Source organism: Brevibacterium luteolum (assembly GCF_025147615.1).
In the GTDB taxonomy this organism is placed as follows: domain Bacteria; phylum Actinomycetota; class Actinomycetes; order Actinomycetales; family Brevibacteriaceae; genus Brevibacterium; species Brevibacterium luteolum.
Window position 1 is genome coordinate 1 of sequence record NZ_JALXPM010000017.1, and the last position, 52,427, is coordinate 52,427.

Annotated in this window: 42 protein-coding genes and 2 tRNA genes; 33 read left to right on the plus strand and 11 right to left on the minus strand. The window is 67.9% G+C overall.

Going from position 1 to position 52,427, the window contains the following annotated elements; translation table 11 throughout:
* Nucleotides 1-13 precede the first annotated feature (13 nt).
* The 3 genes from M3C25_RS05915 to M3C25_RS05925 form a co-directional block, all read right to left on the minus strand.
* On the minus strand, nucleotides 14-877 hold the full coding sequence (locus M3C25_RS05915) for a hypothetical protein (RefSeq protein WP_259855327.1): 864 nt from the start codon (nucleotides 875-877) through the stop codon (nucleotides 14-16).
* 227 nt (nucleotides 878-1,104) lie between these two features.
* The gene (locus M3C25_RS05920) at nucleotides 1,105-2,043 is read right to left on the minus strand and encodes a 3-methyladenine DNA glycosylase (protein WP_311200505.1); all 939 of its coding nucleotides are present in this window, start codon (nucleotides 2,041-2,043) and stop codon (nucleotides 1,105-1,107) included.
* Between the two features lie 185 nt (nucleotides 2,044-2,228).
* On the minus strand, nucleotides 2,229-2,822 hold the full coding sequence (locus tag M3C25_RS05925) for a TetR/AcrR family transcriptional regulator (protein ID WP_102161701.1): 594 nt from the start codon (nucleotides 2,820-2,822) through the stop codon (nucleotides 2,229-2,231).
* Nucleotides 2,823-3,232: 410 nt separating this feature from the next.
* On the opposite strand from M3C25_RS05925, the gene M3C25_RS05930 reads away from it, so the two are divergent.
* A complete protein-coding gene (locus M3C25_RS05930; protein WP_259855328.1) occupies nucleotides 3,233-4,408 on the plus strand; it encodes a hypothetical protein in 1,176 nt (391 codons plus the stop codon).
* A gap of 42 nt (nucleotides 4,409-4,450) precedes the next feature.
* Nucleotides 4,451-5,374, plus strand: coding sequence for a DUF1963 domain-containing protein (locus M3C25_RS05935; protein ID WP_259855329.1), 924 nt, complete (start codon nucleotides 4,451-4,453; stop codon nucleotides 5,372-5,374).
* A 138-nt stretch (nucleotides 5,375-5,512) separates the two neighbouring features.
* Here M3C25_RS05935 and hrpB read toward each other — a convergent pair whose 3' ends face one another.
* Nucleotides 5,513-8,095 (minus strand): ATP-dependent helicase HrpB, encoded by a 2,583-nt coding sequence (gene hrpB, locus M3C25_RS05940; protein WP_259855330.1) that lies wholly within the window; start codon nucleotides 8,093-8,095, stop codon nucleotides 5,513-5,515.
* A 222-nt stretch (nucleotides 8,096-8,317) separates the two neighbouring features.
* Between hrpB and M3C25_RS05945 the strand changes: the two genes are divergently transcribed.
* Genes M3C25_RS05945 through M3C25_RS05975 form a run of 7 tightly spaced genes read left to right on the plus strand, consistent with a single transcriptional unit; the run spans nucleotide 8,318 to nucleotide 17,293 of the window.
* Nucleotides 8,318-10,444: a hydantoinase/oxoprolinase family protein gene (locus M3C25_RS05945; protein ID WP_259797438.1), complete on the plus strand. Its 2,127-nt coding sequence runs from the start codon at nucleotides 8,318-8,320 to the stop codon at nucleotides 10,442-10,444.
* A 30-nt stretch (nucleotides 10,445-10,474) separates the two neighbouring features.
* The gene (locus M3C25_RS05950) at nucleotides 10,475-12,487 is read left to right on the plus strand and encodes a hydantoinase B/oxoprolinase family protein (protein ID WP_259855331.1); all 2,013 of its coding nucleotides are present in this window, start codon (nucleotides 10,475-10,477) and stop codon (nucleotides 12,485-12,487) included.
* Nucleotides 12,488-12,489: 2 nt separating this feature from the next.
* Entirely contained in the window at nucleotides 12,490-13,446 is a 957-nt protein-coding gene (locus tag M3C25_RS05955; protein ID WP_259855352.1) for a carbamate kinase, read from the plus strand.
* A 34-nt stretch (nucleotides 13,447-13,480) separates the two neighbouring features.
* Nucleotides 13,481-14,146, plus strand: a complete 666-nt coding sequence (locus M3C25_RS05960) for a nucleotidyltransferase family protein (protein ID WP_259855332.1) — start codon at nucleotides 13,481-13,483, stop codon at nucleotides 14,144-14,146.
* Nucleotides 14,143-15,054 (plus strand): AAA family ATPase, encoded by a 912-nt coding sequence (locus M3C25_RS05965; protein WP_259855333.1) that lies wholly within the window; start codon nucleotides 14,143-14,145, stop codon nucleotides 15,052-15,054. The genes M3C25_RS05960 and M3C25_RS05965 overlap by 4 nt, the downstream gene beginning before the upstream one ends.
* A complete protein-coding gene (locus M3C25_RS05970) occupies nucleotides 15,051-16,112 on the plus strand; it encodes a VWA domain-containing protein (RefSeq protein WP_259855334.1) in 1,062 nt (353 codons plus the stop codon). The genes M3C25_RS05965 and M3C25_RS05970 overlap by 4 nt, the downstream gene beginning before the upstream one ends.
* A gap of 5 nt (nucleotides 16,113-16,117) precedes the next feature.
* Nucleotides 16,118-17,293 carry an XdhC family protein gene (locus M3C25_RS05975; protein WP_259855335.1) on the plus strand — a complete coding sequence of 392 codons (1,176 nt, stop codon included), beginning with the start codon at nucleotides 16,118-16,120 and terminating at the stop codon, nucleotides 17,291-17,293.
* A gap of 64 nt (nucleotides 17,294-17,357) precedes the next feature.
* Here M3C25_RS05975 and M3C25_RS05980 read toward each other — a convergent pair whose 3' ends face one another.
* Complete coding sequence (locus M3C25_RS05980; protein ID WP_259855336.1) at nucleotides 17,358-20,390, minus strand: bifunctional FdrA/YlbE family protein; 3,033 nt, start codon at nucleotides 20,388-20,390, stop codon at nucleotides 17,358-17,360.
* Nucleotides 20,374-21,363, minus strand: a complete 990-nt coding sequence (locus M3C25_RS05985) for an oxamate carbamoyltransferase subunit AllH family protein (RefSeq protein ID WP_259855337.1) — start codon at nucleotides 21,361-21,363, stop codon at nucleotides 20,374-20,376. Before M3C25_RS05985 ends, M3C25_RS05980 begins: the two co-directional genes overlap by 17 nt.
* Before the next feature lie 36 nt (nucleotides 21,364-21,399).
* On the opposite strand from M3C25_RS05985, the gene M3C25_RS05990 reads away from it, so the two are divergent.
* From M3C25_RS05990 to M3C25_RS06035, 10 genes are all read left to right on the plus strand, one after another.
* Nucleotides 21,400-23,100: a PucR family transcriptional regulator gene (locus M3C25_RS05990; RefSeq protein ID WP_259855338.1), complete on the plus strand. Its 1,701-nt coding sequence runs from the start codon at nucleotides 21,400-21,402 to the stop codon at nucleotides 23,098-23,100.
* Between the two features lie 162 nt (nucleotides 23,101-23,262).
* Nucleotides 23,263-24,771 carry a uracil-xanthine permease family protein gene (locus tag M3C25_RS05995; protein ID WP_102161711.1) on the plus strand — a complete coding sequence of 503 codons (1,509 nt, stop codon included), beginning with the start codon at nucleotides 23,263-23,265 and terminating at the stop codon, nucleotides 24,769-24,771.
* A complete protein-coding gene (locus tag M3C25_RS06000; protein ID WP_259855339.1) occupies nucleotides 24,768-25,664 on the plus strand; it encodes an FAD binding domain-containing protein in 897 nt (298 codons plus the stop codon). Before M3C25_RS05995 ends, M3C25_RS06000 begins: the two co-directional genes overlap by 4 nt.
* A gap of 94 nt (nucleotides 25,665-25,758) precedes the next feature.
* On the plus strand, nucleotides 25,759-26,364 hold the full coding sequence (locus tag M3C25_RS06005) for a (2Fe-2S)-binding protein (RefSeq protein WP_259855340.1): 606 nt from the start codon (nucleotides 25,759-25,761) through the stop codon (nucleotides 26,362-26,364).
* On the plus strand, nucleotides 26,361-28,811 hold the full coding sequence (gene cutA, locus M3C25_RS06010; protein ID WP_259855341.1) for an aerobic carbon-monoxide dehydrogenase large subunit: 2,451 nt from the start codon (nucleotides 26,361-26,363) through the stop codon (nucleotides 28,809-28,811). The genes M3C25_RS06005 and cutA overlap by 4 nt, the downstream gene beginning before the upstream one ends.
* The gene (locus tag M3C25_RS06015; RefSeq protein WP_102161714.1) at nucleotides 28,808-29,512 is read left to right on the plus strand and encodes an SRPBCC family protein; all 705 of its coding nucleotides are present in this window, start codon (nucleotides 28,808-28,810) and stop codon (nucleotides 29,510-29,512) included. The genes cutA and M3C25_RS06015 overlap by 4 nt, the downstream gene beginning before the upstream one ends.
* A 140-nt stretch (nucleotides 29,513-29,652) precedes the next feature.
* Nucleotides 29,653-30,225 carry a hypothetical protein gene (locus tag M3C25_RS06020; protein ID WP_146004329.1) on the plus strand — a complete coding sequence of 191 codons (573 nt, stop codon included), beginning with the start codon at nucleotides 29,653-29,655 and terminating at the stop codon, nucleotides 30,223-30,225.
* Between the two features lie 288 nt (nucleotides 30,226-30,513).
* Entirely contained in the window at nucleotides 30,514-31,320 is an 807-nt protein-coding gene (locus tag M3C25_RS06025; RefSeq protein WP_102161715.1) for a fumarylacetoacetate hydrolase family protein, read from the plus strand.
* Between the two features lie 105 nt (nucleotides 31,321-31,425).
* Entirely contained in the window at nucleotides 31,426-32,916 is a 1,491-nt protein-coding gene (gene gltX, locus M3C25_RS06030) for a glutamate--tRNA ligase (RefSeq protein WP_259855342.1), read from the plus strand.
* A 1-nt stretch (nucleotide 32,917) separates the two neighbouring features.
* Entirely contained in the window at nucleotides 32,918-34,222 is a 1,305-nt protein-coding gene (locus tag M3C25_RS06035) for an alpha/beta fold hydrolase (RefSeq protein WP_259855343.1), read from the plus strand.
* Between the two features lie 68 nt (nucleotides 34,223-34,290).
* On the opposite strand, the gene M3C25_RS06040 is transcribed toward M3C25_RS06035, so the two are convergent.
* On the minus strand, nucleotides 34,291-35,025 hold the full coding sequence (locus tag M3C25_RS06040) for an SDR family NAD(P)-dependent oxidoreductase (RefSeq protein WP_259855344.1): 735 nt from the start codon (nucleotides 35,023-35,025) through the stop codon (nucleotides 34,291-34,293).
* Nucleotides 35,026-35,125: 100 nt separating this feature from the next.
* Here M3C25_RS06040 and M3C25_RS06045 point away from each other — a divergent pair.
* The 3 genes from M3C25_RS06045 to M3C25_RS06055 all read left to right on the plus strand — a co-directional run bounded on the left by M3C25_RS06045 (nucleotide 35,126) and on the right by M3C25_RS06055 (nucleotide 36,730).
* Nucleotides 35,126-35,197, plus strand: a tRNA-Gln gene (locus M3C25_RS06045).
* 1 nt (nucleotide 35,198) lies between these two features.
* Nucleotides 35,199-35,271 (plus strand) — tRNA-Glu (locus M3C25_RS06050).
* Between the two features lie 97 nt (nucleotides 35,272-35,368).
* Nucleotides 35,369-36,730 carry an MFS transporter gene (locus tag M3C25_RS06055; RefSeq protein ID WP_259855345.1) on the plus strand — a complete coding sequence of 454 codons (1,362 nt, stop codon included), beginning with the start codon at nucleotides 35,369-35,371 and terminating at the stop codon, nucleotides 36,728-36,730.
* On the opposite strand, the gene M3C25_RS06060 is transcribed toward M3C25_RS06055, so the two are convergent.
* Both M3C25_RS06060 and M3C25_RS06065 read right to left on the minus strand, forming a co-directional pair.
* Nucleotides 36,717-37,295, minus strand: coding sequence for a DUF4282 domain-containing protein (locus M3C25_RS06060; RefSeq protein WP_259855346.1), 579 nt, complete (start codon nucleotides 37,293-37,295; stop codon nucleotides 36,717-36,719). The two genes, M3C25_RS06055 and M3C25_RS06060, sit on opposite strands and share 14 nt — an antisense overlap.
* Before the next feature lie 404 nt (nucleotides 37,296-37,699).
* A complete protein-coding gene (locus M3C25_RS06065; RefSeq protein ID WP_102161721.1) occupies nucleotides 37,700-38,419 on the minus strand; it encodes an IclR family transcriptional regulator in 720 nt (239 codons plus the stop codon).
* Nucleotides 38,420-38,543: 124 nt separating this feature from the next.
* Here M3C25_RS06065 and leuC point away from each other — a divergent pair, with 124 nt between their 5' ends.
* From leuC to M3C25_RS06100, 7 genes are all read left to right on the plus strand, one after another.
* Nucleotides 38,544-39,974, plus strand: coding sequence for a 3-isopropylmalate dehydratase large subunit (gene leuC, locus M3C25_RS06070; RefSeq protein ID WP_259797511.1), 1,431 nt, complete (start codon nucleotides 38,544-38,546; stop codon nucleotides 39,972-39,974).
* A gap of 10 nt (nucleotides 39,975-39,984) precedes the next feature.
* Nucleotides 39,985-40,584, plus strand: a complete 600-nt coding sequence (gene leuD, locus M3C25_RS06075; RefSeq protein WP_259855347.1) for a 3-isopropylmalate dehydratase small subunit — start codon at nucleotides 39,985-39,987, stop codon at nucleotides 40,582-40,584.
* Nucleotides 40,585-40,762: 178 nt separating this feature from the next.
* Nucleotides 40,763-42,082 (plus strand): UDP-N-acetylglucosamine 1-carboxyvinyltransferase, encoded by a 1,320-nt coding sequence (gene murA, locus M3C25_RS06080; protein WP_259834664.1) that lies wholly within the window; start codon nucleotides 40,763-40,765, stop codon nucleotides 42,080-42,082.
* Nucleotides 42,079-42,930 carry a lysophospholipid acyltransferase family protein gene (locus M3C25_RS06085; protein WP_259855348.1) on the plus strand — a complete coding sequence of 284 codons (852 nt, stop codon included), beginning with the start codon at nucleotides 42,079-42,081 and terminating at the stop codon, nucleotides 42,928-42,930. The genes murA and M3C25_RS06085 overlap by 4 nt, the downstream gene beginning before the upstream one ends.
* Complete coding sequence (locus M3C25_RS06090; RefSeq protein ID WP_259855349.1) at nucleotides 42,927-43,967, plus strand: NAD(P)H-dependent glycerol-3-phosphate dehydrogenase; 1,041 nt, start codon at nucleotides 42,927-42,929, stop codon at nucleotides 43,965-43,967. Before M3C25_RS06085 ends, M3C25_RS06090 begins: the two co-directional genes overlap by 4 nt.
* 46 nt (nucleotides 43,968-44,013) lie before the next feature.
* Complete coding sequence (locus M3C25_RS06095; protein WP_259855350.1) at nucleotides 44,014-44,553, plus strand: YbhB/YbcL family Raf kinase inhibitor-like protein; 540 nt, start codon at nucleotides 44,014-44,016, stop codon at nucleotides 44,551-44,553.
* A 27-nt stretch (nucleotides 44,554-44,580) separates the two neighbouring features.
* Nucleotides 44,581-45,735: a D-alanine--D-alanine ligase family protein gene (locus tag M3C25_RS06100; RefSeq protein WP_259797527.1), complete on the plus strand. Its 1,155-nt coding sequence runs from the start codon at nucleotides 44,581-44,583 to the stop codon at nucleotides 45,733-45,735.
* A gap of 6 nt (nucleotides 45,736-45,741) precedes the next feature.
* Here M3C25_RS06100 and M3C25_RS06105 read toward each other — a convergent pair whose 3' ends face one another.
* Nucleotides 45,742-46,290: a DUF3515 domain-containing protein gene (locus M3C25_RS06105; protein WP_259797538.1), complete on the minus strand. Its 549-nt coding sequence runs from the start codon at nucleotides 46,288-46,290 to the stop codon at nucleotides 45,742-45,744.
* Nucleotides 46,291-46,336: 46 nt separating this feature from the next.
* Between M3C25_RS06105 and thiL the strand changes: the two genes are divergently transcribed.
* From thiL to rsmD, 4 genes are read left to right on the plus strand one after another with little or no spacing between them, the layout of a single operon-like run.
* Nucleotides 46,337-47,347 carry a thiamine-phosphate kinase gene (thiL, locus tag M3C25_RS06110; RefSeq protein ID WP_259797540.1) on the plus strand — a complete coding sequence of 337 codons (1,011 nt, stop codon included), beginning with the start codon at nucleotides 46,337-46,339 and terminating at the stop codon, nucleotides 47,345-47,347.
* 39 nt (nucleotides 47,348-47,386) lie between these two features.
* On the plus strand, nucleotides 47,387-49,078 hold the full coding sequence (locus tag M3C25_RS06115; protein WP_259797541.1) for a DAK2 domain-containing protein: 1,692 nt from the start codon (nucleotides 47,387-47,389) through the stop codon (nucleotides 49,076-49,078).
* A gap of 19 nt (nucleotides 49,079-49,097) precedes the next feature.
* Complete coding sequence (locus M3C25_RS06120) at nucleotides 49,098-51,284, plus strand: ATP-dependent DNA helicase RecG (RefSeq protein ID WP_259797543.1); 2,187 nt, start codon at nucleotides 49,098-49,100, stop codon at nucleotides 51,282-51,284.
* Between the two features lie 2 nt (nucleotides 51,285-51,286).
* On the plus strand, nucleotides 51,287-51,844 hold the full coding sequence (gene rsmD / locus M3C25_RS06125) for a 16S rRNA (guanine(966)-N(2))-methyltransferase RsmD (RefSeq protein ID WP_259797546.1): 558 nt from the start codon (nucleotides 51,287-51,289) through the stop codon (nucleotides 51,842-51,844).
* 66 nt (nucleotides 51,845-51,910) lie between these two features.
* Here the strand turns inward: rsmD and M3C25_RS06130 are convergent, their stop codons facing one another.
* Nucleotides 51,911-52,075: a hypothetical protein gene (locus M3C25_RS06130; protein WP_259797549.1), complete on the minus strand. Its 165-nt coding sequence runs from the start codon at nucleotides 52,073-52,075 to the stop codon at nucleotides 51,911-51,913.
* Between the last annotated feature and the right edge of the window lie 352 nt (nucleotides 52,076-52,427).

The window sequence follows — 52,427 nt, forward strand, 5'->3', positions numbered from 1 at the left end:
GGCCTGGTGCGCCTCAGTGACGCGGCGGGATCTCGTTGCCGTTCTCGTCGAAGCGCGGCTCCTGAACATCCCGGCCCTGCGGGTCGAGTCCCTGGCCGTGATCATGACCCTGCCCGCGCGGATCGAACTCCTGTCCCTGTGCGCGAGCGTCGTGCTCATGCGCACCCGGTGCGGCGTGACCATCGTGCTGACGGTGGCCATCACCGCCCAGCTCGTCACGTCCGATTCCGTCATGGCGGCGATCGTCATGGGCGAGTCCGTCATGGCGGCGATCGTCATGTCCAAGTCCGTCGTGGTGGCGGTCGTCGCGGCCGAGTCCGTCACGATCCCGGTCATCATGGCCGAGCCCGTCGTGGCGGTGGTCGTCGCGGCCAAGTCCGTCGTGGTGGCGGTCGTGGTCGCGGCCATCATGACCGTGGTCGTCACGTCGGGCAGCGCCAGTGGCACCGGCAGCACCAGCGCCCGCGGCACCAGCCGTCCCGGCGGCTGAGCGCTTTCCGGACTTCTCATCGAAATCGGGATCGAGCTCATTGGCCTTGGCCTCGCGGCGCTTGAGCTCCTCGCGCTCAGCGGCCAGCTGCTCCTCTTCGCGGTTGATGGTGCTTTCCTTGCGGTCGGCCTCCAGGCGGGCCTTCTCAGCTTCAAGTCGACGATTCTCAACATCGAGCTCACGCTGACGGACGTCGATGTCGTGCTGCTTGTTCTCCTCGCGGAGCTGCTCGGCCTCACGACGCTGCTGTTCGCGGCGACGCTCCTCCTCGATCCGCTTTTGTTCTTCCTTCTTCTTCGACGCCTTCATCAGCGCGGCGACGATCGCAATGATGATGATGACGCCGATGACTGCGGCGATGATGAGGAGCAAGGTCTGATTGTCCATGAGATGTCCCTCCGTCAAGGAGACTTGGTGCCTCCATTGCCACCAGCATAGTCGCCTGACCAGGAGATGTAACGGGTTTCACGGCACTTGATGCAGGCATTCGACCAGGTGTCGGGCCAGGGCGCAGATGAGGAACGACGGTGGATGCTCACGCGAATCCCGGGAACCAGCGCGTGTCCGCAGTCGGTCGATCCCCAGCCGCTGGCCCAGCGCGCGGCAATGCAGCATCAGCTGCGCGGTTCGATGCCGGCAGCGGCCAGAGCATCGAGCAGCTCGCGGCGCAGCTGCTGGGCGCGCTGGCTGAAAGCCTGCTGCCGGCGCATGTACTCAGCCTTGCCCGCCGCCGTCTCGATCGCCACGACCCCATAGCCCCAGGCCCGCACGTCATACGGGCTGGCCTCCATGTCGAGCGTCCGGATATCGCGGGCCAGATCGAACGCAGCGACGATCACCTGCGAGGGCACGATCGGCACGAGCTTCATCGCCCACTTGTACAGATCCATCCCGGCGTGCAGACAGCCCGGCTGCTCCATCGACACCATCGTCTTCCGCTGCGGCGTGAGCGTGTTCAGCGGCCGGGCGGCCGGGGTGAAGAACCGGAACGCATCGAAATGCGAACACTGGATGCGATGGGATTCGACGACCCTGTCGGTCTCCGCCTGGCGCAGCCGCAGCGGCACCTGCCTATGCCGGTGCTCATCAGCTGACTGCCGGTAGACCATCGCCCATTCGTGCAGCCCGAAGCAGCCCAGCTGCGCCTCCCGATCCAGGGTTGCCGCCAGCAGGTTCGCGATGAACTGCGCGCCCTCACCCCGGTCGGCCCGCCAGGCTGTGACGTCGACGAAGGCGATGCCACCGGTCACCGCCCACCAGCGGCGGGCGAACTGCTCACGATCTGCCGCCTCGGGGACGGCGAGCCCAATCCCGGCGCCGGGCTGGTAGCGGGCCACCTGCGCAGGCGTGAAGGGATAGTAGGTGAAGAGGAAGTCTTCGACCGGGTGCTTCTCGCCGCGGGCCCGGCGCGCCAGATGGGCGCCCATCCGCTCCTCGACGGCGGCGGCGAGCTCGGCGGCGGCAGCCTTCCAGGCGGCAGCGTCGATGACCGCCTCGGGTGCAGGGGCTGCAGCCGAGCCGGAGGTGGAGGCAGAGGTGGTGTCGGTGTGCATCGCATGCCCATTGTCGCAGACGCTCAGCGGCCCGAGCGCTTGGTGCCGCGGGCAGGTGGGGCGGTCAGCGGATCCTCCGGTCCAGACACGTTGGGATCAAGGACTCTCTACCCAGCAATCTCGCCTGCTAACGCCACGTAAAGCTTGCCGCTGAAAGGCGGCGGAGCAGCACCATAGAAGTATCTCTAGCTGAGCTGGAGGTCGGGCGCGAGCTCCTTGAGTACTCTGGCCAGAGTATACGTAGCTGACTCCAATACGTGGTCTGGCTCTAAAAACGAAGCCTGCGTCACGACACCAAGGACTAACGCAGGAAAAGCATCGGTAATACCCGTATCTCTCAGACCCGAGCGATCGAGAATCGTGCGAATCAAGGACGCAGTGTTCTCGTGGGAGCGAAAAACTATGGGTCGGTTTTCTGGCATCACTGCAGCCACGAGCATTGGCGTGACGTGCATACGGGCGAGATCCTCATCATCGCGCGGAGAGTACCACGCAAGAATGAGATACCGCGCTGCTTCGGTTGCACTCGTGATGCGCTGCGGAAGAGAACGCCGCAATGAGTTCAAATACTGCCTTCTGGCATTCTCGGCGTAAGAGACAGCAGCCGCAGCAAGCTCCGCCTTTGTGCGGTAAAGATGACCCGCAGATCCTGGTGGAACTCTCGCTTTGGCGGCCACTCGTCGATGTGTGATCGCCGCCGGCCCCCGATCGCGAAGCAACTGCCAGGCAGCTCTGGCCATTGCTTCGCGCCGCTCGTCGAAGTTGCGGTCGTCCTGCATCTCCCCCCCCTGGCTGCGCGGTGCTGGAACTCATGCCCTTGTCCACCTACATCTTCTCACGGCATTCCACTCTCCCATACGCCACGTTGGAGCCCGGTCCACGCCTAGTGCCCAAGTTGTGAAACGATTGGTTTAAACGTACCGTTTGCGATGGTATCTGCTGCACCTCGGCGAGGAGTTGGCGGGTATCCCTCGTCAACTCTGCACCAACGATCACTTGGACTCTCGCGCGATGCACTGTGCCAGAAAGCAGGTGGGGTCGAGAGCGAAGAGGTTCATCTGTGATATCTAGGATCGAAAGTTGGCCTATGACCCATTTCCGTTTAAGCCGAACTGTGGCAGTAACAACAGCGATTGCGGTTGTAAGCACGTGCTTGGTTACTTCACCGGCCAGTGCGGACGACAGCCCTTTGTCCGCTCGGGAGAGTTCCGTCTTTGCGCTCGAAGCCGCAGCGGGTCAGAACGCTGCGCTGGCAGAGAAGTTTGCGTTCACTCAGGTTGCCGACGACCTTTACGCCGCCGAATCAGGTGTCTCCATTGAAGGTCGGGACCTGTTGCTCGGCGATGCGTACCCCGACATCTCACTGCCAGTTTCAGCTGAGGCCGTCGCAGAAGTGTCGGAGAATGGTGACCTGGTTTTCTCAGAGACGGAAACAGGTCTCAGTGTCGTGATCGAGGCTACCGATGACGAAGTGGCTCGTGTGCTGACAGTTGCCCGGGAAACCTACGGCGACGGTCCGGAACACCGGTACTCCTACGAGCTAGCTCTTCCGGAAAACGCTGTGCTGAATCAGACTGACGATGGGTCGGTTGTCATTCTCGCCCCGGTATCTGCGAACACGCAGGAACCGAATCCGGACCTTTCGACGGTACTGCCTCCAGCCGGTGATGGCGAAGAGGACGGCACGGACGAGGAAAGAGAGGAACACTCGACCGGTCCAGAGTTTGCCACGGATGAAGAACTCGCGGGGAATCTCGATGTACCCGCTGGATGGCAGATGCTGGGAGGGTTCCAACCCGCCTGGTCAGTGGACGCTAATGGGGTGGCACTCCCGTCACATTTCGAGATTGACGGGAATACCTTGACTCAGGTCGTGGACACCTCGGGCGCTGAGTTCCCAGTCGTCTCAGACCCTCTTCCGCTCGTTGCCATCGGATTGGCGGCAGTTGCTCGTGCCCTCCTTCCCGCCATCCTCCGCGCAGGAGCAAGAGCACTCGCCACCCAGGCCATTAAAGTGGGGGCCAAGGCGACGACAAGGGGTGGATACAAGACGTTCGCTGCGTTCAAGAGAGCTGCAGGGAACCAGACGCCGAAGGGCAACCAATGGCACCATATCGTCGAGCAGTCAACGATCAAGAAGCGCAGTTGGGATGCCCGTTGGATTCATAACCGCAATAACCTAGTCAGCATTCCCAGGCAGGTGCATCAGAAATGTGTGAATAGTTGGATGGCCAAGAAGAAGGTCAACAAATTCGGAATCAAGTCCGGGAGCAAGACGATGCGCGAGGTTGTTCACAAGCAGAGCTTTTCGAAGCAGCATCAGATTGGAGTCGCTCTCCTCAGGCACTGCGGAGTAAGGGTCTAGAATGCTCCGAAAGATCCCCGTTTCAAACTATTGGAGGCGCTCATGAAGAAGCTCCCTCGGACCTCGGTCACCGCAGCCTCGCGGGAACAGATCGTTGAGTGGTTGAACTCGCCGAAAGTCGACGCAGGGTTCCTTGCCAGCGAACTGAAGTACTCCCAGCTCCTCCTCGACCAGTACGAGCCCGGAAAAGACCGATTGCTGGCAGAACGGGACGAGCTGGGCGAACTCTCCTATCTGGGAGGCCCGGCACTCGGGCCTCTGGCCGACTGGCCCCGAAACCACGACGGTGAACCGCTTGCGCACATTGCAACAATCCTGTTGATCGAATCGCAGAACATGCTCGAATCCGATGACGATGAGGAACGAGGCGTCTGGCCTGAACCGGGGCCCAGATTGCCTGCGACCGGATACCTCGAAGTGTTTCACCACCTGGGCACCTACGGCAATGTCGAGGATGACGGCACCCAGGGGTGGCTGGTCAGGCACGTGCCTTTCGACGGTGAGACCTTCCCGCCCTTCGTTGACGCGCCGGCTGATCTCGATGTGCCGCACGAGGTCTGCCAGCCCGTGCTGCTCCTTGCCGGGTTCAGCCTACCCAGCCCGATGGAGTACGTGGATGCCGAGAATCAGGTGTTCACGACGGTCGAGTTCGTGCATGAGGAGATGAACGCCGCGTTCACTGCCTGGCGGCACGGGAAAGAAAAGGTCAATAAGGGGCCAGTGTTCCCAGTCTCTCGGCTCTACGGCCATAGCGATCCGGGCCGCGAGTATGCGCATGAGGTCCTTCGCGAAGCTCGCCCGCTGACCAGTGACGCGGACTCGTATATGTTGCTGCTGAGTGTGGAGAGTTGGACTCATTTCGAGGGATGGTTCGGTGACGCGGGAACTCTGGAAGTCTGGATCCGCGCCTCGGACCTCGCCGCTGGTCGTTTCGAACAGGCCTGGAATATGATCCGCACCGACTGAGAGCCGCGCTGACAACGGTGATGAGTTGCCCCGAACCGATGTGGGTTCAACCTACCGTGGGTGGGTGACCGTGATCCCACAGCAGTTCCGACCCTCGGCGGCGCAGCTGCTTGAGTCGATAGACTCGATCCGAGTTGCTCAGCGGCCGCTGCGCTTGGTGCCGCGGGCAGGTGGAGCAGTCAGCGGATCCTCCGGCCACGGATGCTTGATGTAGCGGCCGCGGTTCTCTGCCCGCACGCCCGGGTAACCCTGCTGCCAGAATGAGGCGAGATCGGCGGTGACCGCCAGCGGCCGGCCGGCAGGGGAGAGCAGGTGCATAAGCACTGGCACCCGTCCATCGCAGATGACGGGGCTCGTCTGCCAGCCGAAGCACTCCTGCAGCTTGACCGCCAGCACCGGAGCGGCGATCCCGACACCGGCAGGATCCGCGTCGTTGTCACCGTGGTCCTCCGGTGCCGGATACCGCAGCCGCACCGTAGAGCCGCTGGGCACCTCGACGCGTTCCGGGGCCAGCTCGTCGAACCGGCCGGCCTCCGGCCACGGCAGCAGACTGCGCAGCGCAGACGCCCAGTCGATTCCCGTCGCCGAGGCACCGGCCGCCACCCGGGTCAGCTCACCATGGCACCATTCTGCGAGCCCGGACTCAAGAGCAGCGAAACGGACATCGGGCCAGGGTGCGCCGAACACGGCATGCAGCAGCCCGAGCCGGCCGCGCAGTTGCGCGAACCCGGGATTCTCACCGATCACCTCGCGAAGCCCGCGCTCGCGGATGAACGCAGCGACCGCCTCGGCGCCGGCATCCGGGTCTGCCTTCACCGGAGTCGCCGACAGCTCGATCGCCCCGAGGCGCTCGATGCGGCGGGCTGAGAGCTTCCGGCCGTCGAAGCGCGTGGCCGTCTCGGTGACGTAGAGGTCGGCGGCGAGCAACTCGGCAGTCTCCCGGTCGAGCGGGGCGGCCGCTCGGATGAGGGCGCGCTGGCCGGCGAGGGACACCTCGGCAACGGCGAGCCATTCGTGGCCGCAGATCCGGGCCTCGCGCGGCAGGGTGGCGCCGGTGCCGGAGGCGAGCAGGTACTCGTCTTCGCTGCCGGGCCGCAACCGGGCGATCCGGTCAGGATAGGCCAGCGCGATGACGGTGGCCACCGCCTCGTCGAGCGGCACCGGACCCGAGGCGATCGCGCCGGTTTCTGCGTCCTCGCCGGTGTCTTCTCCGGTGGTCTCGGCCAGGATCCGGGTGAGCCGGGCGGTCTCCCGGGTGTAGGTGCGCGGGGCCGCGCGGCGCAGCTGCCTCACGGCGGCAACCGCGTCGGCACCCGGGCAGCGCAGGTCCGAGGCCAGGGCGGCGACCACCTCGGCGGCGGCCGCGGTGCCGATGAATGCTGCGCCGTCGAGCAGGCCGCGGGCCATGCGCGGGTCGGTGGGAATCCGGGCGAGCTGCCGGCCGCGGGCTGTCGCGGCTCCGGTGTCGTCGAGCGCGCCGAGCAGCCGCAGCGTCTCAGCAGCCTGGGCGGCCGGGCGATCCGGCAGCGGGTCGGGCAGTTTCAGGCCGCGACCGAACGGCGCGCCCCAGCAGGCCAGGTCGAGGACAGCGGAGGTGAGATCGGCGGTGCGGACCTCCGGCGGGGTGTGGGCTGGCAGCGCGGCACAGTCGGCTTCGCTCAGTGCGCGGACGGCCAGGCCGGGCCCGAGGCGGCCGGCGCGTCCGGCTCGCTGGGTGCAGGCGGCCTTCGAAGCGCGCACGGTGGCAAGGCCAGCGAACCCGCGGCCGGTGTCGAAGTGCGGCACCCGAGCCAGGCACGAGTCGACCACGATCCGCACACCGGGCACCGTCACCGCTGACTCCGCGACCGAGGTGGAGACGACGACCCGGCGGGAGGTCTCCGTGTCCCTGCGCGGGGTGAGGATCGCGTCCTGCTCCGCAGCAGGGGTGGAGCCGGTGAGCACCCGGACATCGACGGGCACACGGCCGCGCAGCAGCGAAGCCAGGGCTTCGACGTCGCGGATGGCCGGCATGAATACGAGCGCATCGCCGGAGGCCTCGGTGCGGAGAGCGGACTCGACGAGGCCTGCCATGTGGGTGAGGAACTCGCGGGTGATTCCGCGGGCATCGATGGGCCGGCCGGGGCCGGACTGGCAGCGGATCTCAACCGGGTGCAGTGACGAGGTGACGTTGAGGACCGGGCCGCCGATGAGCTCAGCCCACCGCTCGGCTTCCAAGGTCGCTGACATCGCCACCAGCGTCAGGTCCGCGCGCAGGCCGGTGGCATCAACCGCGAGGGCGGCGGCGAGATCGGAGTCGAGGTGGCGTTCGTGGACCTCGTCGAGCACGATCGCGGTGACACCCTCAAGCCCGGGGTCGGTGAGCATCCGGCGCAGCAGCACGCCGGTGGTGACGAACTCGATGCGGGTGGACCGGGAGACCTGCGCATCCTCGCGGACCGTATAGCCGACCGCCTCGCCGAGGCGGGTGCCGCTCAGCCGCGCGAGCCGGCGGGCAGCCGCCCGGGCGGCCATCCGGCGCGGCTGGGTGACGATGATCCGCCCGGCCGGCAGCAGCTGGGACAGTGCCGGCGGCACGACAGTGGTCTTGCCGGTGCCCGGCGGTGCGGTGATGACCGCCCGCAGACCGGCAGTCGAACCGGCGTGACGTTCGCCCAGCTGAGGGATGAGCGCAGACGCCGGCAGGCCGGAGGCGATGGCGTCGAGGTCGAAGGAGTGCACGCCTTCAACCTAACGGATCGTCCGGTTGCAAAGCCGGGGAGGCCGGCAGTGAGGCTGCAGAGACTGGCAGTGCCCGGGCCTCCAGAATCCTGCCAATGAGGCAGCTTACTTTTTGTCACTGTCTGCCGAGTGATTCGGAGTAGCCGCCGCGCATGCTTGTTCATAGCAGTGAAGTTCTGCCAGACGCGAAGGCGCGTCGGCACACGAGAAGCAGGGGTGAGAATGACTCAAGGCAGCGCACGGATCCGCATCGGGATCGATACCGGCGGCACATTCACCGACGTCGTCGCGTTCAACGAGGACACCGGCACGCTGACGACGACGAAGACCCCGTCGACCCCAGCCAACCCCGCTGACGGGTTCATCAACGGCATCGAGAAGGTCCTCGCCGAACTCGGCGCCACCGGCAGCGACGTCGCCGCTGTCTCCCACGGCACGACGGTGGCGACGAACCAGCTGCTGGAGGGCAAGCTGGAGACGATGGGCTTCATCACCACCGAAGGCTATGAGTTCGTCCTCGAGATCGCCCGTCAGGCCGTGCCCGACGGCTACGGAAACTCCTACTTCTGGGTCAAGCCCGAACGCATCGTCACCGCCGACCGCGTCAAGACCGTCGGCGGCCGTCTCGACTTCGAAGGCACCGAGGTCCGCCCGTTCGACGAGGACGGCGCCAGGGCTGTCGCCGCTTGGTTCCGCGACGCCGGCATCAACGTCCTGGGCGTCAACTTCCTGCACGCCTACGCCAACCCGGCCCACGAGCAGCGGATGCGTGAGATCCTCACCGAAGTCCACCCCGAGGCGATCGTGTCGCTGAGCTCCGAGGTGCTGCGGGAGTACCGCGAATACGAGCGCTCGATGACCACCCTCGTCGATGCCTCTGTCAAGCCGAAGGTCTCCCGCTACGTCGCCAACATCCATGAGCGCCTCGATCAGTTCACCGGCGCCGAGCACGGCGACCGTGAGCCGATCCCGTTCTACATCATGAAGTCCAACGGCGGTGTGCTCTCCGCCGACGAGGTCGTCCACCAGCCGATCACCACCGTGCTGTCCGGGCCGGCGGCAGGCGCCCTCGGCGCCGGCCTCATCGCCCAGGAAGCCGGGTTCTCCAAAGTCCTCACCTGTGACGGCGGCGGCACCTCCACGGACGTCACCGTCATCATCGACGGCGAACCGGCGCTCACAACCGAGGGGTCGGTGGGTGTCTACCCGTCGAAGATCCCAATGATCGACGTTGTCACCGTCGGTGCCGGCGGCGGTTCGATCGCCTGGACGACCGAAGAGGGTCAGCTCAAGGTCGGCCCGCAGTCGGCTGGCGCCGATCCGGGACCGATCTGCTACGGCCAGGGCGGCACCGAACCGACGATCACGGACGCCCACCTGCTGCTCGGTCGCATCCCGCCCCACCTCCTCGGCGGCGAGATCCCACTCGACGTCGAGGCCGCGCGCACCGGCATCGAAGAACTCGCCGGTCGCCTCGGGCTCAGCGTTGAGAAGTGCGCGACCGGCATCCTGGAGATCTCCGCCTGGAACCAGGCGAATGCGCTGCGTCAGATCTCCGTCAAGCGCGGCCTCGACGTCCGTGACTTCATGCTCGCCTCCTTCGGCGGCTCCGGTTCGCTGCTGGCCTGCCGGCTCGTCGACATCCTCGACCTCGCAGGCGTCATCGTCCCGCTCAACCCCGGCAACGTCTCTGCGTTCGGGCTGCTGACCGTCGACGTCAAGAACGACTACGTGCAGACGCATGTCGCCAAGGACGAAGGACTCGACCTCGGCACCATCGACAGCATCTTCACCGCTCTGCAGGATCGTGCGGCAGCTGCACTCGACGCCGAAGGATTCGCCGCCGCCGACCACCGCTACGACCGGTCGGCTGACCTGCGCTACTTCGGGCAGGCCTTCGAAGTCCGCGTGCCGGCACCGGCCGGGGAGATCACCCGTGAGTGGGCCGATGAGGTCACCGACGCCTTCCACACTGAGCACCGCCGCCTCTACGGCTACGACTTCAAGGGCGATGGCGACCAGTTCGTCGAATGGGTCAACCTGCGCGTCTCCGGCATCGGCCCGATCCAGCGGCCAGAGCTCGCCAAGCTTGGGGAGGCCTCTGCCGCCCAGCCGCTTCACGACAGGGCGCTGGCCAGCCAGCGTCAGGTGTGCTTCGACGCAGACGACGGCTACGTCACCGCCGACGTCTACTGGCGACCTGAGCTGCTTTCCGGAGATGTCATCTCGGGTCCGGCGATCATCGAGGAGTTCGGTTCGACCGTGCCCGTGCATCCCGGCTTCACTGTCCGCGTCGATGACGCCGGCAACCTCGTCATCACCCGCAGCTCATCCGCCGACCAGTCCTGAGCCCGCGCCGAAACCAGAAGGAGACCAGATATGACGACAACCCCCACTGATTCCGGCTCGATGCTCTCGACCACTCCGCTGACCGGTGAGCAGCTCGAGGCCTACATCGCCGCCGAGCCGATCAACCCGGCCGGTCTGCCCCGGCCCTATGAGCACGGCGGACGCCTCACCCCGGAGGGCACCACCGTCGATCCGATCATCGTTGAAATCGTCGAAGGCACCCTCGCCAGTGTTGAGATGGAAGTCGAGACCGCGATCTCGCGGACCTCGCGCTCGCCGATGATCCGCGACGCCCACGACTTCCGCGCCGGCATCCACGACCGGCAGCTGCGCAAGCTCACCGGCCGGTCCTACTCCGCGCTCGTCCACCCGATCGTGCGCGACTTCCCGCTCGACACGATGGAGGAAGGCGATGTCTTCTTCCACAACGATGTCTACGAATCCGAAGGCGGCATCGGCCATCTGCCCGACCTGTGCGTGACCGTGCCGGTCTTCCACGACGGTGAGGTGGTGTGCTTCGTGCAGGCCTTCGGCCACCATGACGACATCGGCGGTGCCTGCCCCGGCTCGATGCCCTCGGGTGCGACGAGCGTGCACGAAGAGGGACTCGCCGTCCCGCCGATCAAGCTGTGGTCCCGCGGTGAGCCCAACCGCGCTGCCCTGCGGATCATGACCCGCAACTCCCGCATGCCCGATTCGCTGGCCGCTGACCTCGACGCCGAATGCTCGGCCTGCCTCATGGGTGCGCGCCGGCTCGGGGAGCTCTTCTCCCGTTATGGCCGTGACACCATCGAAGCGGCCTTCGACACGATCCTCGACAACACCACCGAGCTGTACCGCCGGGAGATCCTGTCGAAGATCCCCGACGGCCAGTACGTGTGGGAAGACTACGCCGAGCACGACGGTGTCGAGGACCCGAAGCTGCACACCCAGCGGATCACCCTGACGAAGACCTCGACAGGTGGGCCGGGCGATGGCCCGAGGCTCATCCTCGACTTCACCGGCACCGCCGCTCAGGCGAGAGGACCGATCAACCACTGCGGCGACTACGTCGGCGGGAACTTCCTCAAAAAATGGCTCGCCCCGATCCTGCGCAACCTCGCCGACTCCCCGGAACGGATGGGCGAGCTCGACGTCAACGAGGGCATCGTCCCGCTCATCGAGATGCGCTTCCCGGAGAAGGGCACCCTGCTGACCCCGATCTACCCGGGTCCGACGAACGCCCGCACCTTCGTCATCCTGCGGCTGCTCGGCGTGCTCGCCGGGGTCGTCGCGAAGGCTGTCGACGGGAAGATGCCGGCAGACCAGGAGACGATCCGCTACACCGGTGTGTACGGCAAGGACCGCGACGGCAACGACTACCTCATGCGCGAGGTGCTCGGCGGCGGCTCGGGCGGCCGCTACTACGCCGACGGTGAGGACACCATCCACGTCGTGCCCGACTCCCGGAACCTGCCCACCGAATTCACCGAATCCCGGTTCCCCTTCCGCGTCGAGCGGCTCGGACTCGCCGTCGACTCCGGCGGCGCCGGACGCTACCGCGGTGGGCTGGGCTACGAGAAGCACATCCATATGCTCAAGGACGCGCACTTCATGTCGATCGCCGACCGGTCGATCCTCGCTTGCTGGGGCGTCAAGGGCGGCAAGGCCGGCCGGCCGTTCCAGGTCACCATCGACCCCGGCGGGCCGAACGAACGCGAGATCGACGCGCTCGCTGATGCCGAACCGGTCCGGGCAGGTGAGACGATCCGCATCCGCACCACCGGAGGCGGCGGCTGGGGCGACCCGCTCGACCGTCCCCTCGACGAGGTCGAACGCGACCTGCGGTGGGGCAAGGTCAGCATCGACGGGGCCCGCAGCGACTACGGCGTCATCGCCAGCGTCGACGACGGTGAGGTCACCGTCGACACGGCGGCCTCGACGCAGCTGCGCCAGCAGATGCGCGACGAGCGCACCGGTGAGGAGCCATTCTTCGACCGCGGACCCGGGTACGCGCGCTTGGCCGGCGACGGCAGCGACGCACCCGCTGTCGACTGGCTTTGAGCATGCGCGTGCTCATCGCCCTCGGTGGCAATGCGATGACCGCCCCCGACGGCTCATCCTCACCGGATGACCAGCGGGCGGCGATCGCGCAGGCCTGCGGGCACATCGCCGAGCTGTTGTCCGACGGCCACGAGGTCATCATCACCCACGGCAACGGCCCGCAGGTCGGCAACATCCTACGCAAGAACGAACTCGCCGCCGCAGAGCTGCCGCCGGTGTCGCTCGACTGGTGCGGCGCACAGACCCAGGGGACGATCGGGTTCACTATCGTCAACCGGCTCGAACAGGAGCTCACCACCCGGGGCATGCACCGGCAGGTCGCCGCCGTCGTCACCCGCACGCGAGTCGACGGCGACGACCCGGCCTTCGCCGACCCGGTCAAGCCGATCGGCACCTACCGGGATGCCGCCCATGCCGAGCAGATGAGCCGGCACGGGCAGATGTGGAAGGACTTCGGGGCCCGCGGCTGGCGGCGCGTTGTGCCCTCCCCGCGGCCGCTGGAGATCCTGGAGACCCCGACGATCTCGACGCTCGTCGCCGCCGGGTGGGTGGTCGTGGCCGCCGGCGGAGGCGGCATCCCGGTGGTGGCTGATGGATCGGGCTGGAACGGCGTCGAGGCTGTCATCGACAAGGACCTCTCCGCCGCCCGGCTGGCCGCCGACCTCGACGTCGACCGGCTCGTCATCGCCACCGACGTCGAGCACGCGATCATCGGCTACGGCACCGAGGACGAACAGCCGATCGGTGAGATCACCGTTGAGCAGATGCAGCGGCTCGCCGATGCCGGGCACTTCGCCTCCGGGTCGATGGGCCCGAAGGTCGAAGCAGTCGTCGACTTCGCCGCCTCCGGCCGCGGCGTCGGCATCATCACCGCGCTTGCCGCCGTGCCGGCGGCCATCGCCGGGAGAACTGGCACGCGGGTCACACCAGCCGCCGCCAGGGGAGCAGCCAGCTCCTAGACTGGAGACAGACCGCCAGGCTCAAGGAGGGATCGTGAGGCACGCACTCAACAGCGACATCGCCGGCATTGTGCTTGCCGCCGGTGCCGGTTCGCGCCTCGGTGTGCCCAAGGGTCTGCTGCGCACCGCCTGCGGGAAGCCGGTCGTGGCCAGCCTGTGCGACCAGCTGACGGCCGCTGGGCTCTCCGAGATCGTCGTCGTCACCGGTGCCGCCGCCGAGGCGGTCGCCGCCGGAGTGCCGGCAGGGGCCCGGGCCACCCACGCCCCGGACTGGCAGGACGGCCTGTCGGCCTCGCTGCGAGCCGGGCTGCGCGCTGTTGCCGATGCATCTGCCGGCGAGCGTATCCGCGCTGTCGTCATCCTGCTCGCCGACGTCCCCGACATCACCGCGGCCGCCATTGAGGCCGTCATCGCCGCTGCCCGCGTGCAGAGCATCGAGACGAGCCTCGTGCGGGCGACGTTCGGCGAGCGTCCCGGCCACCCTGTCGTCATCGGATCGCAGCATTGGCAGCAGGTCATCGACACGGCCGCTGGGGACTCCGGCGCGAAGGCGGTCTTCGCGTCGGGAGCGGTGCGCGAAGTCGACTGCAGGCACCTGTGCGCCGGCATCGATATCGACACTCCCGGGCAGCTGGAGGCCGCCGGCCTGGAGCTGCCGGAGCTGCTGCCCGACGCATGCGCACGGGAGGAGAGCCGATGACGTCACCTGCAGACTGGCAGCAGCTGAGGGAGGCGCTCATGGACCACGGCTACCGGGCCGATGATGCGCTGGCGACGATCGCGTGGCTGTCCGGCAGGCTCGACCGGCCGCTGCTGTGCGAGGGCCCGCCCGGAGTCGGCAAGACGGCGCTGGCGCACGCGCTGGCCGCCGTCCACGGCGGGCAGCTGTTCCGGTTGCAGTGCTACGAGGGCATCGACGCCGCCCAGGCGCTCTACGACTGGGACTTCCGCTCCCAGATCCTCTACCTGCGCACCCTGGAGGCCGCCCATGCCGCCGAAACGGCCGAAGCCGGGAAGCTCGAAGCCCAGCTGTACTCCGAGCGCTTCCTCCTCACTCGCCCGATCCTGGCTGCACTCACCGCCTCGGCCGAGGGGCAGCGGGCGGTGCTGCTTATCGACGAGATCGACCGAGCCGATGACGAGTTCGAAGCACTCCTGCTCGAAGTGCTCTCCGAATGGGCGCTGTCGATCCCCGAACTCGGCCGCATCGAGACCGCCCAGCCGCCGCTGGTCGTCATCACCTCCAACCGCACCCGTGAGATCCACGATGCGCTGCGCCGCCGCTGCCTCTACCACTGGTTCGACTTCCCCGACCGGGAAGCCGAACAGCAGATCCTCGCCCTCCACGTATCCGAGGCGAACGAAGCGCTTGTGGCTGCGACCAGTGACTATGTGCGCGCGGTCCGGCAGATGGCCCTCAATCGGCCGCCGGGCACTGCCGAGGCGATCGACTGGCTGCGCTCGCTCATGGCACTCGGCGCCGTCGACCTCGACGCCGCGGCTGCTCACGCGACCCTCGGGGCGCTCATCAAGGACGCCGAGGACGCCGAACAGGTCCGCGCCCACGGGCCGATCATCGGCGGGGCACCACCGCGGAGACCGTCATGACGATGACCGCAGTGCTCACCGACTTCGCGAGCAGCCTCGCCCGCCACGGATATCCCGCCGACCCCGGCCGGCTGCACACCGCCGTCGCCGGACTCGGCGCACTCGGCACGATCGAACGGCGTCACGTCTACACCGTCACCCGCGCCGCCTGGTGCACCACCGCTGAGCAGTGGGCGGACTTCAGCGTCCACTTCGAGCGCTTCTTCTCACGCCACCCAGCCACCGCGTCCCCGCCGGACATCGAGGTCGAGGTCGAGGTGCCTGACGCGCTGCCCGGTGATGATGACACCGATACCGGCGACCCCGAACCGCAGGCAGCCGCAGCCTCGAAGGCCGCAGTGCTGCGCGAGACCGACATCGCCGAACTCCTCGATTCCCAGGCCGCCGACGCCCGTGCCCAGCTCGCCCGGCTGCGCCTGAGCCCACCGCAGCGCCGCCGGCCGCGCTACCGGCCCGGGCGCGCCGACCGCCTGCACCTGCGGCAAGCCCTGCGCGAACTGCTCACCACCGGGGAGATCACGAGCCTGCCGGGACAGGAGCGCCGCGAGGTGCCCCGCCCGATCGTCATCGTCCTCGACGTCTCGGCAAGCATGCAGCCCTTCCACACCATGCAGCTGGCCTTCGCATCAGCCGCAGCCGAGGGCGGCCGGCACGTCAGCGTCTTCACCGCCGGCACCGAACTGACCGATATCACCGCAGGCGTGCGCACCATTCGGCCCGGTGCCCGCAGCGGACAGATCCCCGACCTCGGCGGCGGCACCCGGCTCGGTGAGACCCTCCAGCAGCTCCTCGACCGGCACGCCGGCAGGCTGCGCGGGGCCACCCTCATCGTCATGTCCGACGGATGGGAAGACGGCGATACCGAGGAACTCACCGCAGCCGCAGTCCGTGCCAGCCGTTTGTGCACACGGTTCCTGTGGGTCAACCCGCGGGCCGGGCGAACCGGCTGGCAGCCTGAGATCCGCGGCATCCGCGCGATCCGCCCGCACGTCGACGCGCTGCTGCCCGGCACCACCATCGTCGACTACTTCCGGCTCGCCGCAGCCGTCGCGGGGTGAGCGGCATGCGCGATATCGCTTCCGAGGTCCTCGACCTGCTCACCGGTGACGAGCCCTTCGCTGTGTGCACGGTCATCCGCACGTGGTCCTCAGCACCCCGCCCGGCCGGAACTGCCATGGCGGTCACCGCCTCGGGACGGGCCATCGGGTCGCTGTCCGGCGGATGCGTCGAAGGGGCCGTGTACGCCGCCGCCCAGCTCACCATCGACGACGACCAGCCGCGCCTGGGCCGCTACGGCGTCTCTGATGACGAGGCCTTCGCCGTCGGCCTGGCCTGCGGCGGCCGGCTCGACGTCCTCATCCGTCGCGTCGATCCGGCCGATCCTGCCGACACCGAGCCGCTGGCGGCCACATGCCGGCAGATCCTCCTCGATGAGCCGGCTGCCCTGCTCACCCGGATTCCGCTGGCCACCGACGATCTCGGCGAGCCGACAGGGATGGAATACGTGCTCGCCCCGCCGGCTGGCCGCTGGCTGGCGATCACCGCGCCTGAGGCGGATGCCCCGACCGTGACCGGTTCGCTCGGTGACGGACAGCTCGACTACTCCGTCGTCGACAGCGCCGTTGGGCTGTTAGCCGCCGGAACGACCCAGATCCGCGAGTACGGCGAGCACGGCGAACGCCTCGACAGCGACACTGCCGTGCTCATCAGCGCCTTCTCGCGCAAGCCGCGGATGCTCATCTTCGGTGCCATCGACTACGCCCGCGCGCTGGCCGCGGCAGCGAAGCTCGTCGGCTACCACGTCACCGTCTGCGATGCCCGGTCTGTCTTCGCCACACCCGCGCGCTTTCCGGAAGCCGACGAGGTCGTCGTGTCCTGGCCGCACCGCTACCTGCAGGCCGAGCTCAATGCCGGCCGGGTCGAAGAGAGCACCGCGATCGCCGTGCTCACCCACGATCTGAAGTTCGACGTGCCGCTGCTGCAGGTCGCCCTCGGCTGCCCGGCGGCCTACGTCGGGGCGATGGGCAGCAGGCGCACGAACGATCGGCGCATCGCAGCGCTGCGCGATGCCGGACTGCCAGAAGAGCTCATCGACCGGCTCTATGCGCCCATCGGCCTCGACCTCGGCGCTCGCACCCCGGAGACGACCGCGATCTCGATCCTCGCTGAGATCACCCGGGAGCGGTGGCAGGCCAGCGGTGCGCCGCTGCGCGACACCACCGGCCCGATCCACTCCTGAGCGGCCCGATCCACTCCTGAGCGGCCGGCCGACCCCAAGGCTCAGCCGGCCGCTCAGCCCGTGCTCACCGGCGCTCTGCCGCCTCGGCGAGGGCCGCCATCGCCGTCACGAACGCCTCCTCGGGTGGATTCACGAGGCCGGCGCCTACCTGCCCGACACCGGCGACCCGGCCGGCCATGCCGGTGTTGATCTGCGGCAGCACTCCGGTCCGGACCACGGCTGCGGCGTCGATGCCGGTGGGCACACCGCGGAACTCGAGGATGGGGATCTGGTGGGCAGGATGCTCACCGAGGGTGATCTCATACATCTTCTGCGTCGTCTCAAGTGCGAATGCGACATCGGCGCCGACGAGCCGGACGATCGCCGGAGCCGCGGCCATCGCGAAGCCGCCGATGCCAGCGGTCTCTGTGATCGCCGAATCGCCGATGTCCGGGTTCGCATCCTCCGGTCCGAACGAGCCGAGGAACAGACCCTCGGGCATCTGCGCCGGCCCGGTGAACCACGCATCCCCGGTGCCGGAGAGCTGGATGCCGAACTCGGTGCCGTTGCGCGCCATCGTCACGACGAGCGAGGAACCGGGGACGTTCTTCGCAGCCGCACAGGCGAGCTTGCAGGTGGGCATGACGATGTTGAGGGCGAAGTAGTCGTTGGCGCCGAGGAAGCGCACCACCTCGGCGAGGTCCTCCTGCGGCCAGTCCTGTGCGAAGAGATGCGGCATGATGTCGCGCAGGAACAGCAGCGTGCCGGTGCGGTTGCGGTTGTGGCCCTCATCGCCGGACTGCAGCATCTGCGAGACATAGGCCTTCGTGTCGAGCGGGCCGCTGCTCTCCAGCGCCTCGGCCAGGACGGGCCCGAGCACATCGCGCATCCAACGCAGCCGCGTGAGCACCTCCTCGCCGTTGGCGCCATAGCGCAGCACCTTGCCGAGCCCTTCGTTGAGGGAGCAGTAGGCGCGATTGCCGTGCACCGGGTCATGCAGCTCCATCATCCACATCGATGGGCTCACGACGCCGGCCATCGGCCCGACGGCTTCCCGACTGTGGCACGGCGCGAACGTGAACCGGCCAGAGGCCAACCCCTCCTCGGCCTCCTCAAGCGTGTCGACGAGCCCTTCGAACACGACAGCCCCAGTCAGGGCGCCGCGCATCGGTCCCGAGGCGTCCTCCCAGGCCAGCGGGGGACCGGCGTGGAGGAACTCGGTGTCAGCCAGGCCCAGGCACTCGCGGGCCGGACGGACGGCGACGAGCTCGGCACCTGCGGCGAGCATCCGCTCGATCGCCGTGCGGTTGGCGTCGGCGCGGCGCGGATCGGCCATGACCGCCTGCACCGCGGCAGCGCTGCCGAGCGCGGGCCGCCAATCGACCTCGGTGACGGCGACCGCCTGCGCCTGCAGCTCCTGGGCGAACAGCGACAGCCCGGCCGTCACCACGACCGGCTCGGCCTCCAGGAGACCGCGCAGCGGCGCGCCATCAGCAGCCGTGGTCGACGCGCCGGTCTGCACGCCGGCCTGCGCGCCGGTCTGCACGCGGGCCTGCGCGTCGGTCTGCACGCGGGCCTGCGCGTCGGTCTGCACGCCGGACTCAGGCCTCAGCGCGGCATCCGGGGATGCAGCGTGCCCGAGGTGGGCCAGGGCTCGGCGCGTCGCGGCAGCATTCGAGGCGAACACCTCGGCACCGGCTGCGGTGAGCGCCTCGACACTGGCGGAGAGTCCCTGCGGATCCTCCTCGGTGCCGACGAGGGAGACGACGACCGGCAGCCGGTGGCCGTGCTCCTCCTGCGCACGTGCGCGCACCCGTTCGATCGTTGCGGCCAGTGGCTCGACCGGTGCTGCGTGGGCGCCGTAGCCGAGCACGAGGTCGAGCAGCACGACGCCAGCGCCGGCGCCGGTGCGCTCAAGGGCGTCGAGTCGCAGGCTCGGGTCGATCATCGGATGGGCACGCCCTGCGGTCATCTCGTCATCACCGAAGTCGATGACGAACGACCCGCTCTCCGGCACTCTGCCGCCGCTGAGCTGCTCAGCCCCAGCAAGTGGGATGTTCGAGGGCACCGGCCCGAGCGCATGGCAGGCGATGAGCATCGCCTCATCAGCCAGAGTGCCGCCGCAGAAGTAGCCGCGCAGATCCCCGCCCGCAGCCTGCTGCTCCGAGGTCTCCGGCAGCCACGACGGCCACTCAGGTGCCACCCCGCCGGCAGCGCGCAGCGCCGCTTCGACCGCGGCTGTCAGATCCGGCCGGCCTGAGCCGAGCACCGCCCACGTCACCCCGACGCCGAGCTCACCGGCCAGCGCTGCGACCTCATCGACGACACCGGCATCGGCTGGCTTCGAGACGATGATGACGTGCTCGGTGGCTTCATCAGCCGCCAGCGCCCGCAGCGCCTGCTTCGTCGACCGGCCGCCGACCGCCGCGCTCATGTCCCGGCCGCCGGTGCCCAGCACATGACTGACGCCCTCGCCAGCGGCGCTGAGCAGCGTCATGACCTGCTGGGCGCCGGTGCCGGAGGCTGCGACGATGCCGAACCGGCCCGGCGGCACCCGATTGGCGAAGCCGAGCGCAGCCTGGGAGACGACCGCTGTGCCGCAGTCAGGGCCCATGACGATGACGTCTGCTGTGGCCGCTGCATCCTTGAGCAGCACCTCGGACTCGACAGGCACATTGTCAGAGAACAGCATGACCGAACACCCGGCGGCGATCGCATCGAGTGCCTCTGTCGTCGCGTGCTCACCGGGCACGGAGATGAGAGCGAGGTTCGCCTCGGTTCTCCGCGCCGCCGAGCCCACGGTCAGCGCCGGGCTCTCGCCACCGGTGCTGAGCTCGCCGCCGGTGGAGCGCAGGGCAGCCAGCTGCACGTCGAGTTCGGTCAACGCGGCCTTCAGCACCTCTGCGTCAGCACACCGCAGAGCGATGACGAGGTCGTTCGGGCTCACCGCTGGGTCGATGTCGAAGTCGAGGCTGCGCATGAGGTCGAGGTTGAGCTCCGTGCCCATCCCGATGAGCGCGTCGGAGACGCCGTCGAGGCCCTTCACGCGGGCAGAGGCCTGCATGAGGCTGACGGAGTCGAAGTAGACACCGGATCGGATGTCAACGTGAGACAGCACAGTCTTCTCCTTCTGTCGGGTCCGGCGTTCCACCGGCGGAGTGAGATGAGGGTTGGGAAAGCGCGCGGCATGTCGCCACGACACCGGCGCCGAGGTCGTAGCCGGACGTGTGCCCGATCGCACCGAGATGTGCGGCGAAGGCGGGAAGGTCACCTGCTTGGGCGGCGCCCAGCGCCCTGGTCACCGCTGTCGTGCACCAGCCGTCGAGGGCTGCTTCGAGCAGTGAAGCGGAGATCGCCGTTGTGGTGGCCAGCTGTGGTGTGAGCGCTACCCGCAGCTGGGCGAGTGCGCACCACGCTGACTGCCAGCGCAGGGCCAGCGCGATGCCGGAGAGCACATCATCGCCCGAGGGGGTGAGTCCGGGACCGCGGCCGATCAGCGCCGCGACGCGCTCAGCGAGAGCTTCGTCGCCCCGGCCGCAGCCAGACGCAGCGCCCCGGCTGCAGCTCAGCGCGGTCGCAACGATGTCCTCAGCGCTGGCCTCAGCATCGGCGATCCCCGGCTGCAGCACGGCACGGACGGCACCTGGATCGAGTGCCCTCCCACGGTGTCCGGCCGAATGCTCATCGGGGTGCCATCGGCCGATGCCCAGACCGGGGACCCCGCTGACGCGCTGCGGTCGCCACATGCGCCTGATGTGCAGCTGGGCTGCCGGCAGCAGCAGCCGGTCAGGTTCGGCCGCGACGCGATCGCCGGTCCTCACGCCGGTGGTGAGGACATCGGCTGGAACATGCGCGCGGATGGCCGTCGGCAGATCGTAGGCACCCAACCCGATCACCGGGATGACGAGCGTGCGCTGCCCGGAAGGCACTGTGACGTCGGTGGGTGCCGTGACGTCGGCGGGCGCTGTGAGGTACAGGCCAGCCGCATGGACACCGGCGACCGTCCATGCACGCCCAGGTGCGGCCAGCGGCGGCGTCACAGGGGACTTCGCCGCTGGCACGACAACCGGATCCGCGGATATGACGTGCATCTCACAAGCGTAGGGCTGACTGCTAGGGTGGGGGACATGGCAAATGCCGATAATCATGAATCTCTGACTCGGCAGAATCTGCCAGTCAGCGGGGGTGATGTCACCGTTCGCGACGTCCTCGACCTGCCCTCCCTCTCCGGCACGCGCTTGCTGGCCGGCGCCGACGGCCTCGAACGCATCGTCTCTCGCGTCAACGTCATGGAAGTCCCCGACATCCTGCCGTGGGTGCGTGCCCAGGAGCTGCTCATCACCACCGGCTACCCGCTGCAGGGGCAGCAGATCGACCTCGGTGAGCTCGTGCGCCAGTTCGCCGACCGCCAGCTGGCAGGCGTCGGCGTCAAACCCGGCCGCTATCTCCATGAGATCCCCGGCGAAGTGCTCACCGCAGCGGATTCCGCAGGACTGCCGATCCTGCTGCTGCCCCACGGGGTCGGCTTCGACGAGATCATCCACGAGGTGCTCGGCACGGTGCTCGCCCGTCGTGAACAGGACCTGCAGCAGGCCGAGCAGATCCTTCACGAACTCGTCACCATCGTCGTCACCGGCGGAGAGCTCGATGAGGTCTGCAGTCGCATCGCCAGTCATGTCAAAGGCACTGTCGCCGTGACGACGATGGACGGCCGGGTGACCGCGGTGGCCGGGCAGCTGCCGCTGGCAGAGCTCCAGCAGCTGACTTGCTTCGATGTCGCCGGCCGTTTCCGGGTCGAGCAGACCCGGGTCGGTGAGGTGCAGAAGGCCAACGGGATCTGCAGTCTGGCGGTGCGGATCCGCGGCGGGACCCGCGACCTCGGCCGCCTCGTCCTCTTCACCGACCATCCGATGAGCCACAGCCAGCAGCACGTCGTCGACCAGGCCTCTGCAGCCGCCGCCCTCGTGCTCACGAAGATGCACGCGATCTCGGCTGTTGAGAGCAAGTACAAGGCTGACTTCGTCCACGATGTGCTGCGCGGCCGCATCGTGGCAGCCGACCGGATCCTGTCCCATGCGACCTCGCTGGGCTGGGACTTGGACCGTGAGCTCGTGGTCGTCGTCGCCGAGTACGACGACACCGGCGAGCCTATCGAGACGATGGACAAGCAGTCCCTGCAGGAGCGCTTCGCCCGCGCCTGGACCTCGGCGGTCACTCAGGGCGACGCCGAGGCGGTGGTCGTCGGGGCAGGGGATGAGGTCACTGTCATCGCCGGTGTGACAGCAGAGGAATCCGTCGAACGAACCACCGCCCGCGTCGAACGTTGGGTCGGCGACGTGCACGGCGTCGGCGGTGGCGGCCGGCTGACCTTCTCCACCGGCATCAGTCGCACAGCGGCGGATCTCCACGCTCTGCCGGCCGCCTACCAGGAAGCGCGCAAGGCCGTGGAGGTCGGCCGCAGGCTCTACGGCGAGCAGGCGATCAGCCACTTCGATGCCCTCGGCGTCTTCCGGCTGCTGTCGCTCATCGACGATGAGGAGGAAGTGCGGGCCTTCATCTCCGACACCCTCGGGGTGCTCGCCGACCGGAGCGCCTCCTCCGCCGACCTGCGCGAGACCCTGCGGGTGCTGCTGGACAAGAACCTCAACGTCGCTGAGACCGCCCGTGAGATGCACTTCCACTACAACTCGCTGCGCTACCGGATCAGCAAACTCGAGCGCATCCTCGGGCCCTTCATGACCGATGCGCGGCGGCGGCTGGCCATCCATCTGGCACTGCAGGCGATGTACCTCACGGACCTCACGGACGGAAAGCGCACACGCGGCTGATAAGCGATCCACCGACAGATCGCAATGAGGCGGGCGAAACTATCCAATCCAGCACGGAGGTGTTTGGCATAACTTGACGTGACGCGCGCCTCGTTGTGTCCCTACGGTTGACACATGCCGTTACGGCTATGACAGTTCGAAAGCCGACTGGTTGGGGGAGCAATGAGTTTCGGATGGACACTGCACGGTGACGGGAAGAGTCCTGCACCGGGCAAGGCGGTAGCCCCTCATGAGCGCCTGACCTGGCCGCGCACGGTCGGACTCGGCGTTCAGCACGTCGTGGCGATGTTCGGCGCAACGTTCGTCTTTCCCGTCGTCATGGGCCTGAATCCCCAGCTGGCGGTCATGATGAGCGGTGTCGCCACCATCATCTTCCTGCTCATGGTCAACGGCAAGGTCCCCAGCTATCTCGGCACCTCCGCCGCTTTCGTCGGCGGCGTCGCGGCTGTCACCGCCCAAGGCGGCACACCCCAGCAGGTGACCGGCGCGATCATGATCGCAGGCCTCGTCCTGGCCGCCTGCGGCATCTTCATCCACTTCATGGGCGCTGCTGTGCTGACGAAGATCATGCCGCCGGTGGTCACCGGTGCGGTCGTCATGCTCATCGGCTTCAACCTCGCCCCGGTCGTCGCGAACGTGTACTGGCCGCAGGACCAGTGGATCGCCTTCATCGTCATGTTCGTCATCATCGTCATGTCGGTGGCTCTGCGCGGATTCCTCGGCCGCATCGCCGTCTTTCTCGGCCTGGCTTTCGGGTATGTGCTGTCCTGGATCTTCGATTTGGCCTTCGGTCCGATCACGGCCTTCAACGCCGCCACCGGAGAGGTCGACACCCATATGCGCGTCGACTGGTCCGGCGTCCTCGACGCCCCGTGGTTCGGTCTGCCGCCAGTCACCGACAGCGCCGCAGGGGTCGTCGGCATGCACCTGCCGGAGTTCAACGCCGCCTTCATCATCCTCATGCTCCCGGCCGTCATCGCGCTCATCGCCGAGAACGTCGGTCACGTCAAGGCTGTGGAGGAGATGACGAAGACACCGCTGGACAAGTACATGGGCCGGGCGCTGACCGCCGACGGTGTCGCCACCGCCGTGGCCACCTCGGTCGGAGGCTCACCGACGACGACCTACGCTGAGAACATCGGTGTCATGGCCTCCACCCGCGTCTACTCGACGGCGGCCTACTACGTTGCCGCGCTGGTGGCGATCGTCTTCGGCCTTTCACCGAAGTTCGGCGCACTCATCTCCGCAGCGCCTGGTGGCGTGCTCGCCGGCATCACCGTCGTGCTCTACGGCATGATCGGACTGCTCGGCGCCAAGATCTGGACGGAGAACAAGGTCGACTTCTCCAATCCGCTCAACATGGTCCCGGTGGCCGCTGGCATCATCATCGCCATCGGCGACATCGGACTGAAAGTGACTGAGACGTTTACCCTGGCCGGCATCGCATTGGGTACGATCGTCGTTCTGGTGATGTACCACTTCTGCCGGATCATCGCCCCCGCAGAGCTGCGGGAGGCGGCTGACAGCGCAGGAGGCGCACTCATCACCGTCGGCGAACCCGGATTGCACAATCTCGAAGAGCTCGGTCTCGAGGACGACCACGGCCGGCGACGCCGTGGCGGCCGGACTGCCGACCACGATCCACACAGACCGGAGGACATCAGGGAATGAAGCCAGCGGCTTTCGCCTACAACCGCGCAGCATCGGTCGACCACTGCCTCGAACTGCTGACCCAGCACGGGGCCGAAGCGAAGCTGCTGGCAGGCGGCCAGAGCCTCATCCCGGTGCTGAATATGCGCCTGGCCGCCCCCGCTCACCTCATCGACATCTCCAGGCTGAGCGAGCTGGGCTCCATCGAGGTCACCGATTCCTGCGTGCGCGTCGGCGCTGCGGTCACACACGCGGAACTCGAAGCCGATGACCACGCCTATGCCGCGCTGCCGATCCTGCGTCAGGCGCTGGTCAATGTCGCGCATCCGGCGATCCGCAATCGCGGCACCACCGTCGGCTCGATCGCCCATGCCGATCCGAACGGAGAGATGCCGGCCGTCCTCGCCCTCACCGGCGGCACCGCCCATGCAGTCTCTTCATCCGGGTCCCGGCAGATCGACGCAGCTGAGCTCTTCATCGGCCCGCTGGAGACCTGCCTGGAAACCGATGAGCTCATCACCCATGTCGACTTCCACCGGTTCCCGCCCGGCACCCGCACCGGCTTCACCGAACTCGCCCGTCGCTCAGGCGACTACGCTCTCGCCGGGGTGGCCATGGCGCTGACTGCCGAGGAATCCACGATCACCGGGCTCCGCCTGTCCTTCGTCTCCGTCACCGACCTGCCAGAGGTTCTCGACATGAGCGAGCGGGTCACCGGGATGGAGCTGAGGGCCACCACTGACCTGTGCGCGGCCGTGACCGAGGCGGTCGAGGCAACCATCGACCCAGCCGGCGACATCCACGCCACCGCCGACTACCGCCGCCACATCACCAAGGTCATGGCCCGCAGACTGGCCGTCGAGCTCAGCTGTCGGCCACCGCAGCCGCCGACGGCAGGCCAACCGGACTGGTGACGGGCAGGCCAACCGGACTGGTGACGGCAGGTGGCGGCAGCGACCGCAACGACGAAAATGACACAGACATCGGCTGAGAGAAGGAGCGAAACACGTGAGCAGCCTGGCACACGCTGAGGGAACCGAGCCGGAACCGCACCGCACCGTGCGGCTGATGGTCAACGGCACAGCGCACGAGATCTCCGTCGCCGACCGTCGGCTGCTCTCCGACGCCCTGCGCCACGATATCGGGCTGACCGGTACCCACGTCGGCTGCGAACACGGAGTGTGCGGCGCCTGCACCATCCAGGTCGACGGCAAGCCGATGCGCTCCTGCCTCATGCTCGCTGTCGCCGCCGAAGGCAGCGACCTCCGCACCGTCGAAGGCATCGGCAATGACCCCGAGCGCCCTTCCGATGTGCAGCAGGCGTTCATCGACTGCCACGGCCTGCAGTGCGGCTTCTGCACCCCTGGGTTCATCACCACGATCGACGCGTTCATCGAGGAGAACCCCGACCCCACACCCGAGGAGGCCCGCGAGGCGATTTCCGGGAACCTGTGCCGCTGCACCGGATACCAGAACATCGTCGCCTCCGTGCTGCGGGCAGCCGAACTGCGCAGGACCGGATCCGTTCCCGAGGCGGCCGCCGCCTCGGGTGCGGGCGACAGGGCATCCGGCGCGGACGGGGCACCCGGCTCGGACGGGGAAGGACAGCGATGACGACACGGATGTTCGGGCAGAAGATCGCCCGCAAGGAGGACCCGCGGCTGGTGACCGGCAACGGCTCCTATGTCGATGACCTGTCCTCGCCCCACACGCTGGCCGCGGCGTTCGTGCGCAGTCCGCACGCCCATGCGAAGATCCTCGACATCGACGTCTCCGGCGCCCTCGACATCGACGGCGTGTACGCCGTGTGGACGCACGAAGACCTGCCCGGCGCAGCCGGTGAGCGGCTGCCGATGCTGCTGCCGCACCCCTCACTCATCGCGCCGAAGACCGGGTACGCGCTCGCCAAGGACGACGTCAACCACGTCGGAGAGCCGATCGCCATGGTCATCGCCGCCAACCGCTACATCGCCGAAGACGCCGCCAGCGCCGTGCACGTCGACTACGAGTACCTGCCTGCCGTCGTCGGGGTCGCGACCTCGCGCGAGGCCGAGCACGCTGTGCATGCCGATGTCGCCGACAACATCGCCGCTCACAGCATCGACGAGGTCGGCGCGGTTGACGAGGCGATGGCCGGTGCCCCACATGTGCTCGAGATCGACCTCGACATCGAGCGCAGCGCCTGCATGCCGATGGAGGGCAAGGGCGTGCTCGCCCGCTGGAACCGCCACGATGAGAGCATGATCGTGTACTCCTCGACGCAGACTTCGACCGGACTGCGCGCGGCACTGGCAGCGAAGCTGGAGATGCCGCTGACGAAGATGGAGGTCATCACCCCCGATGTGGGCGGAGGATTCGGCGTCAAGATCAACCACCCCTGGCCCGAAGAGGTCTGCGTGGCAGCCGCCGCCCGGGCACTGGACCGGGAGATCGCCTGGACCGAGGACCGGCGCGAGCACTTCATCTCCTCCGCCCATGAGCGCCAGCAGCTCCAGCAGGTGCGCATCGGCTTCGACGACGAGGGCAAGATCCACGCCCTCGACGTGAAGTTCTGGCACGACAACGGCGCCTACCTGCCCTACGGGGTGATCCCGCCGCTCAACACCGCCACCCACGTGCTCGGGGCGTATGTCATCCGCAACTACCGCTGCGAATGGTGGTCGCTGTACACCAACACCGTCATCGTCACCCCTTACCGCGGGGCTGGGCGCCCACAGGGCGTGTACATGATGGAACGGGCGATGGACGCGGTGGCCGATGCACTCGGCCGCGACCGCACCGAGGTGCGCGAGACCAACTTCGTGCGGGAGTTCCCGCACCCGATCGGCCTCGTCCTGCAGGACGGCCGCGAGGGCATCTACGACTCCGGTGACTTCCCGGCCTCGATGACCAAGCTCAAAGAGCTCATCGGCTGGGACGACTTCGCCGCCTACCGTGCGCAAGCCGCCGCCGAGGGCCGCAGGGTCGGCATCGGCGTGGCCTGCTATGTCGAAGGCACCGGTGCCGGTCCGTATGAGGGCGGGCACGTCGAAGTCGAGACATCCGGGCGGGTCAACGTGTGGACCGGCCTGACCACTCAGGGGCAGGCACATGCGACCGTGTTCGCCCAGATCGTCGCCGATGAGCTCGGTGTGCCGATCGACCGGGTCAACGTCGTCACCGGTGATACCCGCAAGACCCCCTATTCGGTGGGCACCTGGGGTTCGCGTGGGGCGGTCATGAGCGGCAACGCCGTGCATCTGACGGCCAAGAAGCTCAAGCAGAAGGCGCTGACGATCGCCGGACGCTCACTCGAAGTCGACCCGGCCGATCTGGAGATCGTCGACGGGATCGTGCAGGTCAAAGGCGATCCGTCAGCCTCGATCCCGCTCGAGGTCATCTCGGTGATGTCCAACCCGCTGCGCTACGCCTTCGACGACGCCGCCAAGGCCGCCACCCAGTTCGGGATGCCCAGCGATGAGTCGAAGCCGCCCATGCTGCCCGGCGAGTCACCGGGACTGGAGGAGCGGGACTTCTTCTCCCCGCAGCGGACCACCTTCGCCTCCGGCATGCACGCCGCGATCGTCGAGACCGACCCGGAAACCGCCGACATCACGGTGCTGCGCTACTGCGTCGTCCACGACTGCGGCAAGATGGTCAACCCGCTCGTCGTCGAAGGACAGGTGCTCGGCGGCGTCGCACAGGGCATCGCCGGGGCCCTGTACGAGAAAATGGCCTACGACGAGACCGGCCAGCTGCTCAACGCCTCCTTCATGGACTTCCTTATGCCGTTCGCCAGCGAGATCCCGCCCGTCGAAACCGACCACCTGGAGACCCCGAGCCCGCTCAACCCCCTCGGCATCAAGGGCGCCGGTGAGGCCGGGACGATCCCCGGCGCCTCTGTCATCGCCTCGGCGATCGAAGACGCTGAAGGCTTCCCCATCACCCGCATGCCGATCTCCCCATCAGAGCTGTGGGAGCTGCGTGAGAAGCATGCCGCCGGCCAGTGGCCGTCCCTGCAGCACCCGGCACGCGTGCCGGAGACCGACACCGCACGAGCAGAAGAAAAGGTGACCCGATGAAGATCTCCTCGACCGCCACGATGAACGCCGACCCGCAGACAGCCTGGGACGCCTTCCACAATGAGAAGATCCTCGCGGCCACCATCCCAGGCGTGGAGTCCTTCGGCGATGAAGGCGGCGGGAAGTATGCGGTCGTCGTGACGATGGGGGTCGCGGCGATCAAGGGCACCTACAACGGCACCGTCGTCTTCTCCGAAGAGCGTGAGCCCGAATTCTTCGTGCTCACCGTCAACGGGGCCGGGGGACCCGGCACCATCGGCGCCGAGGTCGCGGTGCAGCTCAGCGCCGCCGAAGGCGGGGGCAGCACCGTGATCTGGGAGGCCGATGCGATCCTCGGCGGGCCGATCGGCGGGGTCGGGCAGCGGATGCTCGGCGGTGTCGCCAAGCGGATCGCGACGAAGTTCTTCGCCGATATCGACAGGGCGATCGCCGAGGGCGTGCCGGAAGCCGGCGAGCAGGCGGCACCCGGTGCACAGGCCGGCGCACCGGCAGCAGCCAACTCCCGCTCACTGTCGGACACAGGCCTCGTGGCAGCACCGGGGTCCGAGGGCTCGGCAATCAGCGGCGCCGCCGGGCACGCCCCGGCGGCAGCCGGGGCGGGCAGCCCGGGGACCGGCGGCTTCCTCACCGGCATGGCCGCCGGTGCCGGCATCGCACTCCTCGGTGTCGCCGTCGGAGCGATCGTCAACGGCCGGCGCTGATCATCGCGGATGAGAAGGCCAACATCAGCACCACGGGACGGAACCCAGGACGCATGCGGACATGTTAGACTTCTCACTCGAGGACGCTAGCCCCTCGATCCCCAGGCTCGGCTTGAGCCGTTCAATGAATGGAAAATAATATGAAATCCCTTTTCTTTGCCGCAGTCGGCACCGTAGCTCTTACCCTCTTCGCTGGTCCTGCAACGGCAGCGCAACCCCCGAATATGCAGGAGCGTGCGGTCATCTCAGAAGAGATCGGCCTTTCCGTCGACTGGGACGTATCTGCCGGTGCGGGTGCGTTCGAAGCGGTCGTCACAGACGCTTCCACTGGGGAGGAGGTCGCGGATATTTCAAAGTTCGTCAATAGTGAAGACGTTATTGTGTCGACTGATGGAACGGTGACGGTTGATGCCCAGAATGCATCGACGTCGAACAATGCTCAGGCGGCTCAGTGTTCAAAGACGGTCACTATTCGAGGAAAATATGGCAATATCACTAACCGTGCTTGCCGAAGCGGTAACTCGGTTAAGGTCTCCGGTAGCGTGAAGGACACGAAGGCTGATAGCTACTGCGTGAAAGCTGGCGCCAAGTTCGCTAAAACTACCTGGACGACACCTCGGCGCGCATGCCCGAAGGGGAATGTCAAATCATTCGATTCAGGGTATAAGTCCGGCACTCGGGTGAGTATGTATGAAATCGGGCAGCGAGTGTAACGTCGGCTCCGATGACTGCTTTCGATAGTTGCTAGCTCGGCGTCGGCCGCAGTCCGTGTCTAGCTACCGGATTTGACTTGCTGCTATCGGTGGAGGGCCCGGGAATCTTGATTCCCAGGCCCTCCGCGATGTGCTGGCATTGAGTCTTGAAGCTATATCTAAGCTGAATCGTTCCGAGCTTCGGGTAGTGACCTTAGACAAGCGACACCCCGCCCAAGAGATCCTCCCCTACGTCAAATCCGGCGCGCTCTCACCAACCCCGTGGCTGAGTACACCTAGACTGTAGCCATGCGCATTGTCAGATTCGTCCACAACGATGAGCCCACCTACGGCGTCGTCGAAGGCGAGCTCGGCGAGATCGTCGACGGTCGGGCCGACACCTCGGGCCTGGAGATCGCCGTCCTCGACTCGGACCCCTTCTTCAGCCCCGCCCAGTCCACCGGCGACCGCCTGACCTACGACGAGGTCCGCCTGCTGGCCCCCATCATCCCGCGCTCGAAGATCGTGTGCGTCGGTCGGAACTTCGCCGACCACGCCGCCGAACTCGGCAACGACGTGCCGGTCTCCCCGCTGACCTTCTTCAAGCCCAACACCGCCGTCATCGGCCCCGGCGACCCGATCCGCATCCCGGCGATCAGCGAGCACGTCAGCTATGAAGCCGAGCTCGGCGTCGTCATCGGCCGGGTCGCCAAACAGGTCAGCGCCGAACAGGCCTACGACACCGTGCTCGGCTACCTCGCCGGTAATGATGTCACCCTGCGCGACATCCAGGACACCGACAAGCAGTGGTCACGCGCCAAGGGATTCGACACCTCCTGCCCGCTCGGCCCATGGATCGAAACCGACTTCGACCCCGAAGCCGTCGCCATCCGCTCGTGGGTCGACGGCGAGCAGCGCCAGAACGGCACGACCGAGGACTTCATCTTCGACATCCCGACCCTCATCGAGCACATCACCGAGACGATCACGCTGCTGCCCGGCGATGTCATCCTCACCGGCACCCCGGCAGGAGTCGGGAAGATCGAAGCCGGCCAGCACGTCTCTGTCGCCATCGAAGGCCTCGGCCTGCTCGAGAACCCGGTGATGGACGCCTGAGCCGTACCCAGGCGACCACCGCCTCGGGACCGGAGACCTCCGCCTCGGGATCGGTTTCACCCCACCAGCCACCAGCACACGCATCGACGAAGAACGAAGGAAACTGTGAGCGTCAAAGTCCGCTTCTGCCCATCGCCCACCGGCACCCCGCACGTCGGGATGGTCCGCACCGCCCTGTTCAACTGGGCGTACGCCCGCCACACCGGCGGCACATTCGTCTTCCGCATCGAGGACACCGACGCCAGCCGCGACTCCGAGGAGTCCTACGGCCAGGTGCTCGAGGCGATGCGCTGGCTCGGCCTCGACTGGGATGAGGGCATCGACGTCGGCGGACCCGACGGACCCTACCGGCAGTCCCAGCGCGGCGAGATCTACCAGGGCATCATCAAGCGCCTCGTCGACGCCGGCCACCTCTACGAGTCCTTCTCCACCAACGAGGAAGTCGAGGCCCGCCACAAAGCCGCCGGCCGCGACCCGAAGCTCGGCTACGACGGCTACGACCGCGACCTGACCGACGAGCAGAAGGCCGCCTTCCGCGCCGAGGGCCGCGAACCGGTGCTGCGCGTCCGCATGCCCGATGAGGACATCACCTTCACCGACCTCGTCCGCGGCGAGATCACCTTCAAGGCCGGGTCTGTGCCGGACTTCGTCGTCGTGCGCTCAGGCGGACAGCCGCTCTACACCTTCGTCAACCCCGTCGACGACGCTCTCATGGGCATCACCCACGTGCTGCGCGGCGAGGACCTGCTGTCCTCGACCCCGCGCCAGATCGTCCTCTACGAAGCGCTCAAGGACATCGGGGTTGCTGAGCAGACCCCTGAGTTCGGCCACCTGCCCTACGTCATGGGGCAGGGGAACAAGAAGCTCTCGAAGCGCGACCCGGAATCCAACCTGTTCCTCCACCGCGACAACGGCTTCATCCGCGAAGGCCTCATCAACTACCTCGGCCTGCTCGGCTGGTCGATCGGACCGGACCGCGACGTCTTCACCGTCGAGGAATTCATCGAGGCCTTCGACATCCACGACGTGCTGCCCAACCCGGCCCGCTTCGACGTCAAGAAGGCCACCGCCATCAACGGCGACCACATCCGCATGCTCGACGCCGCTGACTTCCGCACCCGGCTCGTGCCCTACCTGCAGCGCGCCGGCATCGTCGGTGACGAGCTCAGCGATCGGGAGAACGAGATCCTCACCGCCGCCGCCCCGCTCGTGCAGACCCGCATGAACCTCCTCGGCGAAGCACCGGACCTGCTCGGCTTCCTCTTCACGGCAGATGCCGACCTGGAGCTGACCGCCGACGGGCTCAAGACGCTCAAGGACACCGCCCCCGAGGTGCTCGCCGCCTCTCTGCGGGTGCTCGAACCACTCGATGACTGGTCGACCGAGGCGATCCAGGACGCCCTGCAGACCGCGCTCGTCGAGGAGATGGGCATCAAACCGCGCCTGGCCTTCGGGCCGCTGCGCGTGGCCGTGTCCGGCCGCCGGGTCTCTCCGCCACTGTTCGAGTCGATGGAGATCCTCGGCAAGGCCTCCTCGCTGACCCGCCTGCGGGCGCTCGCCGATCTCCTCGCCGACGGCGAGGAGCAGGACGCCTGAGATGACTGACACCGCCACCGTGGTCCCAGGCCCGCGCCTGCCCGGGCTGACCGTCGAAGAGCTCACCCTCACCGTGCCCGTCGACCGCGGCTACGGTCAGCCGCTGTCCACCTCGGGAACGGGGGAGGAGCCGGCCACACTCGAGGTCTTCGCCCGGATCCTGGGCACGAAGGACTCGACGAAGCCCTACCTGCTGTACCTGCAGGGCGGGCCCGGGCACGAGGCGTTCCGCGCCACCCAGTCGAGCCCCGGCTGGATCGAACGGGCGCTCAAGGACTTCCGGATCGTCATGCTCGACCAGCGCGGCACCGGCCGTTCGACCCCCATCGGCTGGGTCGACGGGCACATCACCGGGCTGCCGGCCGGTCTCGATGCAACCGATCCCGAGGCGGTGGCCGGGTACCTGACTCACCTGCGCGCCGACTCGATCATCGCCGATGCCGAAGACGTCCGGCAGGCGCTCGGGGCCGAGCAGTGGAGTGTGCTCGGGCAGTCCTTCGGCGGGTTCTGCACGCTGCGGTACCTCAACGAGCATCCTGAGGTCATCCGCGAGGCTCTGTTCACCGGCGGGCTGCCGGCCGTCGGCGGGCACCCGCGGGAGGTCTACGCCGCGACCTGGCAGCAGATGACGGCCAAGTCCCGGGCCTTCACCGCCCGGTACCCGCGCGCGGCCGAGAAGTTGAAGGCGCTCAGCGCCCGCGCTGAATCCGGTCTGGAGCTGCCCGACGGCACGATCGCCACCGGCGATCACGTGCGGCTGCTCGGCCACTTCCTCGGTGCCTCGGGCGGGGCCGAACGGCTGGCCTACCTGCTCGAAGGCGACATCGACACCGCCGCCTTCCGCTACGACTTCGCCGCGGCCCTGCCGTTTGCCGGCCGCAACCCGCTGTACGCGGTCGTGCACGAAAGTTGCTGGGCTGATGGCGTCGTCACCGACTGGGCAGCCGAGGCTGCCATGCCCGAGGCGGTGCGCACCGATCCGACGCTGATGGCCGGTGAGCACATGACACCTGCCGTGTTCACCACCGGCCCGCTTGCGGTGTGGAAGGACATCGCCGAACGCGTGGCCGCACACGAGTGGCCGAAGCTGTGGGATGCCGAGAAGCTGCGGAGCGCTGAGGTGCCGGCGGCTGCTGCGGTGTACTTCGAAGACGCCTATGTGCCCCAGCAGTTCTCTCTGGCGACCGCCGCGCTGCTGCCGCAGATGCGGCCGTGGGTGACGAACGAGTACGAGCACAACGGACTCTCGGCCTCCTCAGGAGCGGTGCTCGACCGGCTTCTCAAGCTCACCCGCGACGAAATCTGAGTCCCCGATGCCCTGTCCGGTATCCGGAATCGCGGGTGTTTGAGGACTGTGTGCTCAGGTCTGGCGGCTCACAGTGAGCGGACCATCCCGCCGTCGACGGCGATGACGCTGCCGGTGATGTAGCTGGCGATGGGGGAGAGCAGGAACGCTGCGACCTGCCCGAACTCATGCGGCTGCCCGAGCCGGCGCAGCGGCACATGCTCCAGCTGCTCAGCATCGGGCGCCTCGCCCATCCGCGGGGTGAGGATCTGACCGGGGGCCACACCGAAGATCCGGATGCCGCGCGGGCCGATCTCATCGGCCATGTTCTTGATCGCCATTGCAATCCCGGGCCGCAGCGCATTCGAGATCGCGATCGAGGGGATCGGATTCCACACCGACGATGACAGCACCATCCCGACTGCGCCTCCGGGGTCCAGACGCTCGCAGGCGCAGCGCGCCAGGCGCAGGGAGCCGAGGAACACCGATTCGATCGCCTCGCGCCACTGCTCCTCGCTGGTGTCGAAGTAGCGCCCGACAGCCGGCCCGCCGACGGAGATGAACACACCGGCAACCGGCGCCTCGCCGAACGCCTCGGCTGCGGCGGTGAAGAGCCGCTCACCGGCGTCAGCAGCCGCATTGTCGACGGCCAGTCCGGCCGCTCGGTCACCGAGCCGGGAGAGCGCGGCGTCGATCTTCTCATGGCTGCGCGAGGAGATCAGCACGTTCGCACCTTCCGCGACAAGCGCCTCGGCGGTGGCGAATCCGAGCCCTGATGAGCCGCCTGTGACGATGAATGTGCGGCCTGAGATCTGGAGGTCCATGAGCTTCATTGTGCCGCCTCTCACCCGATTTTGCACTCGGGGTTCGGAGTGTGTAGAGTAATCTTTCGTTGCCAGGGAGGCGCAAGCCTCCGAAGTGCATTGGGGTATGGTGTAATTGGCAGCACGAGTGATTCTGGTTCACTTAGTCTAGGTTCGAGTCCTGGTACCCCAGCGCCCCCGTCGTCTAGTGGCCTAGGACGCCGCCCTCTCAAGGCGGAAACGGCGGTTCGAACCCGCTCGGGGGTACGGATGATCCCGGTGTCTGACATGATCAGGTGCCGGGATTCGTCATTTCCCACCGGCACCGCCCCCGCGCGGTGCCCTGGCTTGATCGACGGAGACCATGACACGAGACGACAGCTCCCGCCCGCCGCGCGAGGCCCGTGCCGCGCTGACCGGCGGAGTGGTCGGCAACTACGTCGATCAGCTGCACATCTTCCTGCCGCTGACCGCCCTCGCTCCAGCCCTGCCGCACCTGGTCGGCAGCGAGGCGATCGCAGGGGCTGCGACGCTCACGATCGTCGCCACGCTGCTCGGCCGGCCCTTCGGCGCCATCGTCTTCGGCCGGCTGGCCGACCGCTTCGGCCGCACCGCCATCACCCAGGTCGCCATCGCCGGCACCGCCGTCTGCACTCTGGCGATCGCCTGCCTGCCGACCCACGAGACGATCGGCATCGCTGCGATCGGGCTCGTGTTGCTGCTGCGGTTCCTCGGCGGCATGTTCCTCGCCGGCGAGTACACCTCGGCGATCCCGTTGGCGATGGAATGGTCGGCCCCGCGCCGCCGCGGCCTGTTCTCCGGGCTCATCATGGCGATGGCCCCGTGGGCGCAGGCTTCGATCGCCCTGGCCACCCTCGGCCTGCTCGCCGCTCTTGGCCCCGAGGCCTATGCCGTGTTCGGCTGGCGGCTGGCGTTTGCCACCGGCGGCATCGCCTCGCTGCTCGTGCTCGCCTACTATCACCGCAACGTCGCCGATGCGAAAGCCTCCCAGCTGCTGCCGACAGACGCCGCCGCTCCCGAGGCGGAGGAGACTCAGGCGGCTGGCTCCGGTGAGCGTCCGGCCCAGCGCGGTTCGCTGCGGGCGGTCGTGTTCGGCCGCTGGGCGCGGCCGTTCTGGGCGGTGTTCCTGCTCATGACCGGGCTGTGGCTGATGACGAATATGGTCGTCATCCGGATGGCCGCCTACCTCGGTGAGGGCGGAAGTGCCGCCCATTTGACGGCTGAGACCGTGCCGGTCGTCATGGCCGCCGCCGCGATCGCCCAGGCGCTGGTGATGTCGGTGACCGGGCACATCTCCACGCTCGTCGGCAGGCGCCGGTTCTTCGTGCTCGCCGGCATCATCGCCGCAATCGGCGGGCCGACCCTCTACGTGCTCATCACGCAGGCCTCGACGATCGTCGCCACCGCAGCGCTCGTGTGCCTCATTCAGGCGCTCACCGTCACCGCCTACGGGCCGATCGGCGCGCACCTCTCAGAGATCTTCCCGGCCGAGGTCCGCTCGACAGGCTACGGCACCGCCTACAGCGCCTCGATCGTGATACCGGCCCTCTTCCCATTCTGGCTGCCGGCACTGACCGCACTGCTCGGCGGGCAGACTGCTGCCGTGGTCGTGGTGCTCGTGCTCGGCGGGATCTTCGTCTCCTTCGGTGGTGTCCTGAGCACCCGGTCACAGGCCGCCGCCGAGGCTCAGCTCAGCGCCGACTGAGCGAGAGTGTGTCTTCGGCGATCTTCCGGGTGTTCTCGGCGGTTTTGATCGAGGCGACGATGAACTCCAGAACCATGCGCCCGTAGACGAGCTGCATGAGGGCCGGAATCCAGCCGAAGAGGATCGCGAGGATGAGCGGCAGCGGGTTGAACGACGACTCACCGAAGACACTCACGCCCATGGCGAGACCGAAGATGATGCCGAAGACGACGATGGCGATCCACGTGAGCGCGCACGCGAGGATATGCAGCACGTAGATGATCCCGGCCCACGTGATGCTGACGAAGTGATCGAACTTCACGTCGAACAGGGCTTTGAAGAAGCCGCTGGCCGACCGGCCGCTGACCGGTCTTTCGGTTTCCGGTGCGCCGCCCCAGCCGGAACCGGGCTCTATGCCGTATGGGTTTCCGCCGGTCGGCTGTCCGCCATAGGGGTGAGCGTAAGGGCTGGCGGCGCCCGGCTGAGACTGGTCGGCTGCAGGAGCATGCGGAGCCTGGTATCCGATCGGCTGCCGTGAGTCCTGGGGCTGCTGTGGGTCCCGTGGATGGGACGGAGGCTGGGTCATGGTGTTCCTCTCAGTCGTTGATGCTGCTGACAGTGATGACAGCCGGGAGAGCGCCGCGGTGATCCGGCGCTCTGCACCGTCGGTCTGTCATCGGGCATCTGCCGGTGCCAGGCTCAGCTCAGCGGTCGGCTGTGCTGATGACGGCCGTCGATGCTGCCTTGTCATGTAGGCTCTGCCGGCGCTTCGTGTCGATGAACAGCGACAGGCAGCACAGCAGGCCAGGTGACGTCAGCGGCATCTTCTCTCCTCAATTGTGCGATATAGGGATATGTGGAACCGATTCCGCGGTTCCTGCCAGCCTAACGACTCCCACACGGAATGGAACGGGCTCAGCAGAGCTTTCCGGCACACGCAATCGCGGCACCGGACCTGATGTCCGATGCCGCGATGTGAAGAAGAGGGGTTCAGGCGCGGTTGAGCGCCTCGGTCAGGGCCTTGGCTGCCTCGAGGATCGACTGTGCGTGCAGGCGGCCGGGCTGGCGGGTCAGCCGCTCGACCGGCCCAGAGATCGACACAGCAGCCACGACTCGGTTGCTCGGTCCTCGCACAGGAGCGGAGACGGAGGCGACGCCGCGTTCGCGTTCGGCGATCGACTGGGCCCAGCCGCGGCGGCGCACACCGGAGAGCATCGTGGCGGTGAAGCGGGCACCGCGCAGTCCCGAGTGCAGGCGGTCGGGCTCCTCCCAGGCCAGCAGCACCTGTGCGGCCGAACCGGCGCGCATGCTCAGGGTCGCTCCGACCGGCACGGAGTCGCGCAGGCCCACCGGGCGCTCGGCTGCCGCCACGCACAGGCGCAGATCGCCCTGCCGGCGGAACAGCTGGGAGCTCTCACCGGTTCGGTCGCGCAGCTGGTTGAGCACCGGCCCGGCGGCTGCCAGCAGCCGGTCCTCACCGGCAGCCGAGGACAGCTCGGCCAGGCGGGGGCCCAGCACGAACCGGCCCTGCAGATCGCGGCCGACGAAGCGGTGGTACTCCAGGGCCACGGCCAGACGGTGTGCCGTCGGGCGGGCGAGGCCGGTGAGCGTGACGAGCTCGGCAAGGGACGCCGGGCCGGCTTCGAGTGCAGAAAGAACGAGGGAGGCCTTGTCGATGACCCCCACGCCGCTACCAGTTTGAGTGCTCATGTTCAACATTCTGCAATCTCAAAAATCGAGATGCAAGTTCACCATGCAAAATGGCGCATTAATGTCGGTGGCCAACCCGCACCCGTGACCTGTCTCAGGCACGAAACGCATGTAGGAGGATCCTGTGGGCAAGACACTGGCCGAGAAAGTCTGGGCCGATCATGTCGTCGCACGCGGCGACGACGGCGCTCCCGACCTGCTCTATATCGACCTTCACCTCGTGCACGAGGTGACGAGCCCCCAGGCATTCGAAGGACTCCGCCTCGCCGGCCGGCCGGTGCGCCGCCCGGACCTCACGATCGCCACCGAGGACCACAACACTCCGACACTGGAGATCTTCAAGCCGATCGCCGATCCGACCTCCCGCAAGCAGATCGAGACTCTGCGCGCCAACGCCGAGGAGTTCGGCATCCGCCTGCACTCCCTCGGCGATGCCGACCAGGGCATCGTCCACGTCGTCGGCCCGCAGCTCGGACTCACCCAGCCGGGCATGACCGTCGTGTGCGGTGACTCCCACACCTCGACCCACGGCGCCTTCGGTGCGCTCGCCTTCGGCATCGGCACCTCCGAGGTCGAGCATGTGCTCGCCACCCAGACGCTGAGCCTCAAGCCGTTCAAGACGATGTCGATCACGATCGACGGTGAGCTGCCCGAAGGCTCGACGGCCAAGGACATCATCCTGGCGATCATCGCCAAGATCGGGACCGGCGGGGGACAGGGCTACGTCCTCGAATACCGCGGCGAGGCGATCCGCAAGCTGTCGATGGAAGCCCGCATGACGATCTGCAATATGTCGATCGAGGCTGGTGCCCGCGCCGGCATGATCGCCCCGGACGAGACGACCTTCGACTACATCCACGGCCGCCCCCACGCCCCCGAGGGCGCCGACTGGGATGCCGCCGTCGAATACTGGAATACCCTGCGGACTGATGACGACGCGGTCTTCGACGCCGAGGTGGTCCTCCAGGCCGCAGACATCGAACCCTATGTCACATGGGGCACCAACCCCGGTCAGGGTCTGCCGCTGAGCGCCAACGTCCCGGACCCGGCCGAGATCGTCGACGAGAACGATCGCGCCGCCGCTGAGAGCGCTCTGGCCTATATGGACCTGACCCCGGGCATGCCGCTGCGCGACATCGCCATCGACACCGTCTTCCTCGGCTCGTGTACCAACGGCCGCATCGAGGACCTGCGCGCAGCAGCCGACGTCATCCGCGGCCGGACCAAGCACCCGGATGTGAAGTTCATGGTCGTGCCCGGCTCGGCGAAGGTCCGCCTGCAGGCCGAGGCCGAGGGCCTCGACGAGGTGTTCACCGACTTCGGTGCTGAGTGGCGCTTCGCCGGCTGCTCGATGTGCCTTGGCATGAACCCCGACCAGCTCGCCGAGGGCGAACGCTGCGCCTCGACCTCGAACCGCAACTTCGAAGGCCGGCAGGGCAAGGGCGGGCGCACCCACCTCGTCAGCCCGCTCGTCGCCGCGGCCACCGCGGTGCGCGGCACCCTGTCATCGCCTGCTGACCTGACCGCCGATGACCGCACTGCGGTCAGCGCCTGAGGGAGGAACCATGGAGAAGTTCACCACGCACACCGGCACCGGCGTGCCGCTGCGCCGCTCGAACGTCGATACTGACCAGATCATCCCGGCCGTCTACCTCAAGCGCATCACCCGCACCGGCTTCGACGATGCCCTCTTCGCCCGCTGGCGCAAGAACCCGGACTTCGTGCTGAGCCAGGAGGCCTACGCCGGCGGCTCGGTGCTCGTCGCCGGCCCCGACTTCGGCACCGGCTCGTCACGTGAGCACGCCGTGTGGGCGCTCAAGGACTACGGCTTCAAAGCCGTGCTCTCCAGCCGCTTCGGCGACATCTTCCGCGGCAACGCCGGCAAGGAGGGCCTCGTGGCCGCCAAGCTCGAGCAGTCCGACATCGAGCTGATCTGGAAGATTCTCGACAACCAGCCCGGCACCGAGATCACCGTCGACCTCGAAAGCCGCACCGTGACCTGCGATTCGCTCACCGTGCCCTTCGAGATCGACGACTACACCCGCTGGCGGATCCTCGAAGGCCTCGACGACATCAGCCTGACCCTCGGGCGCGCAGACGACATCGAGTCCTATGAGGCCTCCCGTCCGAGCTTCAAGCCGCAGACGCTGCCGGCGAAGGTCTGAGGCAGCGCGCTGACCCTGAGCGCGTACTTCCTTTCTGACAGTGTGGTGACAGGCTGACCGGCCGACGATTCGCTAGGCTGGTCACGCACGCCATGCCGCCGAGCCACCGCCTCGGCGCCGGCTCCCAAGCCGAACCGAACCCTGCGTGCGCACGGCCGGAACACGGCGAAGGAGGACAATGCTCGAGGTCGACGGCGGCACACCGCTGAGCGGCACCGTCCGCGTCCGAGGTGCGAAGAACCTCGTGTCGAAGGCGATGGTCGCATCACTGCTGGGATCCAGCCCGTCTGTGCTGCGCGGGGTCCCGCGCATCCGCGACGTCGAGGTCGTCACCGGTCTGCTCGAAGTCCACGGAGTGCGCGTCGAATCCCAGCCCGACGGCGACTCGCCCGACGGTCAGCTCGTCATGGACCCCTCGAACGTCGAACAGGGCTCCATCGTCGACATCGACGCCCACGCCGGCGCCTCGCGCATCCCGATCCTCTTCTGCGGACCGCTGCTGCACCGCCTCGGCAAAGCCTTCATCCCCGACCTCGGCGGCTGCCGCATCGGCGATCGGCCGATCGACTTCCACCTCGACGTGCTGCGCCAGTTCGGGGCCACCGTCGATAAGACCCCCGGCGGCATCCAGCTCGAAGCCCGCCAGCGGCTGCAGGGCACCCAAGTCGAGCTGCCCTACCCCTCGGTCGGAGCGACCGAGCAGGTGCTGCTCACCGCCGTCACAGCAGAAGGCGTCACCGAGTTGAAGAACGCCGCGATCGAACCCGAGATCATGGACCTGGTCGCGATTCTGCAGAAGATGGGCGCGATCATCTCCGTCGACACCGACCGCTGCTTCCGCATCCTCGGCGTCGAGGAGCTTACCGGCTACACCCACCGGGCTCTGCCTGACCGCATCGAGGCCGCCTCGTGGGCGTCTGCGGCCTTGGCTACCGGCGGTGAGGTGTTCGTCGAAGGCGCCCACCAGCCGGACATGATCACTTTCCTCAACGTCTTCCGCCAGATCGGCGGCACCTTCGACGTCACCGAGACCGGCATCCGGTTCTCCCACCCGGGAGGCGATCTGTCCTCCCTGCCGCTGGAGACCGACGTGCACCCGGGCTTCATGACCGACTGGCAGCAGCCGCTCGTCGTCGCCCTGACGCAGGCGACCGGACTGTCGATCATCCATGAGACTGTGTACGAGAACCGCTTCGGCTTCACCGACGCGATCAACCGGATGGGCGGGACGATCCAGCTCTACCGCGAATGCCTCGGCGGCACCCCGTGCCGGTTCGGGCGCAAGAACTTCAAGCACTCGGCCGTCATCTCCGGGCCCACGAAGCTGCGCGGTGCCGACATCGAGGTCCCCGATCTGCGCGGCGGGTTCTCCCACCTCATCGCCGCCCTCGCCGCCGAAGGCACCTCCCGGGTCTCGGGCATCGGCATCATCAACCGCGGCTACGAGGACTTCCTCGACAAGCTCGCCGCCCTCGGCGCGAAGGTGCAGATGGCATGAAGCACAACGACAGCCACGCCCACCCCGATGACGTGCCGGCCGAAGCCCTGCACGCCACCCCTGAGGGCACCGTCGACGTCACCGGCACCCCGCCCAAGTACCACGTCGACTTCGATGAGAGAAGCCTGAAGAAGCAGAAGTTCACCGCCAGCTTCGTCGCCCCGACCGCCGGGGCGCTGTTCCGCCTCTTCGGCCGCTACCAGGTGCTCGGCGAAGAGCACATCCCGCCCTCAGGCCAGCCGGCGATCTTCGTCGCCTACCACGCCAGCTACCTCGACCCGATCCTCATCGGGCTGACCCTGTGGTACCGCGGCCGGCTGCCGCACTACCTGGCCAAGTCCCCGCTGTTCACCGGCGTACTCGGCGCCGGACTCAAGGCGATCGGCCAGATTCCGGTGCTGCGCGACTCCGTGCACGCCGGCGGCAGCCTCGTCTACGCCAGAGCCGCCCTCGAAGGCGGGCAGTCGATCGTCATCTACCCGCAGGGCACCTTGACGAAGGACCCCGACCTGTGGCCGCAGGCCTCGAAGTCAGGTGCCGCCCGCCTGGCCCTGTCGACCGGCGCACCGCTCATCCCGGTTGCCCACTGGGGTCTGGACAGGTCAATGCCGGTCGGGGCGAAGATCCCCAAGCCGCGCCCGCAGGACACGCTGCGCATCGCCTTCGGCCCGGCGATCGACTACAGCGACCTCGACGGGCTGACCACCGCCAATATCCGCACCCTGACCAACCGCGTCACCAGCCACATCGCAGCCGAACTCGCAGTGCTGCGCGGCGAGGAGATGCCCGAGCGCTTCCGCGCCGACTACCGGCCGGCCGCCGGGCGCACAGAAGGAGACACCGCATGACGATCGCCGTACTCGGAGCCGGATCCTGGGGGACGACGTTCGCCAAGGTGATCGCCGATGCCGGTCACGAGGTGCTGCTGTGGGCTCGCCGCGGGGAAGCGGCAGACGAGATCAACGCCTCCCACACCAACAGCCGCTACCTGCCCGACATCGAGCTGCCTGATACGATCCGCGCCAGCTCCGATATCGCTGAAGTGCTCGCCGCCGCCGAGGTGGTGGTGCTGGCGGTGCCCGCGCAGTCCCTGCGCGGGAACCTCACCGCGTGGGCGCCGCTGCTGCGCGAGGACGCCGTGCTCGTCAGCCTCATGAAGGGCATCGAGGTCACCACCGGCAAGCGGATGAGCGAGGTCATCGCCGAGGTCACCGGTGCCGGCCCGGAGCGCATCGCGATCGTCTCCGGGCCCAATCTGGCCCGCGAGATCGCCGTCGGCCAGCCGACTGCCACCGTCATCGCCTGTGCCGATGAGGCCGTCGCCGACCGCATCGCCGAACTCACCGCCAATGCCTACTTCCGCCCCTACACCAACGACGACGTCGTCGGCGTCGAACTCGGCGGGGCGATCAAGAACGTCATCGCCTTAGCCGTCGGCATCACCGACGGGCAGGGGATGGGAGACAACTCGAAGGCCTCGATCATCACCCGCGGCCTGGCCGAGACCACCCGGCTGGCCCTGGCGATGGGCGCTGATGCCCACACTCTGGCTGGTCTCGCCGGCCTCGGCGACCTCGTCGCCACATGTGCCTCACCGCTGTCGCGCAACCGGTCCTTCGGCCGGCTGCTCGGTGAGGGCCTGACCCTGGAAGAAGCCACCACCCGCACCGCCCAGACCGCCGAGGGCGTCAAGAGTGCCGCCGCCGTTCTCGAACTCGGCCGCTCCCACGGCGTCGAACTGCCGATCACCCAGGGTGTGACCGCCGTGCTCACCGGCCGGCTGCATGTTGACGAACTGGGCGGTTTGCTGTTGTCTCGAAAGCGTAAGACCGAAAGCCCGATGAAGTACGACCAGACCCCGGGCCAGAGCCCGGCCGGCGGCTGAGAGCCCTCAGCCGCCACCCGTCACCGCCACCGGCTCAGGAGGAAACATGATCGAGCACCAGAACTCACCCTTCGCCAAGCTCAACGAGGTCCCGCGCTTCGAGGTCACCAGCACCGACATCACCGAAGGAGCCGAACTCGACGCCGCCCAGCGCTCCGGTGCGATGGGCATCGACGGCGGCAAGGACATCTCCCCGCAGCTGTCCTGGTCAGGCTTCCTGGCCGAGACGAAGGCGTTCGCCGTCACCTGCTTCGACCCCGACGCCCCGACCGGTTCCGGCTTCTGGCACTGGGTGCTCACCGACCTGCCCGCCGATGTCACGGAGCTGCCGGCAGACGCCGGCAACCCGGACGCCGGCCTGCTGCCCGAGGGCGCTGTCATGATGCGCAACGACGCCGGTGAGCCGCGCTTCGTCGGCGCTGCCCCGCCGGAAGGCCACGGGCCGCACCGCTACTTCTTCATCGTCCACGCCCTGTCCGAACCGCTGGAGCTCGACGCCTCGGCCAGCCCGGCCTTCGTCGGCTTCAACATGTTCTTCAAGTCGATCGGCCGCGGCTGGATCGAGACCACCTTCGAAGTCAAGTGACCAACCCCGCTAGGAACAACTGATCCCATGACACCAGCCTCCTCGTCCTCCACTGCCGGCGACACCCGTCCTGTCGTCGCCGTCCTGTTCGGCGGCCGCTCTTCAGAGCACGCCGTGTCGTGCGTCTCGGCAGCCAATGTGCTCGCCGCGATCGACCGGGACGCCTACCGGGTCATCCCGATCGGCATCACCCGGCAGGGCACGTGGCGGATCGTCGAGGACTGGGAGAAGTTCACCTTCAACCCCGAGGCGATGCCCGAGGTGACCGATAACGGCACCTCGGTCATCCCCTCGATCTCCGAACAACGCGAACCGCTGCTGCACCGGGGAGCCGACGGCACCCTGAGCGAACTCGACGTCGTCGACGTCTACTTCCCGGTGCTGCACGGCCGCTACGGTGAGGACGGCACCATCCAGGGGATCTTCGAACTGTCGAACACCCCGTTCGTCGGCGCCGGTGTGCTCGCCTCGGCGGTGAGCATGGACAAGCACTTCATGAAGGCCGTCATGGTCAACTCCGGGATCCCGGCCTGCCCGTTCGTCCTCATCACCGAGGTGAAGTACGAACACGCCCCGGAGGTCATGACCGAACGCGTCGAGAAGCTCGGCTTCCCGGCCTTCGTCAAGCCCTGCCGCGCCGGCTCCTCGATCGGCGTGTCGAAGATCAACAGCGTCTCCGAACTCGATGTCGCGCTCAAAGAGGCTTTCGAGCACGACAACAAGGTCATCGTCGAACCGCTCGTCGACGGCCGCGAGATCGAATGCTCCGTCCTCGGCTCCGTCTACGACCGCCGGGCGCGGACCTCGGTGCCCTCGGAGATCGTCGTCGGCGGCGACCATGAGTTCTACGACTTCGAAGCCAAGTACCTCGACCTCGACTCGGTCAAGCTCATCTGCCCGGCCGATGTCGATGCCGACACCACTGCGAAGATCCAGGATCTCGCCGCCCGCACCTTCAAAGCCTTCGAATGCACCGGCCTGGCCCGCGTCGACACCTTCGTCACCGCTGACGGCGAGGTGCTCATCAACGAGCTCAATACGCTGCCCGGCTTCACCCCGAGCTCGGCGTATCCGCAGATGTGGGCGGCTTCGGGGCTGGAGTACAGCGAGCTCATCTCCGAGCTCATCAGCATCGCGATGAGCGATCACGCCCGCCAGGCGGCCAACCAGCCGACGAGCTGAGCGGCCTTACGGCGCTGCCGTCTCCTCATCAGCTGTCTCTCCATCTGCCGGCTGCCCGTCGGCATCGGGCGTCTCGACGGGCAGACCGTCCTCATCGAGGTCCTCGGCCGCCACACAGGACCGCGTCTGCTCGATCGTCGACACCGACGGGGAGATCTCCGAGAGCACGGTGGCGCCGGCGATCCTGTCCGAGGCGACGAGCACCTCGACGGCAGGCTCACGGCCATAGGAGACGAACCGCCACGACGTGCCGGTCTCCTCAGTCGAGATCCAGTCGACGCCGTTGACGCTGACACACCGGTCAGTCGAGGGACCCGGCGGTTCGACGCCGCAGCGCAGCACCGCCACCGATGGGTCGCCCCACGCGTCGGTGCCCTGCGAGGTCGTCTTGCGCGAGTCATGCCCGTCGATCTCATCGGGCATCCGCAGCATGACCGCCGCGCACTCCGGATTGTGGGCGTCGGCAGCGGGTTCGACGGACACGGCGGCAGCGCAGCCGCTGAGAACCAGGCCGGCGACGGCGCAGGCGGCAGCGGCAGAGGGGAGGCGGTTCATGCCCTCCAGGTTAGTCGGTGTCCGTCCGGCTTGGCATACTGACCCCATGACATCACCTGCCCCCGGCACACCGCCGGCCCCACCTGGTGCCACGCTCGGCGACGTCGGTGAGGACGGCGTGCTCGCCGCGCTGCTCGCCGCCCTCCCTGCCGCCGGGCCCGAGGTGCGGGTCGGGCCCGGAGACGACGCTGCGGTCTCGACGTTGAACGGGCACCTCGTCTCGACGACCGACATGCTCGTCGAAGGAGAGGACTTCCTGCCCGCCTGGACGGACCCCCTCCGGCTCGGCATCAAGGCCGCCGCCCAGAACCTCGCCGACGTCCACGCGATGGGCGCTGCCCCGCACGGCATGCTGCTGACGATCGGGGCACCGGCGGACACGACGCTGTCATTCGTGCGAGAGCTCATGACCGGGTTCGCCGAGGAGACCGCCCGCGGGGGAGCGCAGGTGCTCGGCGGGGACCTGTCCGGCGGGCCGGTCGTCATCATCTCCGTCACCGCCCTCGGCACACTCGCCGCCCACCCGCCGGTGCTGCGCAGCGGCGCACAGCCCGGCGATGCGATCGTGCTCGCCGGCACCGTCGGCCAGGCCGCGGCCGGCCTCGACTTGCTGCTGGCCGACCCGGACCTGGCCGACACCTCTGACCCGGCGCTGCGCGAGCCCATCGACGTTCAGCGCAGTCCGCGCCCGGACTACGCCGCTGCCGCCCGGATCGCCGGGCGGGCACACGCGATGATCGACGTCTCCGACGGACTGGCAGGCGACCTCGGCCGGATCGCAGCCGCCTCCGGCATCACCGCCGACCTCGACCCCAGCGCTCTCGACGCACTCGCCGCACCGCTGCAGGCAGCCGCCGACCACCTCGGGACCGGTGCCAGCCCGCGGGACTGGGTGCTGCACGGAGGAGAGGACCACGGGTTCCTCGCCACCGTGCCCGCCGACCAGGTTCCGGTAGGCTGGATGCGCATCGGAACATGCCGCGCGGCCAGCGACGGCGGCAGCGTGACGCTGGCCGGGCAGCCGGTGACCGGAGGATCCTTCCGGCACTTCGGCTGAATGCCGGCATCCGGGCACCATGATCGGGGAGGGGAGAGAGTGGACGAGCGCGACGCGCTGAACATCAACGGCCGGCTGGCCGCCCGCTGGGCCCGGCGGACCGTCGAGCGGCTGCGCCGCGAACGCAACGACATCAACGCCATCAACGTCTTCCCCGTCGCCGACGGCGACACCGGCTCGAACCTCTACCACACCGTCCGCTCGGCCTACCGCGCTGTCGAGAACCTGCACGGAGCCGTCACCCTCAGCGACGTCATCGGCGCGATGGCCACCGGCGCGCTGCGCGGAGCGCGCGGCAACTCCGGGCTCATCCTGTCGGTGGCCCTGCGCGGGGTCGCCGATGCTCTCGACGGGGTCACCGACCTCGACGCCCCGACCTTCGCCGGCGCACTCGAACTCGCCGCCGCCCGCGCCCGTGCCGCCGTCGCCGCCCCCGTCGACGGCACCATGCTCACCGTGCTCGAGGCGATGGCCGCCGAAGCCCGCAGCCAGGCCGATGCCGGGGCCGACCTCATCGGGCTCATCGCCGCCGTGCGCGAAACCTCCCAGCAGGCGCTGCTGGAGACCACCGGACAGCTGCCGGCGCTGACCGAAGCCAACGTCGTCGACGCCGGCTCCTCGGGCATCGTCGAGCTCTTCGACCTGCTCTACCTCACCGTCATCGGTGAGGACCCCGCCGACCACCCCGCCCTGCACGCAGCCCACCTGACCGCCACCACCGGCGGATCCACCGCCTTGGGCACGGATGCCGGTGGTGGGGCCGACGCGGCTGCTGAGGAGTGCCGAGAACCAAGTGCCGGGGCGCTGCTGCACACCGGCGAACAGGGCTTCGAACTCGTCTTCTACGTCGCCGAGCGCCGCGACCGCACCCGGCGGGTGAAGAAGACCCTCACCGCCGCCGGTGGTGACTCGATCGTCGTGTCCTGGCCGATGATCCACGTCCACGTGCCCAGCGAGGACACCGCCCTGGAGACCCTGCGGGCGTGCGCGGACCTCGGGATCGACCGGCTGCGCGTCGAAGACCTCTCCGTCACCGGCGGCCGCACCCTGGCCACCACCGTCATCGCCGTCTGCTCCGGGGTCGGGATGCTCTTCGCCTGCGCGCTGCAGGACGCCCACGCCGTCAACGCCGACGGGGCAGCAGTCACCGAGCAGATCGACGAGCTCATCGCCGAAGCCGACGCACCCGTCATCGTCGTCCCCGACTCCGCGCACCTGCTCGGCGAGCTGCGCCGTCGCTACGGCCACGGCAGCGAGGCCACCAGCAGTCTGCACAGCGCCGGCAGCGAGGCACGCCAGCCGGTCTCGATCGTGCGCTCCCGCTCCGCTGCCGCAGTGCTCTCCGCGCTCGCCGTCTACGACAGCGCAGCCCCAGCCGCAGAAGCGTTCGAGGACATGGCCGAATCCGCCTCCGCCACCCGGGTCGGGGGAGTGGTCCGCGCCGAGCGCAGCTCAACCGGCCCGCTCATCTACGGCCGCTCCGACCTGCTCACCATCATCGACGGGCGCATCCGCAGCGTCGAACAGAACCCAGCCGACGCGGTCATCGCATGCGCCGACCGACTCCTCGGAGCCGGCGGAGAGGTCATGACGATCGTCACCGGCGCACAGCTGCCGGCCAGCGCCACCGACGCGCTGCTGCGCCACGTCGAGACCCGCCACCCGCTCGTCACCGTCGACATCGTCCACTCCGAGCACCCCGAGGGCTGCGCGGTGCTCGGCGTCGAATAGTCCGCGGAGAGCCGAGAAGATGACCCGCGAACCGATCGACGTCAGCACCCTGCTCGACGACGAGCGCCTGTGCGCTGACCTGCGCACCGTCGGCATCACCACCGTCGACGAAGCGCTGCGCTACTTCCCGCGCCGCTACCTGCAGGCCGGCACCCTGAGCAACCTGGCGATGGTGATGGAGGAAGGCGCCGACGTTGCCTTCATGGCCCGCGTCGAATCCGTCACCACCCGGCAGATGCGCCAGCGCCGCGGCAGCATCACCACCGCCCGGGTCTCCGACGGCTCCTTCATCGTCGAAGTGCCCTTCTTCAACCAGCACTGGATCGCCGACAAGATGCTGCCCGGCACCGAGATCGCCATCAGCGGCAAGGTCGCCAAACAGAACCCCAAATACGGCTCAGCCGCCCACTTCCAGATCAAGAACCCCGTGTGGCTCAACCAGATCGCCGGTGATGAGCTGACGTTCGAGACCCGCAGCCACCCGATCCCGATCTACAGATCCAGCAACCGGATCGCCACCCACCGCATCGCCGCAGCCATCCGCACGATCCTCGACACCGCACTCGATGAGGTCTTCGCCGACCCGCTGCCCATCCAGGTGCTCAGCGACCGGCAGCTGCCCGACCTGCGCAGCGCCTATGCGCATATGCACCGGCCCGACACGATGGAACAGGTCGAAGCCGCGCAGAAGCGCTGGAAGTTCGAAGAGGCCTTCGCCCTGCAGGCCCACCTGCTGGCGCAGAAAAGCCTGTGGAACCGCGAGGTCTCCCGTGAGCTCACCGGCCGTGACGACGGGGCGCTCGCCTATTTCGACGAGCACCTGGCCTTCCAGCTCACCGGCGCCCAGCAGCGAGCCGGTGCGGAGATCGCCGCCGATCTGGCCCAGCCGCACCCAATGAACCGGCTGCTGCACGGCGACGTCGGCTCGGGCAAGACGCTTGTCGCACTGCGGGCGATGCTCCAGGCCGTCGACTCCGGTGCCCAGGCGGCGATGCTTGCCCCCACCGAAGTGCTCGCCGCCCAGCACTACCGCTCGCTCATGGCGATGCTCGGCCCCCAGGCCGAGGATCCCTCGCTGTTCTCCCACGGACGGCTCTCACACGAGCACACCCGGGTGCGGGTAGCGCTGCTGACCGGCTCACTGTCGACGAAGGAGCGCAAGGAGCTGCTGCTGGCCCTGGTCGCCGGGCAGATCGACATCATCGTCGGCACCCACGCACTCGTGTCCGATACGACGATCTTCAACGCCCTCGGCCTCGTCGTCATCGACGAACAGCACCGCTTCGGTGTGGCCCAGCGCGAGGCGCTGCGCCGCAAATCCTCCGACTACGCCCCGCACGCCCTCGTCATGACCGCCACCCCGATCCCGCGCACCATGGCGCTGACCGTCTTCGGCGACCTGGAGACCTCCGTGCTCGACGAGCTGCCACACGGGCCCAAGACCATCGCCACCCACGCGTTCTCGCTCAGTGAGCACCCCACCTGGCTCGACCGGGTGCTCACCATCGTCGCCGAGGCGGCTGCGGCCGGTCAGCAGACTTTCATCGTCGCCTCGAAGATCGACTTCGACCCCAGCCAGGGCGACCCGCTGACCGCACCGATCGGTGTCGACGAGCTCCAGCGCCGCCTGCAGAACCACCCGGCTGTCGCCCACCTCGATATGGCGGTTGTGCACGGCCGGATGGGCATGGAGGACAAAGAGGAGGTCATGCGCGCCTTCGCCGCCGGCAAACTCGACGTGCTCATCGCCACCACCGTCATCGAAGTCGGCATCGACGTCCCCCGCGCCCGCATCATGGTGATCTTCGATGCCGAGAACTTCGGCGTCGCCCAGCTGCACCAGCTGCGCGGACGCATCGGCCGCGACGGGCAGCCCTCGACCTGCTTCCTGCTCACCCACCAGCCGTCAGGCAGCGAGGCGATGGAACGACTGCAGACCGTCGCCGAGACCCTCGACGGCTTCGCCCTGGCCGAGTTCGACATGGAGAAGCGCCGCGAAGGCGACGTCCTCGGCCGCACCCAGTGGGGGCGGACCTCACTGAAGCACCTGTCGGTCGCCCGCGACGCACGCGTCATCGAAGACGCCCGGACGGCAGCAGCAGACGTCGTCGACGTTGACCCGCTGTTCGAGGCCTACCCGCACCTGCGCGACTTCATCGACACGATCATCGGCCCCGAACGCAGCTTCGGCAGCACGGCGGACTGAGCATGCGCATCATCGCAGGCCGCTGCAAAGGCCACCGCCTCAAAACCCCGCCCGGCGAGGGCACCCGCCCGACCTCTGACCGGGTGCGCGAATCCCTGTTCTCCTCACTCACCACCCTCGACGTGCTCACCGGCGCCCACGTCCTCGACGTCTGCGCAGGCTCCGGCGGCCTCGGCTTCGAAGCACTCTCCCGCGGAGCAGCCCACGTCACCTTCATCGAACGCGCCGCCTCCGTGTGCCGCGTCATCACCGCCAACGCCCGCTCCCTGCGCGTGACAGGCGAGGTCGAGATCATCCAGGCGCCGGCCGCCCCGGGCGCGGGACGGCTGCCGGACGGCAGCATCGACCTCATCTTCGCCGACCCCCCGTACCCCATGCCCGAAGCGGAGGTCACCGCGATCCTGGACGCGTGCGTCCCGCTGCTGCGCGACCCGGCAGCGCTCATCGTGCTCGAACGCTCCAGCCGGTCACCGGAGCCGACGCTGCCAGAGCAGCTGGAGGTGTTCCGGCACAGGAAGGCCGGCGAGACCGCGCTGTGGTTCCTGCAGCTGCGGGAGTGACGAACGTGCGGGGCTGAGGCCTGGGGTCAGTGCTCCAGCACCGCGGAGAGGAACTTCGCGGTGCGCTCATGCTGCGGGCGGGTGAAGATCTCGTCCGGTGGGCCGTCTTCGATGATCTGGTCCCTGCACGAACGACTCGGTCACCTCGACACCGGCATCCGGGTTGTTGTCGGCCATCCAGTTGAGCCAGATGCCGGCGAGTGCGAAGACATCGGCTCTGCGGGAGGTCACCATCTTTATACCGTCCTAGGGAGTGCCCACTTCAGTCGAGCCTTCAATGCCAAGATCTGCGGCGTCGTCCGATTCGATCGCACCGGCCATCGTGGCGAGCGTGACGTCGCCGTCGGCCTCCAGGGGCCTCACCGGCGAAGCCGACGGATCGCGCTGACCACGACAGCGGCTCGATATACGATCGCGGGCTTGTCAGACCTCGCTGCTAACCTTCGCCATCGCTTGAGGCAAGCAGATGAACGTCCCACCACGTCACGGTTCCGATAGGCGCCGGCATCAAAGGCCGGTGGCCCTCCACCATTGCTGCCGCGCTTTTCCCGAACCGCGATCTGATCCTTCTTCTCCGGGATTA

Bases quoted from the DNA above. Each gene is read 5' to 3' on its own strand.
- M3C25_RS05915 (WP_259855327.1), bottom strand. From the start codon at position 877: ATGGACAATCAGACCTTGCTCCTCATCATCGCCGCAGTCATCGGCGTC.
- M3C25_RS05920 (WP_311200505.1), bottom strand. From the start codon at position 2,043: ATGCACACCGACACCACCTCTGCCTCCACCTCCGGCTCGGCTGCAGCC.
- M3C25_RS05925 (WP_102161701.1), bottom strand. From the start codon at position 2,822: ATGCAGGACGACCGCAACTTCGACGAGCGGCGCGAAGCAATGGCCAGA.
- M3C25_RS05935 (WP_259855329.1), top strand. From the start codon at position 4,451: ATGAAGAAGCTCCCTCGGACCTCGGTCACCGCAGCCTCGCGGGAACAG.
- M3C25_RS05945 (WP_259797438.1), top strand. From the start codon at position 8,318: ATGACTCAAGGCAGCGCACGGATCCGCATCGGGATCGATACCGGCGGC.
- M3C25_RS05950 (WP_259855331.1), top strand. From the start codon at position 10,475: ATGACGACAACCCCCACTGATTCCGGCTCGATGCTCTCGACCACTCCG.
- M3C25_RS05955 (WP_259855352.1), top strand. From the start codon at position 12,490: ATGCGCGTGCTCATCGCCCTCGGTGGCAATGCGATGACCGCCCCCGAC.
- M3C25_RS05965 (WP_259855333.1), top strand. From the start codon at position 14,143: ATGACGTCACCTGCAGACTGGCAGCAGCTGAGGGAGGCGCTCATGGAC.
- M3C25_RS05970 (WP_259855334.1), top strand. From the start codon at position 15,051: ATGACGATGACCGCAGTGCTCACCGACTTCGCGAGCAGCCTCGCCCGC.
- M3C25_RS05975 (WP_259855335.1), top strand. From the start codon at position 16,118: ATGCGCGATATCGCTTCCGAGGTCCTCGACCTGCTCACCGGTGACGAG.
- M3C25_RS05985 (WP_259855337.1), bottom strand. From the start codon at position 21,363: ATGCACGTCATATCCGCGGATCCGGTTGTCGTGCCAGCGGCGAAGTCC.
- M3C25_RS05990 (WP_259855338.1), top strand. From the start codon at position 21,400: ATGGCAAATGCCGATAATCATGAATCTCTGACTCGGCAGAATCTGCCA.
- M3C25_RS05995 (WP_102161711.1), top strand. From the start codon at position 23,263: ATGAGTTTCGGATGGACACTGCACGGTGACGGGAAGAGTCCTGCACCG.
- M3C25_RS06000 (WP_259855339.1), top strand. From the start codon at position 24,768: ATGAAGCCAGCGGCTTTCGCCTACAACCGCGCAGCATCGGTCGACCAC.
- cutA (WP_259855341.1), top strand. From the start codon at position 26,361: ATGACGACACGGATGTTCGGGCAGAAGATCGCCCGCAAGGAGGACCCG.
- M3C25_RS06015 (WP_102161714.1), top strand. From the start codon at position 28,808: ATGAAGATCTCCTCGACCGCCACGATGAACGCCGACCCGCAGACAGCC.
- M3C25_RS06020 (WP_146004329.1), top strand. From the start codon at position 29,653: ATGAAATCCCTTTTCTTTGCCGCAGTCGGCACCGTAGCTCTTACCCTC.
- M3C25_RS06025 (WP_102161715.1), top strand. From the start codon at position 30,514: ATGCGCATTGTCAGATTCGTCCACAACGATGAGCCCACCTACGGCGTC.
- M3C25_RS06035 (WP_259855343.1), top strand. From the start codon at position 32,918: ATGACTGACACCGCCACCGTGGTCCCAGGCCCGCGCCTGCCCGGGCTG.
- M3C25_RS06040 (WP_259855344.1), bottom strand. From the start codon at position 35,025: ATGGACCTCCAGATCTCAGGCCGCACATTCATCGTCACAGGCGGCTCA.
- M3C25_RS06055 (WP_259855345.1), top strand. From the start codon at position 35,369: ATGACACGAGACGACAGCTCCCGCCCGCCGCGCGAGGCCCGTGCCGCG.
- M3C25_RS06060 (WP_259855346.1), bottom strand. From the start codon at position 37,295: ATGACCCAGCCTCCGTCCCATCCACGGGACCCACAGCAGCCCCAGGAC.
- M3C25_RS06065 (WP_102161721.1), bottom strand. From the start codon at position 38,419: ATGAGCACTCAAACTGGTAGCGGCGTGGGGGTCATCGACAAGGCCTCC.
- leuD (WP_259855347.1), top strand. From the start codon at position 39,985: ATGGAGAAGTTCACCACGCACACCGGCACCGGCGTGCCGCTGCGCCGC.
- murA (WP_259834664.1), top strand. From the start codon at position 40,763: ATGCTCGAGGTCGACGGCGGCACACCGCTGAGCGGCACCGTCCGCGTC.
- M3C25_RS06085 (WP_259855348.1), top strand. From the start codon at position 42,079: ATGAAGCACAACGACAGCCACGCCCACCCCGATGACGTGCCGGCCGAA.
- M3C25_RS06090 (WP_259855349.1), top strand. From the start codon at position 42,927: ATGACGATCGCCGTACTCGGAGCCGGATCCTGGGGGACGACGTTCGCC.
- M3C25_RS06095 (WP_259855350.1), top strand. From the start codon at position 44,014: ATGATCGAGCACCAGAACTCACCCTTCGCCAAGCTCAACGAGGTCCCG.
- M3C25_RS06100 (WP_259797527.1), top strand. From the start codon at position 44,581: ATGACACCAGCCTCCTCGTCCTCCACTGCCGGCGACACCCGTCCTGTC.
- M3C25_RS06105 (WP_259797538.1), bottom strand. From the start codon at position 46,290: ATGAACCGCCTCCCCTCTGCCGCTGCCGCCTGCGCCGTCGCCGGCCTG.
- thiL (WP_259797540.1), top strand. From the start codon at position 46,337: ATGACATCACCTGCCCCCGGCACACCGCCGGCCCCACCTGGTGCCACG.
- M3C25_RS06120 (WP_259797543.1), top strand. From the start codon at position 49,098: ATGACCCGCGAACCGATCGACGTCAGCACCCTGCTCGACGACGAGCGC.
- rsmD (WP_259797546.1), top strand. From the start codon at position 51,287: ATGCGCATCATCGCAGGCCGCTGCAAAGGCCACCGCCTCAAAACCCCG.